General features: G+C 40.4%; 53 protein-coding genes and 3 pseudogenes. 52 read left to right on the top strand and 4 right to left on the bottom strand.

The features are described from left to right. Positions 1-362 precede the first annotated feature (362 nt). Together B5F08_RS09320 and B5F08_RS09325 are read left to right on the top strand one after the other, a co-directional pair. The gene (locus tag B5F08_RS09320; protein WP_087378615.1) at positions 363-788 is read left to right on the top strand and encodes a plasmid mobilization protein; all 426 of its coding nucleotides are present in this window, start codon (positions 363-365) and stop codon (positions 786-788) included. Further along, the gene (locus tag B5F08_RS09325) at positions 775-1,623 is read left to right on the top strand and encodes a relaxase/mobilization nuclease domain-containing protein (RefSeq protein ID WP_087378617.1); all 849 of its coding nucleotides are present in this window, start codon (positions 775-777) and stop codon (positions 1,621-1,623) included. The genes B5F08_RS09320 and B5F08_RS09325 overlap by 14 nt, the downstream gene beginning before the upstream one ends. A gap of 99 nt (positions 1,624-1,722) precedes the next feature. Here the strand turns inward: B5F08_RS09325 and B5F08_RS09330 are convergent, their stop codons facing one another. Beyond that, a complete protein-coding gene (locus B5F08_RS09330) occupies positions 1,723-3,135 on the bottom strand; it encodes an IS1182 family transposase (protein WP_087378619.1) in 1,413 nt (470 codons plus the stop codon). 252 nt (positions 3,136-3,387) lie between these two features. On the opposite strand from B5F08_RS09330, the pseudogene B5F08_RS13750 reads away from it, so the two are divergent. The 6 genes and pseudogenes from B5F08_RS13750 to B5F08_RS09355 all read left to right on the top strand — a co-directional run. After that, positions 3,388-3,552: pseudogene (locus B5F08_RS13750) on the top strand (helix-turn-helix domain-containing protein); the annotation flags it as partial. Positions 3,553-3,600: 48 nt separating this feature from the next. Then, complete coding sequence (locus B5F08_RS09335; RefSeq protein WP_330395816.1) at positions 3,601-4,302, top strand: DDE-type integrase/transposase/recombinase; 702 nt, start codon at positions 3,601-3,603, stop codon at positions 4,300-4,302. Positions 4,303-4,716: 414 nt separating this feature from the next. Further along, entirely contained in the window at positions 4,717-5,394 is a 678-nt protein-coding gene (locus tag B5F08_RS09340) for a LiaF transmembrane domain-containing protein (protein WP_087378623.1), read from the top strand. Next, the gene (locus B5F08_RS09345) at positions 5,391-6,206 is read left to right on the top strand and encodes a DUF4097 family beta strand repeat-containing protein (RefSeq protein ID WP_087378624.1); all 816 of its coding nucleotides are present in this window, start codon (positions 5,391-5,393) and stop codon (positions 6,204-6,206) included. The genes B5F08_RS09340 and B5F08_RS09345 overlap by 4 nt, the downstream gene beginning before the upstream one ends. After that, positions 6,203-7,102 (top strand): ABC transporter ATP-binding protein, encoded by a 900-nt coding sequence (locus B5F08_RS09350; protein ID WP_087378626.1) that lies wholly within the window; start codon positions 6,203-6,205, stop codon positions 7,100-7,102. Before B5F08_RS09345 ends, B5F08_RS09350 begins: the two co-directional genes overlap by 4 nt. 3 nt (positions 7,103-7,105) lie before the next feature. Next, entirely contained in the window at positions 7,106-8,347 is a 1,242-nt protein-coding gene (locus B5F08_RS09355) for an ABC transporter permease (RefSeq protein WP_087378628.1), read from the top strand. 39 nt (positions 8,348-8,386) lie between these two features. On the opposite strand, the gene B5F08_RS09360 is transcribed toward B5F08_RS09355, so the two are convergent. Then, a complete protein-coding gene (locus tag B5F08_RS09360) occupies positions 8,387-9,142 on the bottom strand; it encodes a nitroreductase family protein (protein ID WP_087378630.1) in 756 nt (251 codons plus the stop codon). A 169-nt stretch (positions 9,143-9,311) separates the two neighbouring features. On the opposite strand from B5F08_RS09360, the gene B5F08_RS09365 reads away from it, so the two are divergent. The 4 genes from B5F08_RS09365 (at position 9,312) to B5F08_RS09380 (ending at position 11,342) form a co-directional block, all read left to right on the top strand. Then, positions 9,312-9,869 carry a hypothetical protein gene (locus B5F08_RS09365; protein WP_087378632.1) on the top strand — a complete coding sequence of 186 codons (558 nt, stop codon included), beginning with the start codon at positions 9,312-9,314 and terminating at the stop codon, positions 9,867-9,869. A 10-nt stretch (positions 9,870-9,879) separates the two neighbouring features. Next, on the top strand, positions 9,880-10,092 hold the full coding sequence (locus B5F08_RS09370) for a helix-turn-helix domain-containing protein (RefSeq protein ID WP_087378634.1): 213 nt from the start codon (positions 9,880-9,882) through the stop codon (positions 10,090-10,092). 108 nt (positions 10,093-10,200) lie between these two features. After that, on the top strand, positions 10,201-10,485 hold the full coding sequence (locus B5F08_RS09375; protein WP_087378636.1) for a DUF6809 family protein: 285 nt from the start codon (positions 10,201-10,203) through the stop codon (positions 10,483-10,485). Continuing rightward, positions 10,482-11,342, top strand: a complete 861-nt coding sequence (locus tag B5F08_RS09380; protein ID WP_087378638.1) for a hypothetical protein — start codon at positions 10,482-10,484, stop codon at positions 11,340-11,342. The genes B5F08_RS09375 and B5F08_RS09380 overlap by 4 nt, the downstream gene beginning before the upstream one ends. 152 nt (positions 11,343-11,494) lie before the next feature. On the opposite strand, the gene B5F08_RS09385 is transcribed toward B5F08_RS09380, so the two are convergent. Together B5F08_RS09385 and B5F08_RS09390 are read right to left on the bottom strand one after the other, a co-directional pair. Then, positions 11,495-12,349: a sigma-70 family RNA polymerase sigma factor gene (locus B5F08_RS09385; protein ID WP_087378640.1), complete on the bottom strand. Its 855-nt coding sequence runs from the start codon at positions 12,347-12,349 to the stop codon at positions 11,495-11,497. 55 nt (positions 12,350-12,404) lie between these two features. Beyond that, positions 12,405-13,718 (bottom strand): DUF6076 domain-containing protein, encoded by a 1,314-nt coding sequence (locus B5F08_RS09390; RefSeq protein WP_087378642.1) that lies wholly within the window; start codon positions 13,716-13,718, stop codon positions 12,405-12,407. Positions 13,719-13,879: 161 nt separating this feature from the next. On the opposite strand from B5F08_RS09390, the gene B5F08_RS09395 reads away from it, so the two are divergent. The 40 genes and pseudogenes from B5F08_RS09395 (at position 13,880) to B5F08_RS09600 (ending at position 54,257) form a co-directional block, all read left to right on the top strand. After that, entirely contained in the window at positions 13,880-14,920 is a 1,041-nt protein-coding gene (locus B5F08_RS09395; RefSeq protein ID WP_087378644.1) for an AAA family ATPase, read from the top strand. Between the two features lie 361 nt (positions 14,921-15,281). After that, positions 15,282-15,584, top strand: coding sequence for a plasmid mobilization protein (locus B5F08_RS09400; protein ID WP_087378646.1), 303 nt, complete (start codon positions 15,282-15,284; stop codon positions 15,582-15,584). Between the two features lie 79 nt (positions 15,585-15,663). Next, the gene (locus tag B5F08_RS09405; protein WP_158096275.1) at positions 15,664-16,968 is read left to right on the top strand and encodes a relaxase/mobilization nuclease domain-containing protein; all 1,305 of its coding nucleotides are present in this window, start codon (positions 15,664-15,666) and stop codon (positions 16,966-16,968) included. A gap of 72 nt (positions 16,969-17,040) precedes the next feature. Then, entirely contained in the window at positions 17,041-17,250 is a 210-nt protein-coding gene (locus B5F08_RS09410) for a hypothetical protein (RefSeq protein WP_087378650.1), read from the top strand. 107 nt (positions 17,251-17,357) lie between these two features. Beyond that, positions 17,358-19,037 carry a recombinase family protein gene (locus B5F08_RS09415; protein WP_087378652.1) on the top strand — a complete coding sequence of 560 codons (1,680 nt, stop codon included), beginning with the start codon at positions 17,358-17,360 and terminating at the stop codon, positions 19,035-19,037. Between the two features lie 193 nt (positions 19,038-19,230). Next, on the top strand, positions 19,231-20,067 hold the full coding sequence (locus B5F08_RS09420) for a hypothetical protein (RefSeq protein ID WP_087378654.1): 837 nt from the start codon (positions 19,231-19,233) through the stop codon (positions 20,065-20,067). A 1,132-nt stretch (positions 20,068-21,199) separates the two neighbouring features. Continuing rightward, the gene (locus tag B5F08_RS13685; protein ID WP_442856070.1) at positions 21,200-26,332 is read left to right on the top strand and encodes a DEAD/DEAH box helicase family protein; all 5,133 of its coding nucleotides are present in this window, start codon (positions 21,200-21,202) and stop codon (positions 26,330-26,332) included. After that, positions 26,313-26,687 carry a TnpV protein gene (locus B5F08_RS09430; RefSeq protein WP_001129922.1) on the top strand — a complete coding sequence of 125 codons (375 nt, stop codon included), beginning with the start codon at positions 26,313-26,315 and terminating at the stop codon, positions 26,685-26,687. Before B5F08_RS13685 ends, B5F08_RS09430 begins: the two co-directional genes overlap by 20 nt. A gap of 366 nt (positions 26,688-27,053) precedes the next feature. Further along, the gene (gene tet(O), locus B5F08_RS09435; RefSeq protein WP_087378658.1) at positions 27,054-28,973 is read left to right on the top strand and encodes a tetracycline resistance ribosomal protection protein Tet(O); all 1,920 of its coding nucleotides are present in this window, start codon (positions 27,054-27,056) and stop codon (positions 28,971-28,973) included. Between the two features lie 51 nt (positions 28,974-29,024). Then, positions 29,025-29,214 (top strand): annotated as a pseudogene (locus B5F08_RS09440) (cysteine-rich KTR domain-containing protein). 471 nt (positions 29,215-29,685) lie between these two features. Beyond that, the gene (locus tag B5F08_RS09455; protein ID WP_000241709.1) at positions 29,686-30,198 is read left to right on the top strand and encodes a sigma-70 family RNA polymerase sigma factor; all 513 of its coding nucleotides are present in this window, start codon (positions 29,686-29,688) and stop codon (positions 30,196-30,198) included. 94 nt (positions 30,199-30,292) lie between these two features. Next, positions 30,293-30,718, top strand: coding sequence for a sigma-70 family RNA polymerase sigma factor (locus tag B5F08_RS09460; RefSeq protein ID WP_000323895.1), 426 nt, complete (start codon positions 30,293-30,295; stop codon positions 30,716-30,718). Positions 30,719-30,801: 83 nt separating this feature from the next. Continuing rightward, a complete protein-coding gene (locus B5F08_RS13755; protein ID WP_000331638.1) occupies positions 30,802-30,972 on the top strand; it encodes a hypothetical protein in 171 nt (56 codons plus the stop codon). Positions 30,973-31,430: 458 nt separating this feature from the next. Then, positions 31,431-32,456: an AAA family ATPase gene (locus tag B5F08_RS09470; RefSeq protein WP_001170964.1), complete on the top strand. Its 1,026-nt coding sequence runs from the start codon at positions 31,431-31,433 to the stop codon at positions 32,454-32,456. A gap of 524 nt (positions 32,457-32,980) precedes the next feature. Beyond that, positions 32,981-33,946: a MobV family relaxase gene (gene mobV / locus B5F08_RS09475; RefSeq protein WP_001820668.1), complete on the top strand. Its 966-nt coding sequence runs from the start codon at positions 32,981-32,983 to the stop codon at positions 33,944-33,946. Positions 33,947-33,954: 8 nt separating this feature from the next. Then, entirely contained in the window at positions 33,955-34,809 is an 855-nt protein-coding gene (locus tag B5F08_RS09480; RefSeq protein ID WP_000743700.1) for a ParB/RepB/Spo0J family partition protein, read from the top strand. Between the two features lie 45 nt (positions 34,810-34,854). Next, positions 34,855-35,085, top strand: a complete 231-nt coding sequence (locus B5F08_RS09485) for a YdbC family protein (RefSeq protein WP_001206986.1) — start codon at positions 34,855-34,857, stop codon at positions 35,083-35,085. Then, the gene (locus B5F08_RS09490) at positions 35,085-35,348 is read left to right on the top strand and encodes a hypothetical protein (protein ID WP_000253176.1); all 264 of its coding nucleotides are present in this window, start codon (positions 35,085-35,087) and stop codon (positions 35,346-35,348) included. Before B5F08_RS09485 ends, B5F08_RS09490 begins: the two co-directional genes overlap by 1 nt. Before the next feature lie 54 nt (positions 35,349-35,402). Further along, entirely contained in the window at positions 35,403-37,259 is a 1,857-nt protein-coding gene (locus B5F08_RS09495) for a recombinase family protein (RefSeq protein ID WP_001820670.1), read from the top strand. Further along, positions 37,252-37,657: pseudogene (locus B5F08_RS13760) on the top strand (helicase); the annotation flags it as partial. The gene B5F08_RS09495 and the pseudogene B5F08_RS13760, both read left to right, overlap by 8 nt. Before the next feature lie 641 nt (positions 37,658-38,298). After that, a complete protein-coding gene (locus B5F08_RS09505) occupies positions 38,299-38,559 on the top strand; it encodes a hypothetical protein (RefSeq protein ID WP_087378662.1) in 261 nt (86 codons plus the stop codon). 144 nt (positions 38,560-38,703) lie between these two features. Continuing rightward, entirely contained in the window at positions 38,704-38,847 is a 144-nt protein-coding gene (locus tag B5F08_RS13145) for a recombinase family protein (RefSeq protein ID WP_242968392.1), read from the top strand. A gap of 31 nt (positions 38,848-38,878) precedes the next feature. Next, the gene (locus B5F08_RS13765; RefSeq protein ID WP_442856071.1) at positions 38,879-38,986 is read left to right on the top strand and encodes a helix-turn-helix domain-containing protein; all 108 of its coding nucleotides are present in this window, start codon (positions 38,879-38,881) and stop codon (positions 38,984-38,986) included. Then, positions 38,987-39,829 (top strand): 3'-5' exonuclease, encoded by an 843-nt coding sequence (locus tag B5F08_RS09515; protein ID WP_087378664.1) that lies wholly within the window; start codon positions 38,987-38,989, stop codon positions 39,827-39,829. Position 39,830: 1 nt separating this feature from the next. Further along, on the top strand, positions 39,831-40,289 hold the full coding sequence (locus B5F08_RS09520) for a hypothetical protein (protein ID WP_087378666.1): 459 nt from the start codon (positions 39,831-39,833) through the stop codon (positions 40,287-40,289). Then, positions 40,286-41,776 (top strand): VirD4-like conjugal transfer protein, CD1115 family, encoded by a 1,491-nt coding sequence (locus B5F08_RS09525; RefSeq protein ID WP_087378668.1) that lies wholly within the window; start codon positions 40,286-40,288, stop codon positions 41,774-41,776. The genes B5F08_RS09520 and B5F08_RS09525 overlap by 4 nt, the downstream gene beginning before the upstream one ends. A 15-nt stretch (positions 41,777-41,791) precedes the next feature. Beyond that, positions 41,792-42,790 (top strand): hypothetical protein, encoded by a 999-nt coding sequence (locus tag B5F08_RS09530; RefSeq protein ID WP_087378670.1) that lies wholly within the window; start codon positions 41,792-41,794, stop codon positions 42,788-42,790. A 21-nt stretch (positions 42,791-42,811) separates the two neighbouring features. Further along, entirely contained in the window at positions 42,812-43,159 is a 348-nt protein-coding gene (locus B5F08_RS09535) for a hypothetical protein (RefSeq protein WP_087378672.1), read from the top strand. A 29-nt stretch (positions 43,160-43,188) separates the two neighbouring features. Then, positions 43,189-43,590, top strand: a complete 402-nt coding sequence (locus B5F08_RS09540) for a hypothetical protein (RefSeq protein ID WP_087378674.1) — start codon at positions 43,189-43,191, stop codon at positions 43,588-43,590. Beyond that, complete coding sequence (locus B5F08_RS09545; RefSeq protein ID WP_087378676.1) at positions 43,590-44,003, top strand: hypothetical protein; 414 nt, start codon at positions 43,590-43,592, stop codon at positions 44,001-44,003. Before B5F08_RS09540 ends, B5F08_RS09545 begins: the two co-directional genes overlap by 1 nt. A gap of 5 nt (positions 44,004-44,008) precedes the next feature. Next, positions 44,009-45,100, top strand: a complete 1,092-nt coding sequence (locus tag B5F08_RS09550) for a type IV secretion system protein (RefSeq protein ID WP_087378678.1) — start codon at positions 44,009-44,011, stop codon at positions 45,098-45,100. A 6-nt stretch (positions 45,101-45,106) separates the two neighbouring features. Beyond that, complete coding sequence (locus tag B5F08_RS09555) at positions 45,107-46,501, top strand: CHAP domain-containing protein (RefSeq protein ID WP_087378680.1); 1,395 nt, start codon at positions 45,107-45,109, stop codon at positions 46,499-46,501. A gap of 14 nt (positions 46,502-46,515) precedes the next feature. Further along, positions 46,516-46,857, top strand: a complete 342-nt coding sequence (locus B5F08_RS09560) for a hypothetical protein (RefSeq protein ID WP_087378682.1) — start codon at positions 46,516-46,518, stop codon at positions 46,855-46,857. Further along, on the top strand, positions 46,854-49,265 hold the full coding sequence (locus tag B5F08_RS09565; protein ID WP_087378684.1) for a VirB4-like conjugal transfer ATPase, CD1110 family: 2,412 nt from the start codon (positions 46,854-46,856) through the stop codon (positions 49,263-49,265). The genes B5F08_RS09560 and B5F08_RS09565 overlap by 4 nt, the downstream gene beginning before the upstream one ends. A 12-nt stretch (positions 49,266-49,277) precedes the next feature. Further along, positions 49,278-49,832, top strand: a complete 555-nt coding sequence (locus B5F08_RS09570; protein ID WP_087378686.1) for a hypothetical protein — start codon at positions 49,278-49,280, stop codon at positions 49,830-49,832. 3 nt (positions 49,833-49,835) lie between these two features. After that, the gene (locus B5F08_RS09575; protein WP_087378688.1) at positions 49,836-51,329 is read left to right on the top strand and encodes a response regulator transcription factor; all 1,494 of its coding nucleotides are present in this window, start codon (positions 49,836-49,838) and stop codon (positions 51,327-51,329) included. Continuing rightward, a complete protein-coding gene (locus B5F08_RS09580; RefSeq protein ID WP_087378690.1) occupies positions 51,326-51,589 on the top strand; it encodes a topoisomerase C-terminal repeat-containing protein in 264 nt (87 codons plus the stop codon). Before B5F08_RS09575 ends, B5F08_RS09580 begins: the two co-directional genes overlap by 4 nt. 260 nt (positions 51,590-51,849) lie before the next feature. Then, positions 51,850-52,815 carry a DUF3991 and TOPRIM domain-containing protein gene (locus tag B5F08_RS09590; protein ID WP_087378694.1) on the top strand — a complete coding sequence of 322 codons (966 nt, stop codon included), beginning with the start codon at positions 51,850-51,852 and terminating at the stop codon, positions 52,813-52,815. A 169-nt stretch (positions 52,816-52,984) separates the two neighbouring features. Further along, positions 52,985-53,776, top strand: coding sequence for a helix-turn-helix domain-containing protein (locus B5F08_RS09595; RefSeq protein ID WP_087378696.1), 792 nt, complete (start codon positions 52,985-52,987; stop codon positions 53,774-53,776). Positions 53,777-53,975: 199 nt separating this feature from the next. Further along, on the top strand, positions 53,976-54,257 hold the full coding sequence (locus tag B5F08_RS09600) for a TM2 domain-containing protein (protein WP_087378697.1): 282 nt from the start codon (positions 53,976-53,978) through the stop codon (positions 54,255-54,257). Positions 54,258-54,353: the final 96 nt, after the last annotated feature.

Consider the following 54,353-nt stretch of genomic DNA (forward strand, 5'->3'; position numbering starts at 1 on the left):
ATTTGCTCTCTGTTTTTTCTGTTTTTCTCTATCATTTTTATCACCTGCTTCTATTTTACCACTTTTATCGAAAAAAGCCCAGCGAAAGCTGAGCTTTTTCGACAGGCTGGCTTTTTTATTCTAAGCGAATGAAAAAGTGTTTTTTCTAAAAAGGGTCTTAGGGGAAGTATCCCCTAACAAGCGATTTTTGTATCTTGTGTACACAAGGTACACAAAATCTGTGCTTGCAAAACAACCCATTTCCTGCGGAAACAGGCTGTTTTCGCCCTTAGAGGTTGTATTAAAAAATCATGGAACTTTTTACCTGATATTTTAAAAAGACTTTTTTCAGAAAAACTAATTTGAATACGGAAGTGATTTTTTTGACTGACTACAAAAAAGAAGATATACATTTTAGGGTCACATCCGAGGAAAAAGAGCTGATTACAAAATCTGCCCGCAGTGCGGACATGACAATAAGTGAGTATATTTTGTGTTTAGTGAAAAGGAAGCGTGTTGTTAATATTCGGGGATTTCCAAAATTGTATTATCAGATTGCAAAGATAGGAATTAACATAAATCAGATTACAGCCGCTATCAATACAAAACATTCTGCAACCATAGAAGAACTTTTAAAACTTCAAACACTTTTAAATTTTGTAATGGAAAAGCTCGATTTTATTTCCCATCAAATTGATGAAAACAATGAAGAGCCAACTTTATCGCCAGAAAAAGAAATATATAATCGATTAAAAAAATTGGAAAGTGAGCTTGAAAGTCTGAAAGGAAAAAACAATGGCTACGATTAAAAGCATTAAAGGCGGCATTAAAGCCGATATTCATATAGCTAATGCCATTGAATATATCACAAAACAGGAAAAGACAAAGGGTCTTGTATCGACGTTTAACTGCTATGGTGATAAAAAAAACATAATTGCACAGTTTCAATACACGAGGCAGATTTTCGGAAAAGACAAAGGAGTTTTGGTTCATCACTATTGTCACAGCTTTTCACCTGACGATGATGTAACACCGGAGCAGGTTCACAAGCTTACGTTGGATTTAATGCAAAAGATTGCCGGAAATGATTTCCAATATGTGATTGCTACACATTCTGACAAAGACCATATACATTCTCATATTGTTATAAATTCTGTAAATATGCTTACAGGTAAAAAATGGATTGATAACCAAACTACTATAAATGCAATGAGATTAGAAAGCGACCGTCTTTGTATAGAGAACAATTTAAGCATTGTGAAAGAACCCTGTAAAAAGGGAATGGATTTCACAACATATCAAATGGCTATGCAGGGGAAATCATGGAAAGTAAATCTTGTGAGAGATTTGGACGAGGTTTTGAAAAACTGCACAATCCAAAATGAGTTTATAAAGCTGCTTGAGGAAAAAGAATACTCCGTAAAGTTTACAGGCAAAAACATAACCGTGTCTATCGGACAGAAAAAAATAAGGCTTACAACCTTAGCCAAAGAGTTCGGAGAAAAATATTCATCAAAAAGTATTTTTTCTCAGCTCGGTATAAAGTACGATGAAACAATAAAAACGGAAAAAGAGAAAACCACCTCAAGCAGGAATAAAAAACATAAAGAAAACAATCAAAAAAGCCAGTGGCAGAAAGCGTAATGTCGTTAGCGAAGTTTTACGCAAACCGAGTGGGATAACAGAAAATACAGCATAGTTAAGATAGCTATGCTGTATCAGTCTGTCGAATAACCCTGGATTTCAAGCGAGATTCAGGGTTAAAAATTTTAATTTGACAAAAAATGCATATATCCCGATTGAGGCACTGTATCGGTGAGAACTTATCCACTTATGCAGTGCATATTTTTTGAGGTTCATTGCAGCAAACTTAAGCCTGACCCATTTTGTCACCTGGCTCAAGCCTCGGTATTGAGTATATCGCATTGCGTATTTTTCTTTCGCGTCTGCGAATACACGTTCAATTGTTTCTTTTCGTCGTTCATATAAAGTCTTGTACTCAGGGGTATATCTAATATCTTCTACTGTTTCAAGATAATCAAACCATATGTGCTTGGTTACGGTTTTCTCATTCTTTTGGCTTTCTGTGCATAAATGCTTTGTTGGACATTTCTCGCAAATATAACTTTTGCTATTGAATTCCCGGTGTCCTTCCCGATTTGTAGTTACATAGCTTAACACTTGGTTTTCGGGACATATTACGCAGTCATAATATTCATCATATACATACTCATACGGTGCATAATTCCCCTTTTTCCCCATTGGCCTTTTGTACGGTAATACCGGTATTCTCCCGTCATCTATTACTCTTTTGCTTATCCACGGTGTTTTGTAGCCTGCATCCATTACTATGTTTTCTATCTCAGGGTTATGCTCAGTTAATTTATCATACAATCCGTCAAAGGCTGTACTATCGTGTATGTTACCGGGATTTACCGTTACTTCCATTACATATCCGTTTTTATCGCAGCCTGTCTGTGCTGTATATGCAAAGCATTTTTTATGCTCACCCTTGTGAAACATTCCGCTTTCAGGGTCTGTGGCCGAGGCTGTAATCTCTTTCTCTTCGGGCGGTTTCGGTCCGTCAAACGGTTTTTTGCCGTGGTTTTCCCGGTCCTCGTTTATCTCTGCCATAAGCTCTTCTTCATAGCGTTTTGCGGCTTGCGGTACGGCTTTTTTTACTGCCTTTTTTATGTTGGCATTTGCCTTGATATGTGTTCCGTCTACAAATACTGTTTCGGGTGATAAATATCCTGCTCTTTCTATTTCGCTTAATATCCAATAAAATATTTCTTCTATTGTTTTTTCAGTGTATCTATGTCTGAAATTATAGCTTACGGTTGAAAAGTGCGGTATCTGCTCATTCATCAGGTACCCTAAAAACCATCTGTATGCCACATTCATTTTTATTTCTTCTACCGTTCTTCTCAGTGACGGCAATCCGTATAAATGCTGTATTAATACCATTTTAAATATTACTACTGGGTCTATGCTCGGTCGGCCGTTATCTGCACAGTATAAATCTTCCACTATATCATAGATATGGCTGAAGTCTACCGCGCTGTCTATTTTTCTCAATAAATGATCAGTCGGCACAAATTCCTCTATGCTAAATACTTCGAGCTGGTCGCGGTTTTCTCTTCCTTTTACTATCATTTTCATCACCCCTTCTATTATACCTTATTTATGCAAAAAAGCCCAGCTTATACTGGACTTTTTCGACAGACTGATACAGCATAGTTAAGATAGCTATGCTGTATTTTTTATGCTTAAAACAACAAATTTCGCAACTTTTTCAAAATGTTATGATACAATAGATAGGTAACATTAAAAACAGAAAAAACAACTCAAATGTGTTAAGATGAAAGTAACAACACTAAACATCGGCACAAAGGAGTTGTTTTTCCGATGAAAAGTATATCACCAAGAGCGCACTTTCGTCAACTGGTAATTAAATATTCTGCAAAAAATGGAGTAACAGCGGCAAGCATTCGTTATCGAGTATGTCGAAAAGCAATATATGATTGGAAGAAACGTTATGACGGAAGATGGCAGAGCTTAATAGACCGTTCTCACCGTCCTCACAGCCATCCGAGGCAGCAAACGGCAGAAGAATATGCAATGATCGAAAGATATTATCGCAGAACTAAAGATAAGATTATGCTTTGGGATAAGCTTCGTGAGAACGGATATACAAGGTGCTACAATAGTTTGCTTAGAGCAATAAAAAGGCTAAAATTAGAAGAAACACCTGAGAAACGCAAAGGCTACAAATCTAAACCATATCAAAGAGCAGAATATCCGGGGCAAAAGGTGCAGATAGATGTTAAGTTTGTACCAGCGTATTGTGTTGCGAATGGGCAGAAATACTACCAATATACAGCAATTGACGAGTGCACAAGGTTTTGTTTTAGGGAAATGTACGACGAGCACAGCACATACAGTTCACTGGATTTTCTTAAAAAGCTAATAGAATATTTTCCGTTTCCAATCAGAGAAATACAAACAGACAACGGAACAGAGTGGACAAACGCTTTGTTAGTAAAGAAAGCAACACATAAGACATTGTTTGAAGAATATTTAGACGAGTGCGGAATTAAGTACCACAGGATCCAAGTAGCAACCCCGAGACATAATGGCAAGGTAGAGCGCCAACACAGACTTGATGAACAGAGGTTTTACAGTAAAATGAGAATGTATAGCCTTGAAGACGGCAGAAAGCAACTTGCAAAATACAATAAAATTTCAAATAATATTTCAAAAAGTTGTCTTAAATACAGAAGTCCAAACGCAGTACTTGCTGACTATCTGGCAGTAATGTAATTAGCGCCGAATTTGTTGTGTTGTTCGTCGCCTGCGGCTCTTCACAACACAACAAATTCTTTCAAAATACACTTTCATCTTATTTTTTTGAGAAAAGTGTTACCTATCATTGATTTATCTACACAACAAATTTCGCAACTTTTTCAAAACCACTTTATTTTTATTTCCGATTGTGTTATAATATAATTTGCCAAACAAATCTAATAATAACAAAGGATGACCTTAACTGAGGGGATATTATACCCTTTTGCCTTTGTCATTCAAAATGAATTCGGTAAAAACGCAATTCCACTTGAATGACAATAAGGTTTGTCCTTTTGTGTTTAAGATTTGTTTGGCGACAATCGGGGTTGCGTTTTTCGGTGCGTGGCTTCGGTCACGCACTTTTTTATTAATAGGAAAAGAGGAAAAACAATGAAAAAAGTTAGCAGTATTTTGTGGGGAATTGTATTGATTGCCGCAGGCGTGGTTTTGGCTCTGAATGTATTTAACATTATGGATATTAATATCTTCTTTGACGGTTGGTGGACACTGTTTATTATCGTGCCGTGTGCCATTGGATTATTTACAGAGCGCGAAAAGACAGGCAACATTATTGGTATAGCAGTTGGTGTATTCCTGTTATTGTGCTGTCAAGATATTTTGAGTTTCTCGATGTTGTGGAAACTTCTTGTTCCGGCCATTATTGTAATTATCGGCTTGAAGATGGTTTTTACCGGACTTTTTGGCAACAAAGCAAATGAAATCATTGCTAAAATCAAGCAAAACGGCGGCGAAACAAAGGTTGGCTGTGCCACATTCTCCGGTTGTGATCTGAATTATGACGGCGAAGTATTTGAGGGCGCAGAGCTTACCGCAACCTTTGGCGGTGTGAAGTGCGATCTCCGTAACGCTATTATTGAAAAGGATTGTGCCATTCAGGTGTCGGCTATCTTTGGCGGTATTGATATTTTTGTTCCCGACAACATCAATGTAAAGGTAAGCTCCAACTGTATCTTTGGTGGCATCTCTAACAAGACTTCCGTACACAAGGATGCTCCCACTATCTACATAAGCGGCACTTGTATGTTTGGAGGCGTTGAAATTAAATGACCAATTTTCAAAAAACAGTAAAATACATAGCGATGGCGTTTGCCATCTTTCTCACAGTCAGTATTATCGGAGGAATTTTAAGTATGTTTGGTTTGTTCGGAGGATTTTTCGGCGGCGATGCTGTGACCGAAGATATAAAAACTTATTCAGTATCATCAGAGATACAAAGCCTTGAAGTAAAGATCAATGCCGCTGATTTTACCATTAAGCAAGGTGAGAGTTTTTCTGTTGAAAGCAATCTAAAACATCTTACGGTTGAAGATAAGAATGGTGTTCTTACGATCGAGGAAACAAGGAAGTTTGCTCACACCTATACAGGTGCTATATTGACTCTTTACATTCCTGCAGACGCGGTGTTTGAAAGAGCAAATATTATAACAGGTGCAGGAAGACTGACTGTAGATAGCTTGTCTGCCGCTACAATTAACTTTGAACTTGGTGCCGGTGAAGTTACCATTGATACTCTTGTTGCCGCCTCAGATATTGACATTGACGGTGGTGCAGGAAAAATCACAATATCAGGCGGTGCACTTCATAACCTTGATTTAGATATGGGTGTAGGTCAGTTGAATCTGACTTCTGCTCTTACAGGTGAAAGTGATTTCGATTTAGGTGTTGGAGAGTCCAACATAACCATAATTGGTAATAAGGATGATTATAAACTTGATATAGAAAAAGGTCTTGGTAATATCACAGTAGATGGCACAAGCGTTTCTAATATCAAGGGACAAGGTAACGGTAATAACAGCATCGAGATTAGTGGCGGTATCGGTGCCATTAACTTGGAATTTAAGGAGTCTGAAGCAAAATGATTTTAGAACTTAAAAATATAGAAAAATCCTTTGGTGAGAAGAAAGTCCTCACCGGAGTTTCATTCAAAGCTGAGGGCGGCAAAGCCTTCGGACTGCTTGGCAGAAACGGTGCCGGCAAGACCACATCTATACGTATTCTGATGGATGTGTTCCCTGCAAACAGCGGTGAAGTGCTGATCGATGGTCAACCTATTAATTACAACAAAATTGGCATCGGCTATCTTCCCGAAGAAAGAGGCTTGTATCCGAAGAAGATTATCATTGATCAGCTTACCTATTTTGCAGAGCTGAAAGGAATGAGCCATAAGGCAGCTGTGCAATCAATCGACTATTGGCTTGGTCGGCTCGGTATGACCGAGTACCGCAACAAGCGACTTGATACACTTTCCAAGGGTAATCAGCAGAAGATTCAGTTGATTACTGCTCTCGCTCACGATCCCGATATTGTTATTCTGGACGAGCCTTTTTCAGGTCTTGACCCTGTAAATGCAATGCTCTTAAAGGACGTGGTTAAAGAACAGATTGCAAAAGGTAAAATCGTTCTGTTCTCCAGCCATCAGATGAGCTACATAGAAGAATTCTGCGACAGCATTGCTATCCTCAATAACGGTGTTGTTGCTCTTCACGGTGATTTGCACGACATTAAGCGTGACTATCCCCGTGACCGCTTAGTTGTCCGCACAGAAACACCCGATGCAATCAAAGCTGACTTTGGATCTTCCTGTACGGTCATGGAAAACGGCGACTTGATGATTCGCTTAGGCTCACCCTCCGAAAAGAAAACTACTATGACTCGCCTTGTAGAAAATTACGATATCGACGAAGTAAAGGTCTTTGAACCTTCCCTTAACGATATTTTCGTAGAATATGCAGGCGACGTAGCACAGGAGGACTAAGCAATGAAACAGTTTGGAAAAATACTTAAATTTGAACTTAAAAATTATGCAAAGAATAAGGCGTTTGTCGGTGTAACCATCTTTTTGATGGTGGTTATCGCTATTGTTATGTTCTTCCCTCGGATTACAGCCTTGTTCGAATCAGACGATACTTCTAATACCACCGCAGACCTTTCCGTTATGCTCGTAAAGGCAGATGATCCTACGCAGGCGGATATGGTGAAAGAAACATTTGCCGCATCCTTTACTGACTATGATGTGCAGATTACAGATGAGGAAATCAGCGTAATCAAGAACAAAATTACTTCCGGTGATGTGGAGTGTGCTTTTGTGATGAACGGAGCAACCTCATTTACATATTACGTTAATAATCTTTCGATGTACGATATGAACCCCGATATTGCGACCAGTGTGTTGCAACAGATCTATCAAATGAATGCTATGATAGGCGGCGGTATGTCTCAAGAAGATGCCGCAGGTGTTATGAGTATTCAGATTGATGCCGAGGTAGAAAGCCTTGGCAAAGATCAGATGCAAAACTTCTTCTACACCTACATTATGATTTTTGCGCTGTATATGGTTATCCTGCTTTACGGTCAGATGGTAGCAATGAGTGTTGCAACCGAAAAAAGCTCTCGTGCCATGGAATTGCTTATTACCAGTGCCAAACCCATCAACATGATGTTTGGTAAAGTTTTAGCGGCTTGTATGGCAGGTCTTGTTCAGCTTGTTGCCATCTTTGGCTCGGCGCTCGTGTTCTACAATGTGAATAAGTCCTATTGGGGAGATAACGGAATCATTGATTCCATCTTTAATATTCCGCCCGAGCTGTTTGTCTATATGCTTGTGTTCTTCCTACTTGGCTTCTTGATTTATGCGTTCCTCTATGGTGCAATTTCCTCTACCGTTTCAAAACTGGAGGATATCAATACTGCTGTTCAGCCGGTAACATTCTTGTTCATTATTGGTTTTATGGTGGTTATGTTCTCAATGAGCAGCGGAAGTGTGGACAATATACTGATGCAGATTTGCTCTTACATTCCGTTCACCTCACCGATGGCAATGTTCACAAGAATTGCTATGAGCACTGTGCCTTGGTATGAGATTGCGATTTCCATCGGCATTTTGGTTGCGTCTACCTTTGGAATCGGAATTCTCTCCGCAAAGATCTACCGTGTAGGTGTTCTTATGTACGGAACATCTCCCAAGATCGGCAATATTATTAAAGCCGTTTGGAAGGCATAATATAGTCAAAGGCGTCGCTTTGCAGCGGCGCCTTTATCGTTATTGTAATAATGTGTATTTAGCGGTTAGCACTTCTTCGCAATCATCCTTGGCGTTATTGGTAAACAGCTCACGCTCAAAGGAAATATCGTTTTTCATCAGGCAGAGGTCGAGGAAACAAAGAAAGATACCAATGTCAATGCGGTTATAGTGTGCCACCTTGTCGGCGGGCATAATACCTCGCTTACCCGACTTTTTATAACGGTAAACCGTCAAAGATTTTTCTTCTGCAGTTACTTTCCACGGCTGTGTGTTGCAGGCACTTGGCGTAAAGCGAACAATTTTACCTATTTCACGATGATGCTCACCGTTCCATATCTCATCAATCGGTTTGCGTTTACTTTTAAACATATCTTTGCGGAACTTATCGTCTGCGACCTTTGCAATGGCAATCATTATGACAAAATCAAGACCGTTATAGGTTGGCTCATCAGGTTTACCGATACCGAACCACAATGCACCAATTCCAAGAGAAGCAAGATATAGGTCAAGCTGTTCACCGATATAACCGATATTTTGCAGATAATTATCCTTTTTCTCGCTATATAATAAGATGCAATATTCTTGCCCACGCTTGCAGGTGGTTTGATCGGCAGGTACAATACGGATAGCGGTCTGTATGCTGTTTATCAACGGCGTAAGATTGTTGTATTTTTCTTCGATGCTTTGTAGTTCATCAGGGTTTATATTGCCAATATCACGAAATATATGAAAGGATTTTCTTTTGAAAATCATAGAGTAAAGTTCTTTTTCCATACTGCATTCGCCTCCTAAAAACAAATATATTTTATCAAATCAAATTTTAAATGTCAACAAAAGTTAATGTAAAATATATATAATTTAATGTATACCATTAAAAACATATTGACAAACATTAAGGGCTGTGTTATACTTATGCCAACAAATCACTTTGGAGGTATGAGTAATGAAAGGTCTTAATAAACTCGGAAAGGTTATTACAAAGATTTTAGAGGTATTCCATTGGGTTGGTGCAGCTTTAATGACGGCGGCCACTGTTTGTTCTGCCGTAGCACCCGATTGGGTAAAATATTTTGTCGGCTTCGATGCAAAGGAATGCTGCGGTGTGAACCTGGATGTATATGGATTTGAGGTTAATCTCCCAGTTGCTAATGGTAATGTCGATATGACTGCATTTCTTATTTTTGGTATTGGCGCAGTTATCATTCTTGTTGTGATGGCTATGGTGTTCCGTAATCTGTATCTTATCTTCAAGAACTCTGAAAACACCACTCCATTCCAAAAGGATAATATTCGTATGATGCGTGAGATTGGTATTTTCTCTATTGCAGTCCCTGTAATCGGACTTTTTATGAGTTTTATTGTCCGTTTGATCATCGGTGTGGATGCCGTGGAAAACAGCATGGATATGAATGGCGTTTTTATGGGAATTGTCGTCCTCTGTCTGACACAGTTCTTTGTTCACGGTGCTGAGCTTGAAAAAGATGTAGACGGTCTGCTGTAAGGAGGGCGCTATGGGAAAAATAGTACTCCGCTTGGATAGAATGATGGTAGATAGAAAAATGTCCTTAAACGAGCTTGCAGAGCGTGTGGGGATTTCTAACGTCAACTTATCCAAAATCAAAAACAACAAAGTAACGGCTATCCGCTTTTCCACCCTTGCGGCAATTTGCGAGGTGCTTGATTGCGAAGCCGGAGATATTTTAGAATTTCAAAAAGAAGATTGATATGAAAGCGTCGCTTCGGCGGCGCTTTTTGCATTTTATATCGAAAACGCTGGACTTGTGAAAAGTGTTGTGGTATGTATTTGTGTTGCAAAAGGAGGTGCAACGCACATGACAACACTTGAAGATTTATACTACGGAAACATCAGTCCGCACGAAAGGTATATCAAGCGAGGGACGAGAGTCGATAAGCTCGTCAAACTGATATGCAAAAATGAGGAAGAACTGAATGCAGGGCTTACAGAAAAGCAAAAAGAAACCTTTGAAAAGTTCAAGGACTGCACAAGCGAACTGTCCTGCATCACCGAGCGTGAGGCATTCAGTTCGGGATTTATCCTCGCAACACGTATTATGGTGGAAGTGATGCAAGGCTTGGAGGAGGTCGAGGATATATGAAGAAAATCATAATCCTTCTTCTCTGCTGTGGGGTGCTCATCGGCATGGTGGGATGCGGTGGCAACACCGCACCGCCGCCTACCGAGAGTCCGCCGACAACGGTATCAGAAACGATAATAACAGAAACACCAACCGAAACAACACCGCCTGCGACGGCGGTAGAGCCGACAGAGAAAGAAAACGAGCCTACCCCGACTGAGAGCAAGGATCAGCCAACCGAGCCGACTGTGACCGCCACAGAGCCGACAACAACGGCAAAGCCAACGGAAGAACCCAAACCTACGGTTATAACAAAACCGACCGAGTCTTCGGTGGCGAAAACTCCGACGGAAAACGAATGCATCACTATATTGGAAACGGACGATCCGCCTACGGAAGAAATTATAATCCCACCCAAACCGAGCGCGGATACAGTGGCACAGAAGGTCGCAGAATACATAAATCAGTTCCGCACTGAGCAGGGTGATGTCACCGCAACGGTCATCCCCGGACTAACCGAATATTGCAAATACCGATGCACTCAGCTTAAAACAAATTTTGCTCATGATACTGCCGACCAACGAGCAACCGCCGAAGCTCTACAGTACGGCGAATATGTTGACTGGTCACTATACGGTATCGAAGGCGAAGAAAATTATTATACCGCCAATGTGCGCGAAGCCATCGGAAAAGGCAATTGGGGCGGCATGGCTGATGAGATAGCCTACTCCATAGCAAACGGATTCAGAAACAGCAAGGGGCACTGGTCATATGTCGGCAGCTCCAAATATAACTACATGGCGGTCGGCGTGATGTATGACGGATATTACTGGTATGTCTGCGTATGCATGGACTCTGAAAATACAGACTTAAAATAAGCATATAAATACCCACTGGATGCGGCGGTTCTATGCGAAACCTTGCCACAACATCCGGTGGGTAATTTTTTTATTTGCCTTTGTAGCCGTTTGTTTTATTCGAAATGGCCTACGGCTCGATGAAACTATTTCTGTTCGATTTTACGGGGTTTTTATTCGTGACATCGTTCTGCCTCGCGCATTACAGTGCGGTAAACCGATTTCCATAATCGCAAACTGCTTTCGGGATATTTTTCACGCATTTTACGGATTGCCGCTTTCCGAGCCTTTATTATTCCGTCCGGCTTCATCATATGTTCCAAGCAAAGCTCGTCAAGGTCGATGTGCTTATAACCGAACAACGCATAAGAACCACCAAGGATCTCTCTGTCTTTTTTCGGCAGCGCCTCAAATAACTCCTTTAAAAATTCAAGGCAAAGCTTATGATATACAATTCTGTCAGTGGATGCCGAGGACTTGTTCGGCATCAGACGCTCATACGGATCATACGGCTCTCCGTCCTCGTAAGGCACAAGGTCATAGACCGAAAGAAAGTGTGTGTTATAACCAATATGCCGAGCAACATCCTCAACGGAAATACCAAGTTCTTTTGCAATTTCCTCCGGCTCCTTGCCTGTATCGTAATATAACTGCTGTGCTTTCCGCAGCTCCGCCATATCCTCAGGATCAAAGAAAAGAACGCCGAGATTACATTCCATCCACCGATACATTGCACCCTTCAGGCGAGGATAAAGATAGGTGGTGAGCTTTGCCCGTTCCGGTTCGTATTTCTTTTTGCGAAGGAGAGAGAAAAACTCAAGCATACCTTCGTAAAAAAGTTCATTCACAACATATTTGGAATGTGCCGTCAGTTTATTCGGATGCTCCGCACTTTTATTATAACAGTTAAAATTAACGGCAACTTCCTTTGCGATACTGCGGATAAAACCGATATTTTTATTATAAAGTTTCTCTAAAATCGTTTCGTCGCCGTCATAGAACTTTAAAATTAATTCTTCGTTGGTCATAAGCTCACCTCCTCCACTATAATTCTAACAAACGATGTGCACCATAAACCGTACTTTACTCAGACTTCGGTCTGCCGCGCGGTTTGGTTTTACGAACAACATCACACAACGGATATAGATTTTTAGATGCAAGTTGCTCTTCAAACTCCTCATTTGTTGTTCCCGATCTTGTGGTTGCATCGTAATATAAATCCTGCGCCGTGCGGTATAATTTATATTTTTCTTCTTGTGTTATCACTCCACGGGAGAAATCCTTATCGATACGCAAGTAACAACGGCGAAGGGATTGCGCCTTGGGGTTGTCAGCCTGTAATTCTTTTATTCCCTTGCGGTGATAACCAAGCTGAGCGCAGGTGTACTTTGGATTATCGGGTGCAGGGTTGTCGCAATACTTGGTGTGGTATCCCTTTTTAAGCAAAAAGTATCTGCCGCAGTATTCACATTTGCGGATAATATATCCCACTTCCAATGCCTTGTAAAAATCCATTTTAAGCAGTGCCTGTAACGACTCCACCTCATAATACTGATAGATTTTATATTCTCCCGACCCCTCAAAAGTTTCCCTTGGCATATGGCGAAGGATTACAGGATCATTAGCGGTAAAGTATCCCGAACCCTCAACCGGATTGGCGATAAACTTTTCAGCACGGGGATGGTTAAACAAGTCATCAAGAGCCATTGCATAGTTGTTGGTATCAAGCTTATTCAGAGAGGATAAAAAGAATTTTATGAAATTAAATATCGTTGTGTTGAATGAATTTATATCGTAAAGCGCCTTTGCATATGCATCGCAGTAATCCTTATAATACTTCCACTTAACTGCGATGTTGCCCGGATAAATCAGCAACGCTCTTGTTTTTTCGGGTGGCAGTTCAGGAATTGGCGGCTGGGGTGTGGTAACACAGAACGCCTTTTCTGTCTGGGTGTTTGTGTAATATTCTTTATTTACACCGCCATAATTATTTGGATTCTCAAGGTAATCTTCGTAGGCGGTAATTTTATTTAATACTTCAATGTCATGTTCAGAAAGCTCACAATCGTCACTCTCAAACATCGATTGCTGTGCTGTAAACTGTTCAGCTTCTGCAAAAATATCTGTCTCCTCTCGCACAAGTTCAAGGCAGGGGAACTCACAGATCATAGCATCGAGTTTTATATATTCCTTGTTGGCTTCATACCAATCAGAAAGTTTCTTGCTCCGCATATATTCGCTTAACTTGCTTTGTGCAAGTTCCAACTGTTCGCGCATAGCAGCATATTTATCTTTCGGCAGATTCAAAAACTCAGTTGTCAGGTCACCGAGCGAAAACTTTTTACCATTAATTTCGATGTGTTTATCACCGATGCAAAAAGATATACATCCAAACAAGAGAACACCTCCTAACTTTAATTTGTCAGCAAATAGTTTTATATTATATATGACAATTATTATTTTATCATTTTTTCTTACACAATACAAGTAGAAGGGCGAAAGTCAGAGTAAAAAACTTTGACTCTCGCCCTTACTTTATTTCAAGGAGGTGTTTTCAAATGACTGAAAACAAACCGAAACTCACCGTTATAGACGGTGAAACCCTAATGGATACAAGACTGGAACCGACCAAGTTTTGTATCGACACTCTGTTGCCGCAAGGAATAACAATCCTCGGCGGCGCACCTAAAATCGGTAAATCGTGGTGGGTGCTGGATATTTGTATCCGCATCGCCAAAGGAGAAAGCGTGTGGGGTATGCCAACCACCAAAGGCACAACGCTGTATCTTTGCTTGGAGGATACGCTCAGGCGTGTGCAAGAGCGACTGTGTTTAATCACAGATGACGTTCCCTCCAACGCTTTCTTTGCAACGGCGGCGCATACGCTTGCCGAAGGTCTCTGCGATGAAATCTATGCGTTTGTGAAGGAGCATCCCGATACCGTTCTCGTTGCAATCGATACTTTTCAGATCGTGCGTAACGGCGGTGTGGATACCTCTTACGGTAACGACTACGATGAAATCCGTCAGATGAAGCAGTTGGCAGACGAGCTTAATATCTCTCTTCTGTTGGTGCATCACCTTCGTAAGCAGGGCGATAGTGATCCGCTGAACAAACTGTCAGGCACGACCGGAATCGTAGGCGCAGTCGATTCGGTCTTCGTGCTTGACAAAAGCAAACGCAGTGAAAACCTCGCCACACTCGTTTGCACGGGCAGAGATATTGAGCATCGGCAGTTTGAACTAAAGTTCTCAAACAAGGATTTTCTATGGGAAGTAAAATCCGACAGCCGTGAGCAACCCGAAAAATTGTTGCCGCCGGAGATGGAATTGCTCGTTCAGTTTATGAAAGAACAAAAATCTTTCGTAGGCGGTAACAGTGAGTTCGTGGAACTGTTCAATAGACTGACCGACAGTGAGGTAACAGTCAAAGGCTTCAAGCAAATGATGAACCGTTGGCGGTACGACCTTGAAAAACTCGGGGTGCATTACCGTGACCACCGCAGTAATGGAACACGGCTACTGGAAGTGAAATATATTTCCTCTTCTGCTGTGTGCAGTGACGAAAGTGCCGTAAGTGACGAAACAAATTCGGTGTAGAAAACATTTGTCACTTTCGTCCCTTGCGTTCCTGTGAAGCGTTTGTCCGCCCGTTTGCCGAACGGTTTGCAAGTTGGAGTAAACACCCGACCGCCTCGGTTAAAACGCAACACAGGGCAAATGTGAGCCGTGTGTGCGGAGATTTGTCGCTGAAGGTTACTCAAAAAGCGATAAAAACTACCGCATTTTATTTCTCTCCTTTAGGAGAGAACCAGCATCGCCTTTGGCTGTACGACCACCGCTAAAGCGGCGGCCGCGCCTTCGACTGCTGTTTATTGGGCAGAAGCCCAAACCCACTTCTTACCTTCTTTGAAAAGAAGGTAAGCCAAGAAACTTTAATATTTAAAAGGATGTGTTTTATATGAAAACTAAACGATTCAATTTCAGAGTCTCCGATACGCTGGATGCTCTGATCCGTAAGAAAGCCGCAGATGCCGGAATGAGCATTACCGACTATATCATACTCTGCGCCATCGATAAAAAGGTAATAAATTACGACGGTCTGCGTGAGCTTACCACACAGGTGAAAAAACTCGGCAACAATGTAAATCAGTTGCTGATACTTTCCCGTCAGGGAAGAATCAGCACCGTAAATCTTGCCGCCACCCAAGAGGAACTGAAAAAGATTTACGAACTGCTATCTGCCGAGCTTGGAAGAGGGTGATGTTATGGCAATTGTTCATTTCGTAAATTACCAAAAACCGCAAACCTATAATACAATGTCGTTTGTCTTGCAATACACAATGCGAGATGACAAAACCGTTGCCGATGACGGCAATAAGTATGTGACCGGTGTTAACTGCACACCGCAGTCTGCCTATACCGAGTTTAATAACACCAAGCGGTTATATAACAAAACGGATAAAAGACTGTTCTATCATTTCGTTCAATCCTTTTCGGTGGATGAAAATATATCACCGCAAACGGCACACGAAATAGCAGTTAGATTTGCCGAGGAAACTGAAAAATTTTCCGGCTTCGAAATCGTAGTGTCCACCCACTGCGACCGTGACCATATCCACTCGCATTTTGTTATGAACAGCGTAAACGCAGAAAGCGGTAAAAAGTTTCACATCACCGAAAGCGAGGTGGAAATGCTGATGCAAAAATCAGACGTCCTCTGCCTTGAATATGGGTTGTCGGTTTTGAAACCCAAGCCTCCTACCGAGAGAGCAAAGCCGATGAACGACCGTGAATATCGGTCTGCTGAAAAGGGCGAAAGTTGGAAGATACGGCTTGAAGCTGTTATCTCAAATGTAATGCGGACCGCCGCTTCCAAAGAGCATTTTATTATGCTGATGGAAGCAGAAGGTTACGGTGTCAAGTGGACGGACACTCGTAAGAATATCACCTACACCACACCCGAAGGCAAAGCCTGTCGGGACTGCAAATTACACCTAACAAAATTTCTAAAGGAGAGTATGGAATATGAGTTCATCTACAGAGCGGAAATCACCGCAAGATTTAATAACCGAAGCACAGCAGAAGATCACCACCGCAGAAAAGGTTCATCCTTGCGTGGCGGTGACCGAGCCGAACTGGATGGCAATGATATCTACGCAGAGATCACAGATAGATTTGCTGAAGGAGATTCGGGATACACTGCCTACGCTGACGACCGAGAAAGAGTTAAAAGTGTATATGGATCGGCAGCTGAAGGTACTGATGCAGTACACCGAGCAGACCAAAGAAGCGACCGCGCAGTTTCAGACGGCGATGGAAACGTCGGCGGCGGAACTGACCGAGAATATCAATCGGCTGATAACGGATACCGAGAAACAGGTTGGGAGAATGAGCGAGAGCTGTTCGAACAACATCTCTATGCTTCGCAGTACAGCGGAGGACAAACTGGAGAGACATACCAACAAACTGTTTTGGCTTGCTCTGATACCTTCGGCGGTACTCATAGTGTTGGAACTGATGCGGCATATCTTATCGGCGATATCGGTAATATAATTGACGAGGATGCTCCCGTGGAAGATTGCACTACCAAGTACTACCCGGCAGAGCGTAAGAAAAAACAAGGCCCCGTGATGAGCGGGATGTAAAGAGCGTGAGAAAATCTCTAATCTCACGCTCATTTTTTATAACTATTTTTAATTTTGAAAGGATTGTTTTTTATGAACGAAAAAAAGTATATCACTGCTGCTGAAAACGCACAGAAAGATAACATCCCCGAAGATTGCAGATACACCTATTTTGCAAGGACGGTTGTTGTGGACGGTGCAAAATACCCCGTAATATCCGCAATACCGATTGCTTCAAGTGAACTGCGGATTGACTGTGCTGAGGATAAAATCCTTCAGCTCATAACCGGCGAAAAAAATTAACAGTTTTGTCGCTGGACTTTGAAACCGAGTAGTGATATGGTGTTGCTGTATCCTACTCGGTTTGATTTTACAGAGCCGCACTCGGCTCGGAAAGGATACGAAATATTATGTTAAAATCAACCGAGAATACAAACAATTTAATAACTGCACTTTATTGCAGACTGTCTCAAGAGGACGAAAGGCTCGGCGAATCCCTTTCAATCGAGAATCAGAAAATCATACTTCAAAAGTACGCTGACGATCACGGCTTCCGCAACTGCAAATTTTATGTAGATGACGGATACAGTGGTACCGATTTCAAAAGACCTGCCCATGTGCAAATGATGAAGGATGTTGAAGCAGGTAAAATTGGAATCGTAATCGTAAAAGACCAATCCCGTCTCGGCAGAGATTATCTGGAAACAGGACACTTAATGGATATTAAATTTCCATCCTATGACGTAAGATTTATTGCAATCAACGATGGGTATGACAGCATCAATAGAGCGGATAATGATTTCTCCGGTATGCGTAATTACTTCAACGATTTTTATGCTGCCGATACGAGCAGAAAAATCCGTGCGGTGCAGAGAGCAAAAGGTCAACGTGGTGAGCGTATAAGCACAGCAACACCATACGGCTATATGCGTAACCCCGAAAACAAAAAGGAATTAATTCCCGACCCACAGACTGCGCCTATTGTAAAACGCATATTCGATATGTATGCATCTGGACTCGGTGTCGTTAAAATCTGCGACATACTGTGTGAGGAAAAGATACTCTCCCCAAGCGTATATATCTTCCAAACCACAGGAAAGCGTATCGGCAACCCCGACCTTAACCGTCCGTATCATTGGGCGCAGACCACAGTTCGCAAAATGCTTGAAAATCAGGAATATGTGGGCGACACCGTAAACTTTAAAACTTATTCCAAGTCGAATAAGTTAAAGAAACGGCTTAAAAATGACCCCGACAAAATTCTCATATTCAAGAACACGCACGAAGGCATTGTTGAGCGAGAGGTGTTCGAGAGAGTGCAAAAGCACTTTGCCGGACGAAAGCGTCCCGATAAGCAAGGCGAGGTGGATAAGTACGCAGGTATCCTATACTGTGGCGATTGCCACAAGCGGTTATACCTTGCAAGAGCAAAAACACTTGCACCCGAAAAGAATGCGTTTCAATGCGGCGGATACCGTAGGCGCACCACCGATTGCACGGCACACAATATTCGTGAAATAGTGTTAGACCAAATTGTGCTTGACGATTTGAAAAGGATGACCGCCTTCGCAAGAGAAGAACCCGATAAGTTCTATGAGGCAGCTATGCAAAAAGCAAAAAGCGAAGCCGAAAAGTTTTATGCCCTTGCTAAAAAACAAAAGGATAAAATCGAAGACCGTATCAAAAAGATAGACAATATTATCCGTTGTCTGTATGAGGATCGTGTGGTCGGCAGAATAACCGTAGAGCGTTATGATGAAATGGCTTGTGGATACGAACAGGAACAAGCCGAACTGAAGCTCGAACTCGAAAGTCTGAACAAAGGGATTGCAGAGTTAGATGCACACGAACAGTCGGTACGAGAGTTTATGGCAAAGGCAAAGCAGTATGTGGAGATGCCGAAACTGACACCCGAATTGCTTCGAGCCTTCATCCGTAGGATTGAGGTATTTGAGAAAGAGGTCAAATACTCTCACACTTGCGGAAATCCCGTAGTAATATACTACAAATTCCAAATGAAGAAACTCGAAACACTCACCGTAATGTTCGGCACTTATGACGAAGATGCAGAGGAAGATATCTCTGCATAAAAGTAATAACCGGAAGGCAAAATTGCCTTCCGGTTACATACCACCCTAAAAACTTCGCTAAGAACACATAGCAAAACAGGAGGAGGATTATTTTAAACACAACGATGAATACATATTTTTCCCTGATTGGTTTAAAAGCAAAACAAACTTTGAATCTGATCCCTGTTATTTTTCAAACTACTTTGAAAAGTACATGAGAGTTCAAAAGGCTTTTAAGAAAGATAAACCTTTTACGTCAGCTGAGAAAAGATGGTTTTGGATAACAAAAACCAATGAAGCAATATACGGCAAGACTTCTCAATGCGGTAACGTAAGCAGCGAAAAGCTTAAAAACATGGAAGGCTCTGAATACTCAATAAAGCTTTTTGCCTATCAGCTTCCACGGTTACAGGGCATACAATGTTTTTACAGTGTAAGTCTTAATAAAGGAACAGGAATAGCCACCGTATCGGTAAAGGACTACAACAAGTACAATTTGTTAAATCATTTGAATTTATCAAACCATAAAATGTTGGATGAACAAAGCGACAGAATAAAAAACAGAGAAATCTATGAAACAATAAAAAAACAGTGCCGGCAGGCAGGAACAAAAATAGCATACAGAACAATTCAGTCCGGTCAGCTGGGCAAGCTTAAACATGAAGGGATTTATTTTTCCGTACTTGAGAAAGACGGTAAAACGGTAATCGCTTTCAATCCGGTTGTCGCTGACCGAGTGAATTCTACATTGTCTGAAAATCAAAATTCAAATTACAAGTCAGAATACAGATACAACAGGGATATCCTTGACAGTCTGAAAAAGAAATCAGCAATTCAGGGAGTTAAGCTTTCATACACCACAATAACCTCCGATACAAAGAATCGGATTTATGATAAATTCTACACAAGGGAGAGTGATAAACGATTTGTCGCATTTAAAATTAAAGGAAGTGATAACTATACACTGGTTTACTTAGAAACTGACATGGAAATAAAAAACACCTTGTCTCCTAAACAAGTACAGCAGACAAAAACAAGTACAAATAAATAAGGAGGCAAACATGTCAACAAAGTATGAGAGAATTTCAGAGCTTTATGCAGATACCTGCAAAGCTGTTGTTTCCTCACCGAAAAAATGGCAGGAGTTTTTAAAGTCAGCTTGCAGAAATTACAAGCTGCGATTTGATGAACTGCTTTTGATTTACGCTCAGCGTCCCGATGCAACAGCAGTGCTGGAGATAGAGCAATGGAATAAATTTGGGCGATATGTAAAAAGAGGAAGTCACGGTATTGCAGTATTTGAAAATGCAAAAAGAACAAATCAAAGACTTGTTCATTACTTTGATATTTCAGACACAGTCAACAGCAAATATGCAAGACCTGTTCCTATATGGAAAATGAAGGAGGAATATGAAAACAAAGTAATAAACGGTTTTGAAAAAAGGTTCGGCGTTATAGAAAACAACATGACATTGCCCGATGCGATTGTCAGTACCGTTTCAAAAACCGTTGAAGCAAGCATACAGAATTATAAAAGGACTCTTATAAGGGAGTCGGAAAACAGTTTTCTTTCTGACCTTGATGAAACCGCAATAACGTCCGTCTACAGAAACATAGTTTCAAACAGCATTGCTTTTTTGGTTATGACAAGACTGGAAATTGATACATCAAAATATTTCGATGATGAAGATTTCAGCGACATTACAAGCTTTAATACTGTTGAAACATTAAACGCCATTGGCTTGGCGACCGGAGAAGTGTACCAAAAACTGCTCACATCTGTGGCAAATGTGGTTTTATCATTAGAAAAAAACAGAAAAGCCATTGACGAAAAAAATAATAATAATTACAATGAAAACAGCAGTAAAAATATAGACGAGAGGAGTTTTTCAGATGAAAGAAATCAAATACAAGATGGTAGGCGACTACATGCTTCCGGACTTTGGCGAGGACGAGAAGGAAGAGGAGATGGAGCAGGAGCTGGGAATATACGCACTGCTGAGGAAAGAGTTCCTGATGGAGTACCGCAAGCTGGAGTACATGAACCTCTTAACAACGGGCAAGCTGACGGAACATCTTTTGGAGGTGGAGAAGCAGGCTCAGGAGCTGACCGACATGCTGACAGAGCAGATGAAGGAAAGACAGGGCTTGACCGAGGAGCTGAAAGCCAAAGACCAGATGGCATGGGTTCAGGGAATGAACAACATCCAGAACGCAGTGAGAGAGATAGTGAGAGAACAGGTGATTTACGCTTAAAACCTCTCCCCTCTTTAGAAACTCAAATATCGGCAATAGAAGAAACAGAGGAAACAAAAACCTCTGTTTTTTCTTTTTCTCAGGAAATTATAGATAATGTACTTTGCAGTGGAAGCGGCGTATCTGAGGGTAAATTACGTATTTATGAACAATATCAAAAAAACCTTTCACCAAAAGAAAATGAAAAGTTTCTTAAAGACGAATATGGTATCGGCGGTTCATCTCCCGTGATGATCATAAACGAAACAAAGATAAGTGAATGGCACAACGGTAAAGGAATAGAGCTTTCAACCGGATTTAACGAAAACGCTGTAAAGCTTCATCTTCCATGGAAAAAAGTCGAACGCAGGCTATTTGACCTAATAAAGCTTGACAGATACTTAAATCCAAAAGAAAAAGAAATTTATCCTAAGTGGCTTGAGAAACAAAAAAGCAAAGAGCTTGACACAAGCTTTGTAAAGACAGACTCATCAGAAAAGAAAGAATATGAATATCACCTTGGCGATAAGGTATACATTGGTGCTTCGGAATATGAAATTCTATCCTTTGACGAAAACAGAGTAATGCTCTATGATACCGGCTCTCCGCTTTTTAATAAAGAAATGACACGCTCTGACTTTGATAGACTTGTTTCCGAAAATCCCATGAACGAGCATTTACAGGTCAAAGAAAATTCGGAACCGGTTCCGGAAAAAACACTTGCTCAAAGGCTTGTTGATTTATATAAGGACTATGACTTCTATGATTATCAGGACAATCTTGAACTCGGTGAAACTGATGAAGATGCTGTTTCAAAAATGGCGGAACACATCAAAGATAAACAATCATGCGAAGATATCATCAGTTATATGACTGACTATATTGCCGAACTAAGCATCAACGAAAACGAATCACAACAAACCTTTGATACACCTGATTACAGCCACATTGAGTACCTGCAAACATTGCTTGATGATTTAATAGCTTACTCTGCAACGATTGAGAAAAAAACTGAAACGGTTCCGGAAAACACGGAAGAACCGGAAATCCGTCCGTCTGAAGAATTAAAGGCTGTTCAGGAGATACCGGAACAAAATACATTAAAGCCCCCTGTTTCAATGTCAAAAGCATCTGTTTTACGTACTGACACTCCTATTTCCGAAAGGCACAATTTCAATCTTAATGAAAATGAGGTTGAGTATGTGGGCAAAAAAGAGCGTTTTCGCCGAAATATTATGGCAATACAGCTTTTAAAAAAATGTCAGGATGAAAACCGTTTTGCTACTCCTGAAGAACAGGTAATTCTGTCAAAATATGTAGGCTGGGGCGGTATTCCCGAAGCCTTTGACGAGAGAAATTCAGCCTGGGCAACAGAATATCTTGAGCTTTCAACTGTCTTAACCCAGGGGGAATATGCCGCCGCAAGAGAAAGCACTCTCACAGCATTTTATACTCCGCCGGAAGTAATAAATGCTGTTTACAGTGCCATTGAAAATATGGGATTTACACAGGGAAATATACTTGAACCATCATGCGGCATCGGCAATTTCATAGGTATGCTTCCGGACAGCATGAAAGAAAGCAAAGTATATGGTGTTGAACTTGATACGATATCGGGAAGTATAGCACAACAGTTATACCAAAAGCACTCAATAGCTGTTCAGGGATTTGAAGAAACGAATTTACCTGACAGTTTTTTTGATATAGCTGTAGGCAACGTACCTTTTGGTGATTTTAAGGTCATTGACAAAAGGTATAACAAGCATAAATTCCTGATACATGATTATTTCTTTGCGAAAACTTTGGATAAGCTTCGCCCGGGCGGTGTGATGGCATTCATTACCTCTAAGGGTACAATGGACAAGGAAAACAACTCCGTGAGAAAGTATATTGCCCAAAGAGCCGAGCTTTTAGGTGCTATCCGATTGCCCAATGATACATTTAAGGGCAATGCAGGAACCGAGGTTGTTTCCGATATTCTTTTTCTACAGAAAAGGGACAGAGTGCTTGACCTTTCTCCCGATTGGGTTGACTTAGCTGTAAACGATGACGGTATAAAAATGAACTCTTATTTTGTTCAGCACCCTGAAATGATTTTAGGTGAAATGAAAATGATATCCGGACGTTTCGGCACGGAAGCTACCTGCGAACCTATAGAGGGAGCCGACTTAAAGTCACAGCTTGCAGAAGCCGTATCAAAGATAAACGGCACAATAACCGCTTATGAACAAAATGAAGTCGAAGAAGCAACAGAGTTCATAACGGCTGACCCTACGGTCAGAAATTTTTCCTACACTGTTGTTGACGGAAATCTGTACTACAGAGAAAACTCCAGAATGAACCTTTGCAAGGTTTCGTCCAATGCCGAAACACGAATAAAGGAAATGATTAAAATCCGTGACTCGGCAAGAAACTTGCTCGACCTGCAAAAAGAGAATTTTCCCGATGATGATATAAAAGCAGAACAGGAAAATCTTAACAAGCTTTACGATAAGTTCTTTGAAAAATACGGTCTTTTGAGTTCCCGTGGAAACTCTGTTTTTAAAAATGACAGCTCTTACCCATTGCTTACCTCCTTGGAAATAGTCAATGAAGAAGGACAGCTTGAGCGAAAAGCTGATATGTTTACAAAGAGAACAATCAGACCTCATCAGGCTGTTACATCTGTAGACACTGCAAGCGAAGCTTTAGCTTTGTCAATCGGAGAAAAAGCTACAGTGGATATGGAATATATGTCAGAGCTTACAGGCAAAAGCGAACAGGAAATATTTAAAGAGCTTAAAGGGGTTATATTTCTGAATCCCATGCACGGATACGGAACTCTCACTGAAGCAAAATACCTGACGGCTGATGAGTATCTCTCCGGTAATGTTAGAGAAAAGCTGAGAACAGCAAGAAAGACAGCAGAGCTTTATCCCGATGATTACACGGTAAATGTAGAAGCGTTGGAAAAAGTTCAGCCAAAGAATTTAACAGCAAGTGAAATTTCCGTAAGGCTTGGTGCTACGTGGCTGCCTTCCGAAATAGTACAGCAATTTGTATTTGAACTTTTACAGACACCCAGATATACACAGTGGAATATGAAAGTAAACTTTTCAAAATACACAGGAAAATGGAATATTTCAGGCAAAAGTGCTGACAGGAATAATATCAGAGCTGAACAGAAATACGGAACATCAAGGATTAGCGCCTACTACATCATCGAAGAAACATTAAATCTGAAAGACGTCCGTATTTTTGATTATGAGGAAACTCCGGACGGCAAGAAAAAAGCTGTTTTGAATAAAAGAGAAACTGCTATTGCTCAATCAAAACAGGAACTCATTAAACAGGAATTTCAGGACTGGATATGGAAAGACCCCGTTCGCCGTGAAGAACTCACAAAAATGTATAACGAAAAATTCAACTCAATTCGCCCACGTGAATATGACGGAAGTCATATTATATTCAGTGGGATGAACCCTGAAATTAAACTTAGAGAACATCAAAGAAATGCGGTTGCACATATTCTTTACGGCGGAAATACTCTCCTCGCCCATGTGGTTGGAGCCGGCAAAACCTTTGAAATGGTTGCCGCCGCACAGGAAAGCAAACGCTTGGGACTTTGTCAGAAATCCCTCTTTGTTGTTCCCAATCACCTCACAGAACAATGGGCTTCTGAATACTTACAGCTTTATCCTGCGGCGAATATCCTTGTTGCCACAAAGAAAGATTTTGAAACCAAAAACCGAAAGAGGTTCTGCGGAAGAATTGCTACAGGCGATTATGATGCGGTTATTATAGGTCATTCACAATTTGAAAAGATTCCTATGTCAATCGAAAGACAGCGTGCCTTTTTGGAAGAACAGCTTGATGATATAACACAGGGTATTGACGAACTTAAAAGAAACCGTGGTGACAGCTTCTCTGTTAAGGAATTGGAAAGAACAAGGAAAGCTGTTAAACAAAAGCTTGATAAACTCAATGACCAAAGCAGAAAGGATGACGTTGTTACCTTTGAGGAGCTTGGCGTTGACCGCATATTCATTGATGAAAGTCATTATTACAAAAATCTATTTCTTTACACAAAAATGCGTAATGTGGGCGGTATTGCTCAAACCGAAGCACAGAAATCTTCAGACCTCTTTATGAAATGCAGATACCTTGACGAGCTTACCGGAGGACGTGGCGTTGTATTTGCAACAGGCACACCGATTTCAAACAGTATGGTGGAACTTTATACCATTCAGCGATATTTGCAGTACGGTAAGCTTCAGCAAAACGGATTACAGCATTTTGACGCTTGGGCTTCTACCTTTGGCGAAACAGTAACGGCAACAGAGCTTACTCCCGAGGGAACCGGATATCGCATGAAAACACGTTTTTCAAGGTTCTACAACCTTCCTGAACTTATGGCTATGTTCAAAGAAGCTGCAGATATTCAAACTGCCGACATGTTAAATTTACCAGTTCCAAAAGCAAACTTTCATAATGTAGCGGTTAAGCCTTCCGAAATGCAAAAGGAAATGGTTTTATCTCTTTCTGAAAGAGCAGAGAAAGTAAGAAACGGAATGGTTGATTCAAAGGATGATAATATGCTGAAAATCACCAATGACGGCAGAAAGCTTGCCCTCGACCAAAGAATGATAAACCCCATGCTTCCTGATTTTGAAGGCAGTAAATTAAACGCCTGCGTTGACAATATTCATCGTATTTGGACCGAAACAGCCGATAAGAAATCCACACAGCTTGTTTTCTGTGATTTATCAACCCCGAAAAAGGACGGTTCTTTTAATACATACGATGATATTTGCAATAAGCTGATTAAAAGAGGTATTCCAAAAGATGAAATAAGATTTATACATGAAGCCGATACCGAAGCCAAAAAGCAGGAGCTTTTCAAGAAAGTAAGAAAAGGCGAGGTAAGAATACTGATAGGTTCTACTCAGAAAATGGGAGCCGGCACGAATGTACAGGACAAGCTGATTGCCTTGCATGACCTTGATTGTCCATGGCGTCCGGCTGATGTAGGACGGATTTTGCGGACATTCAAAATAAAAAAGAATGTGGAGGTAACAGACAATGGCAAAATCATTATTTGAGGAACTGGGCGGCAAATACGAAAGGCAAGGGGATTATTTGATACCGTGCTTAACTGTACCCGCCGAAGAAGAACAGGCAATAGGCATCTGGGGGCAACGGCATTTAGATTATCTAAAACAGTACCGTAAAGTTACATACACCAATCTTCTTACAAGCGGCAGGCTAAACGCCTACCTTGCCGACATCAACAGACAGGCACAGGAACGCTTTGAAAGGCTCATAGAGGGTATGAAACAGGCACAGGGCATAACGGAACAGCTAAAGGCAGAAAACGCCTTAGAATGGACAGGATGCCTCAATAACATAAGGGCTTGTGCGAGGGAGATTGTGGAAAAGGAAATTATTTTTGCATAAACAGATGATTAGTGGCAGGGGGAAATCCTGCCGCTTTTTCTGCTTTAGTTTGTCAGCTTGACAAATAAAGGGTTAAGGAATATAATTAGATTCAGTATTATACAAGGAGTTAATAAATATGCGGCAAGGTATTCTTAAATAAACTGTCAATTTGATAGTGGGAACAAAAAGTAGCAGTCCCGTTTCACTTTTAATATGGGGCTTAGTTTTTTGTACCCAGTTTAAGAATACTTTTATCATGTAATTTTATATGCCCGAAAACATATAAGTGTTTTGGGGCTATTGGAGTTATTTACCCAGTGATAGGAGTATTTATCACTGGGTATTTTTATGCCCTTTTTTGGGTGTTGATAGGAGGAAAATCACATGAAAATAATTAACTTAGGCATTCTGGCTCACGTTGACGCAGGAAAGACAACATTAACGGAAAGTTTATTGTATACCAGTGGTGCAATTGCAGAACTAGGGAGCGTAGATGAAGGCACAACAAGGACAGATACAATGAATTTGGAGCGTCAAAGGGGAATCACTATCCAGACAGCAGTGACATCTTTTCAGTGGGAGGATGTAAAAGTCAACATTATAGATACGCCAGGCCATATGGATTTTTTGGCGGAAGTATACCGTTCTTTATCCGTATTAGACGGAGCAGTATTATTAGTTTCTGCAAAGGATGGCATACAGGCACAGACCCGTATACTGTTTCATGCACTACAGATAATGAAGATTCCGACAATTTTTTTCATCAATAAAATTGACCAAGAGGGGATTGATTTGCCAATGGTATATCGGGAAATGAAAGCAAAGCTTTCTTCGGAAATTATAGTGAAGCAAAAGGTTGGGCAGCATCCCCATATAAATGTAACGGACAATGACGATATGGAACAGTGGGATGCGGTAATTATGGGAAACGATGAACTATTAGAGAAATATATGTCAGGGAAACCGTTTAAAATGTCAGAACTGGAACAGGAAGAAAACAGGAGATTCCAAAACGGAACGTTATTTCCCGTTTATCACGGAAGCGCTAAAAACAATCTGGGGATTCGGCAGCTTATAGAAGTAATTGCCAGTAAATTTTATTCATCAACGCCTGAAGGTCAATCTGAACTATGCGGGCAGGTTTTTAAGATTGAATATTCAGAGAAAAGGCGGCGTTTTGTTTATGTGCGTATATATAGCGGAACATTGCATTTGAGGGATGTTATTAGAATATCTGAAAAAGAGAAAATAAAAATCACAGAGATGTATGTTCCGACAAACGGTGAAATCGTCCCGGCTGACCATGCCTGTCCGGGAGAAATTGTTATTTTAGCTGATGATACTTTGAAACTGAACGACATTCTGGGAAATGAAAAACTCCTGCCTCACAAAACATGGATTGATAATCCCATGCCATTACTTCGGACAACGGTAGAGCCGCAAAAGCCGGAGCAAAGGGAAGCCCTGTTAAATGCCCTCGCAGAGATTGCTGATACAGACCCTCTTTTGCATTTTGACATTGATACTGTTACACATGAGATTATGTTATCTTTTTTGGGGAATGTGCAGATGGAAGTCATTTGTGCCATCCTTGAGGAAAAATATCATGTGGAGGCAGAAATAAAAGAGCCTACTGTTATATATATGGAAAGACCGCTTAGAAAAGCAGAATATACCATCCACATAGAAGTCCCGCCAAATCCTTTCTGGGCTTCTGTCGGGTTGTCCATAGAGCCGCTCCCTATTGGAAGCGGAGTGCAGTATGAAAGCAGAGTTTCACTTGGATATTTAAATCAATCGTTCCAAAATGCGGTTATGGAGGGGGTTCTTTATGGCTGCGAGCAGGGGCTGTATGGATGGAAAGTGACAGACTGTAAAATCTGTTTTGAATATGGATTGTATTATAGTCCTGTAAGTACCCCCGCAGACTTTCGGCTGCTTTCCCCTATCGTATTGGAGCAGGCTTTAAAAAAAGCAGGGACAGAACTATTAGAGCCATATCTCCACTTTGAAATTTATGCACCGCAGGAATATCTCTCACGGGCGTATCATGATGCTCCAAGGTATTGTGCAGATATTGTAAGTACTCAGATAAAGAATGACGAGGTCATTCTGAAAGGAGAAATCCCTGCTAGATGTATTCAAGAATACAGGAACGATTTAACTTATTTCACAAATGGGCAGGGAGTCTGCTTGACAGAGTTAAAAGGATACCAGCCAGCTATTGGTAAATTTATTTGCCAACCCCGCCGCCCGAATAGCCGTATAGATAAGGTTCGGCATATGTTCCACAAGTTAGCTTAACAGCTTGCAAAAGTCATATAAAATGAGATTTGAAAGGATTAGAGACTAATTATGATGAAATGCGAATGGATATTGTGTCCTGTTTGTGGGAGCAAAACCCGTAATAAAATTAGGAAGGACACTGTTTTGGAGAATTATCCCCTTTATTGTCCAAAATGCAGACAAGAAAGATTGATTAAAGTTGACAACTTGAAGATAACTGTCATCAAAGAGCCAGACGCTTAAGACGCAGAGCCGATGAAATTGTGGAACAATTCACGAATCATCGGCTCTTTTTGTTTCGTATTTGAAAGAACAAACTCACCAAATAAAAAAAACGATATTCGGGTGGGTTATTTTGTTATACCCTAAATTACCCTCTGAATTTGTTTTTAAATTTGGAGGGATTTTTTTATGTCCTTTTTTCGGGCAGTTATCTATCTGCTCATACGAAGCAAAATTTATCAATACATAGCATATCAGAGAACGGCAGGAAACCAGTTAAAAAAATTTCTGCCAGTGCAACGGTACTTCTCACCTTGAAAGTAGAAGTACAATCTCCATACAATAGAATTACTATTTCCTATAACCGTAAAGGTCACAGAGCCTTTGCGGTTTTTCTTTTGTCGATTTTTGTTGGAAAGTGCCGTAGGGCTGTTTCTGATATGCGGTGTCGTTCTCCGCCTCTCCATCTGGATTTTTTACATTTCAAAAATTCAGATGGGAGGTATTTATGGTGAAATATGCACCAAGAAAGGTATATATCAGAGAAAGTGGCGGCTATGTGGAATTATCCTACACGGAGTTCTGCCGTTGCAGGGAATCCGACCAGACCTATATGGACAAGCTGTTTATCCCCATTCAAGGCTGTCTGCTTGAAGTCGTGAGGGAGCAATACACAGACTTCTACCGTGACAAGGAACGGTGGCGTTATCTGCAAAAATTAGATACAAAGAATAGACTGCTATCTCTCGACGGATTTACGGACAGCGAGGGGAATCCTCTGGACTTTATCACTGATGAAGCGGTGGACATTGCAGAAACCGTTGTCAATGCGGTCATGGTGGACAGGCTGAAAGCCGCCCTGCCTTTGCTGTCGGATAGTGAACAGGAGCTGATACAGGCAATCTTTTTTGACGGACTTTCCGAGCGTGAAGTCGGGGCGAGGTTGGGCATAACCCAGAGCGTTGTAAACAAACGCAAAGCCAGAATCCTAATAAAACTAAGAAAGATAATAGAAAATTAAAATTTAAGGCGTTCAGCCCCCTTGTTTTTTCCTTTGGGAAGATGAGGGGGCTTTTCTCTGCCCTCTCAATCAATTCTGATTGGAGGAAGTAAGAATGGCATACAACCACGGACGGGAGGACAGGAAATGGCGTATCTGGAAAGAAGCGGAGGAAAAGCTGCTGCGTGAGTGCGGCGTTGATGAAGCGACCATTGAGCAGATACGCATGGCGGACAGGGCAGACTTCAATTCCAACAGGCGGTTTTACCGATGGACGAATGACGTTGCGGAATATCTTGAGGACATGGCAGGCAGGGAGCGGCAGGCGGAAGTGGGTACGGTTGCGGAGTTACTGGAAGAGATTGAGAGCGAAAATCTCTATCAAGTATTAGTCACGGTGGACGGGCGTACCTTGAAAATCGTCCTGCTGAAAATGCAGGGGTATTCCACAAAGGAGATTGCCCCGCTTGTGCATTTGACGACTGGTGCCATCTATGCGAGGTTAGACCATCTGCGGAAGAAGCTGCGGAAAATTTTATAGCTTCTAAAACAGCCTGCCATCCTGCGGGCTACTGGGTGAGGGATGGAAATCCCCTCACTCATTTTTTGCAGGAGGACAACAGGATGGCATACAGGGTTAAGGCATACACGCTTCGGGAGGAATCCACGGAAAGCGGCACAAGGTATTTTATCAGCTTTAAGGACGGGCAGGGCAAATCCCACGAGTTGGAAGTGTCGGAACAGTTCTTTATGGAGTTTCGGCAGATGGAGCGCAGGAACAGGAATCTTTTCTAATGGGACGAGCGGCACAGGGAGTTTAACGAGGTATGGGACGAAACCCTTTACAGACGGGCGTTGCGTGTGCCTAAGAGCCTTGATGAACGCATGGTTGAGGAAGAACGGAATGAAACGCTCTATAAGGCGGTTGGGAGCCTTCCAGAGATACAAAGGCGGCGTTTCCTGCTCTACTACGAGTATGAGTTCAATTTTTACCAAATCGCCGCTATGGAGCATTGCACCGCTTCGGCAATACAGAAATCTGTTGCGATTGCAAAGGAGAAAGTAAAGGCGGAAATTGAAGAAATATCTCCAACCGTGACCGACACCGCCCGAAAAAGAAATCTGTTTTTTATTTGTGTGGGATTGGCGGCATTACATACTCTCACTTTTTTCCGTGGGAGTAAATCTATTTTTAAGGAGGTCAACGCCTATGTGCAACGAAAACAAAGACACCGCCCGAAAGGAGGAAAGCCATGCAGAAGTTACAGACAGTCAACGCCGAAACGCTCCTTTATGAACCGCTTGAGAAACCATCCTTTGTGGTGGACAGCCTTATCCCGACAGGCTTATCGCTGTTCTGCGGCTCACAGAAGATAGGCAAAAGCTGGCTCATGCTGAAGCTATGCTTATGCGTGTCGCAGGGAATCCCTTTATGGGATATGCCGACAATGGAGGGCGATGTGCTTTACCTCTGCCTTGAGGACACGTTCTGCCGCATACAGGACAGGTTATTTCGTTTGACGGACGAAGCAAGCGGGCGGCTCCACTTTGCCGTGGCAAGCTGCAAGCTGTCAGACGGTCTTATCGTGCAGCTTGAAGATTATCTGAAAGATTACCCAGACAGCAGGCTCATTGTCATTGATACCTTGCAGAAAGTCCGTACAGCTTCAAAAGACAATGCCTATGCAAGCGACTATGGGGACATCTCCCTCATCAAAGACTTTGCCGACAGGCACTCTCTGGCGGTCATTGTCGTACACCACATCCGAAAGCAGAATGACAGCGACGTGTTCAACAAGGTGTCTGGGACGACAGGATTAACGGGGAGTGCGGACGCTACCTTTGTTCTGGAAAAGGAGAAACGTGCGTCTGACACCGCCAAGCTGTATGTGACGGGCAGGGACACGCCTTATCAGGAATACACGCTGCGTTTCCGTGATTGCCGTTGGGAGCTTGTGGAGCGGAAAACGCAGGAGCAGCTTGCGAAAGAAACGATACCAGATGTCCTTTTTCGGTTGGTGGATTTTATGAGGGATAAGGAAGAATGGATAGGCACGGCAACGGAACTGTTAGCCGCTATGGGGGAAACGGAAACCATACCCACGGTGATTACGAAATGGCTGAATGAATACCGCACCACATTTTTAAGCGAGAACCGTATCTGCTACCAGTACAGCCGCAGGAAAGACGGCAGGCGGATTGCCCTTGCAAGGAGGGCGGGTGACAGCGGTGATGGTGGTGACAGCGATATTAGGATACCCCCCTGTTACTGTCATTGACGCTTAAAGCCATGTAAAGCTGGCGGCTCTGCCCTGCGGGTGACAGCAGTGACGGTGGTGACAGTGATTTTAGGATACCCTGCCGCTGTCATCCCTACGGGAGAACACCCCGTAAACGCAAAATGCAGGCGTGAGATTTACTCGCCCTTTTCGGTCGTGTAAAACCACCCCTGCGGTCAGAAAAATCATTCCGATTTTTCCGACTGCGTTTACAGGGTGTAACACACTACACTTTGCCCTGCAAAGTCGTGTGCCAGACGTTCCCTCTGGACTCCCTTAAGGCAGGGCTGTGCCCTGCTATCCTACGCCTTACGGCTTCGGATAAAAGAATGGCGGCATGACGGTGACGGCTCTTGCGAGGGGGGTATCCCAAAAACACCGTCATCATCGACATGACCGTCATGCAGGGGGTGAGGGTGACAGTTGCGGCAGTCGGCAGGGGGTATCCCAAAACTGCTGTCACCACCGTCACCGCTGTCACCCCAAAGGACGGTCACCCGCCGAAAGAAAGGAGGAATCCGCCTATGCCTTATGCAATCCTGCGTTTCCAGAAACGAAAAGCGGGCGGCGTTGCGGCTTGTGAACGCCACAACGAGCGGAAGAAAGAAGCCTACAAAAGCAACCCAGATATAGATATGGAACGCTCTAAAAACAATTACCATCTCATAGCACCACCAAAGTACACCTACAAGAAAGAGATTAACCGCATGGTAGCCGAAGCGGGGTGCAGGACAAGGAAAGACAGCGTGATGATGGTGGAAACGCTCATCACAGCTTCACCAGAATTTATGAACCAGTTACCGCCCGAAGAACAAAAAGCGTATTTCCAGACGGCTCTTGACTTCATTTCGGAGCGTGTTGGAAAGCAGAATATCCTCTCCGCTGTCGTCCATATGGACGAGAGAACGCCCCATATGCACCTCTGCTTTGTGCCGATTACGCCAGACAATAAGCTGTCAGCGAAAGCTATCTTAGGCAACCAGAAATCATTATCCGAGTGGCAGACCGCCTACCATGAGCGGATGTCCTCACGGTGGAATCAGCTTGAACGGGGGCAGTCCTCAATGGAAACCAAGCGGAAACACGTCCCCACATGGCTCTATAAATTAGGCGGCAGGCTTGATAAACAGTATGAAGAAATCGTGTCTGCCCTATCCGACATCAACGCCTTTAACGCAGGGAAGAAAAGGGATAAAGCGTTAGATTTACTCTCTGCATGGCTGCCAGACGTGGAGAAATTCTCTAAGGAAATCGGGAAACAGCAGGCGTATATCGACAGTTTGAAAGAGAGAATTGGGCAGGAATCAGACTATGCGGGGCGTATGCGTGATGAAAAGTACGAGCAGGAACTAAAGGTGCAGAAAGCGAATCAGAAGATATTTGAATTGCAGAGAACCAACGAGCAGATGGGGCGGCTGCTGTCAAAAATACCGCCCGAAGTGTTGGAAGAATTGCAGAAAAATCATAGAAGCAGAGCGAAAGAAAGGTAGATATGTGAATGAAGAAACAGGATTTTAAGGTGTTAAAGACCAAAGACTTGTACCCGTTCCCCGACAATCCGTTTCATGTGGCAGAAGATGAAACACTGTCAGAGTTAGCGGAAAGCATCAAGGAATTTGGCATTGTCACGCCGATAATCACACGCCCGAAAGAGGACGGGGACGGTTATGAAGTGATTGCAGGACAGCGGCGTGTCCGTGCTTCTGAACTTGCAGGGATAAATACCGTGCCTGCGTTTGTCCTGCCCTTAGACCGTGACCGAGCCATCATCACCCTTGTAGACAGCAATTTGCAGCGTGAGAATATCCTGCCATCGGAGCGGGCGTTTGCTTACAAGATGAAATCCGAAGCCATGAAGCGGCAGGGTTTCCGCACAGACTTAACCTCGTCACAAGTTGTGACGAAGTTGCGGACGGACGACAAGGTGGCACAGGGCTTCGGCGTGGGCAGGATGACCGTGCAGCGTTTTATCCGCCTGACGGAACTGATACCGCCGATTTTGCAGATGGTGGACGAGGGGAAAATCGCCCTCACGCCTGCGGTGGAACTGTCCTTCTTGAAGAAAGACGAGCAGGAAAACCTCTTTGCCACGATGGAGAGCGAAGAAGCAACGCCCTCACTCTCACAGGCACAGCGGATGAAACAGTTAAGCCAGAGCGGGCGGCTTGACATGGATACGATATTTGCGATTATGACGGAGGAAAAGGGCAACCAGAAAGAAACCTTGAAAATCAACACAAGCAAGCTGAAAAAATACTTTCCGAAGAACACAACGCCGAAGCAGATGGAGGAAACCATCATCAAACTTTTGGAGCGTGAGTTGCAGAGGAAACGCAACCGTGACAGCCGCTAATCTTCTTTTTTCGGGAAGTAAATACAGAGAGTTGAGGTATGGAGAATGAGAGAAATCCAGTATGAAATCGTAAAGGAAATCGCAGTATTGTCTACGGGCGACAGTGGCTACACAAAGGAAATCAATCTCATTTCATGGAATGGGAAAGAGCCGAAGTATGACATCCGCAGCTTTTCCCCGAACCGTGAAAAGTGCGGCAAGGGAATCACGCTGAACGCTGATGAAGCGGCGGCACTCCTTAAAGCATTACAGAAAGAATTAAACAGCGAGGATTAATGGTATCTGATTGGCAGGGCGGGGACATTTCCAAACTCTTCCCTGCCCTGTCTGGAAAGGAAGATTTAAGTATGGGCGAGGATAAGAAAGCAGATAAAAAGAGAAAGCGTATCGTGCCAAAAGCACCAGTGCAGATGATAATCAGCCGTGAATATGTCGGCACACAGACCGTTACAGAAGCGTTTGTCCCGATTATCTCCGAGGATATTCGGAAGAAGATTGCCGAGGGCGACACCTTCGACAATGAGGGGCTGTCCGCTTAGAATGTACGCAATGGGACATGAAAACAGATAGGACAGATACGGAGGTTTTACAGTATGGCAGGAATCAAAGAAGAAAAGAAAATCTATTTAGTCGGCATTTATTGCCGCTTATCTAAAGACGATGGTACGGATAACGAGAGTGCGAGCATTGCGACACAGAAATCCATCCTCACGGATTATGTGAAAAAGCAGGGATGGCACATAGCAAAAACGTATGTGGACGATGGTTATTCTGGTACAAATTTCCAAAGACCAAGTTTCCAGAATATGATAAAAGACATTGAAAGCGGTCTGATAAACTGCGTGATTACGAAAGATTTATCCCGTCTGGGGAGAAACTATCTTGATTGTGGGTTATATCTGGAAGTTTTCTTCCCAGAGCATAACGTGAGGTATATAGCGGTCAATGACGGCGTAGATACCTTGAATAAATCTGCTATGGACATCACGCCTTTCCGCAACATTTTAAACGAAATGTATGCCGCTGACATATCTGTTAAGATAAAATCGGCATATCGGGCGAGGTTTCAACAGGGGAAATTCATGGGAACTACCGCCCCTTATGGCTATATCAAAGACCCTGCCGACCACAACCATCTGCTGATAGATGATAAAGTGGCACATGTTGTAAAAGAGATATTCGACCTTGCATTAAAAGGGAATGGAGTTGCCAAAATTTGCAGACATCTTAATAAACAGCATATCCTACGCCCTGCCGCTTATGCGGCGGAGCGTGGCGAAACAGGCTTTGAACGTCATTTTGAGGGGAACGAGGACAAACGCTATATTTGGAGTGGGAACAGCGTGAGGAGCATTTTAAGAAGCCCGATATATGCGGGAAATCTTGTAGGCTACAAACGGATTGCCGCCAATATGAAAAGCAAGAAACGCCCCTCTAAGCTGCCCGAAGAATGGGAAGTGATACCCAATACCCATGAGGGAATAGTCACGCAGGAGGAATTTGATATTGTCCAACAGCTTATTACAAGTCGTAGGCTTCCACAGAACAAGGGAGGATTTGTAAATATTTTTGCAGGCGTTATCAAGTGTGTGGACTGCGGATGTGCTCTGCGGGCAATGAACGTACACAGGAGGAAACGCCCAGAGATTATCGACTGTGTACAGTATTCATGTAATAATTATGCAAGAAACGGAAGAAGCGAGTGTAGTGCCCACAATATAGAAGCAAGGGATTTATTCAATGCCGTTCTTGCCGACATCAACTGTTTTGCGGATATGGCAGTGAATGATGAAAAGGCGGTCAGGGCCATAGAAAAGCGGCTCACGGAAACAGACCAGAGCAGGGCGAAAGCATTAGAGAAAGAACGTAAGAAGCTGAACAAACGCCTTGCGGAACTGGACAGGCTGTTTTCCTCTCTCTACGAGGATAAGGTCATGGAGCGTATTACCGAGCGGAATTTTGAGATGATGTCGGGGAAATACCAGAAAGAGCAGCTTGAAATTGAAGCAAGGCTGAAAGAGGTGACGGAAACTCTTAATGAAAGCTACGAGAAATCACGGGGAATCCGTGACTTCCTCGCCCTTATCCGAAATTATCAAGGCTTAAAAGAACTGGATGCAACAGTTATAAACGCACTCATAGACAAGATACTTGTTTCGGAGCGTGAGAAGATGGCAGACGGAACAGTGAAGCAGGAAATCAAGATTTACTATAAATTCATCGGCTTTGTCGATGAATTACATATCATACCTACAAAACGGTGGGCAGCAATGCCCGCTAAAAATTGTACGGTGTGCGGCGTTGAATATGTCCCGGGCTCTGGTGCATCAAGGTATTGTCCTGCTTGTGCCAAGAAGATACGGAGGGAGAAATCAAACGAGAGCAAACGCAGGAGCAGAGAACAGAAAAGGATAGCATGTATGAACTGTCCGCAAAAAATGACCGACTGACCTTGAACAGCGAAGCGGAAGAATAATCCGTCAGGGAAATGAAAACCCGGAAGTGGATATTTACCGATATGTTACAGAACAGACCTTTGACGCTTATCTGTATCAGCTTGTGGAGGGAAAACAGAAATTTGCAAGTCAGATTATGACAAGCAAGTCACCTGTAAGGTCAGCTGAGGACATAGACGAAACGGCTCTGTCCTACGCTGAAATTAAAATGCTCGCTACAGGAAATCCATATATTAAAGAAAAGATGGATTTAGATATTCAGGTTCAGAAGCTAAAGGTTTTAAAATCCAGCTTTTCATCTGAACGATATGCTTTGGAAGATAAAATTCTTAAATATTTTCCTTTCAGAATTTCTGCATATGAAACCCGTATAGAGGGACTGAAAAAGGACATAGATGTGGTTTCAAAAAATCCCAGACCCGACGAAAATACTTTTACTTTTAAAATTGATGATAAGACATACACAAAGAGAACAAAAGCAGGAATGGGCATAATTGAAGTATGCAAAGCAATGACAAGTCCTGACCCTGTTCCTCTTGGAGAATACAGAGGTTTTAAGCTGGAGCTTTCCTTTGACAGAATGGAAAGAAAATATGAAGTCAAGGTAAAAGGCAACATAAGCTTAAAAACATACCTCAGTGACGACCCATCGGGAAATACAGTCAGGATTGACAACATCATAGATAAATATCCCGAAGCTTTGGAGCTTGCTCAAAGAGAGCTGGAAGAAACAAGAAAACAGCTTGAAGCTGCAAAAGAAGAAGTGGAAAAACCATTCTCAAGAGAGGAGGAATTAAAAGCAAAAACAAAAAGACTTAATGAACTCAATAAACTCTTAAGTCTTGAGGATAAACCTATAACCGCACAGGAAGCTCAGGAAAATCAAAACCAGAACAGACCTAAACGAAGATTGTAAAAGAGAAAAAAGTGTTTCAAAAACTCCAAAAAATTAGATGACACAAAAATGTATCTATATTAAGAGTTTTGAAACACTTTTTTACATTAAAAACAACTGTATCAAAAAGTATACTTTTTGATACAGTGTCATAGACAAATATCCCGAAGCTTTGGAGCTTGCTCAAAGAGAGCTGGAAGAAACAAAAAACAGCTTGAAGTTGCAAAACAAGCTGCAAAACAGGAGGTGGAAAAACCATTCTCAAGAGAGGAGGAATTAAAAGCAAAAACAGAAAGACTTAATGAACTCAATAAACTTTTAAGTCTTGAGGATAAACCTATAACCACACAGGAAGCTCAGAAAAATCAAAACCAGAACAGACCTAAACGAAGATTGTAAAAGAGAAAAAAGTGTTTCAAAAACTTCAAAAAATTAGATGACATAAAAATGTTTCTATATTAAGAGTTTTGAAACACTTTTTTACATTAAAAACAACTGTATCAAAAAGTACGCTTTTTGATACATAAAAGAGGTGACTTAAACGTGAATAAAACATTTGGATATGCAAGAGTGTCATCCACCGAGCAAAGTCTTAACCGACAGCTTGACGCTTTAATTGCTTTCGGCATTCCGGAAAAGGATATTATAACGGACAAAAAAAAGAGGGATAAACTTTGGCAGACCTAAGCTTTTATACAATCAAGATTTACTTGATAATATCGACTTTTTATTAAGTCAAGGTGTACCAAAATCAACGATTGCTTCTAAATTACATATATCAAGGTCATCTTTGTACAGAATTTTAGAAAAAACAGGGAGGTTATAAATGGCTGCTAAATATCCGATTCATTCAAATTTAGAAAACAAGACAGATTATTTGACGAGAAAACAATGGTTGAACAAGGGCTTTGTTCCTGTTTCTGATGAAAAAATTGTACAAATGTATTCAAACGGATTTCGACAGAAAGTTTTTGAATACATAAATAAAAATGATGTGAGACGTGCGACAGAAAAGGAAATTCTATCTTACAAAGAAAATAAAAAAAAGACAGGTAAATATTTACAGAAAAAAACAGAGAGTGAAAAGAAAAAGAAAATTAAAGAATTTCGTAAGTTATGTTTAAATAAATCTCCTGCCGTTCAAGTAAACCCTGCGAATACATTAGTAATTGACATTGAAACTACAGGTTTAAATATTGATGAGGATGAGATTTTAAAAATATCAATATTAAACCTTGATACAAGAAAAATAATTTTTAATAAGTTTTCAAAACCGTTTTTAAAGAAGAACTGGCATGATGCTGAAAAGATAAATCATATATCACCACGAACAGTTGCTCACTCGCCATTTATTTATGAACTTCTTCCGGAAGTCAACTCTATTTTGGCTTCCGCAAAAATGATTGTAGGCTATAACATTGATTTTGATATCTCTTTTCTAAAAACATATGGTTTTTTTATTCCTGATGTAGAGATTTATGATGTAATGACCCATTTTTCAGAAATCTACGGAGAATATTCTGAAAAATACGGAGAATATAAATGGCAAAAACTGACAACTTGTGCAGAGTATTATAACTACAACTGGGGAGCGGACAAAGCTCATGACAGCTTAGCTGACTGCAAAGCAACTGCATATTGCTTTAATAAAATGAAAAGGAGGAAATGATTTGGCTAAAAGCAAATATCTTTTATCAAACAAAAAGAAAAAGAGAAAAATCATTTTATTTATCGTTTGTCTTTTGGTTTACACTCTCTTGATGGGATATATAATCTTAAACTTTGTGGGATACTGTAACCTTTATAATGAACAATACAGTGTTCTTTCTTTCATCGACTCAACAAAATTGCTTTTCACCCCAACAGGATTTACACTTCCTTTTGATTTTCAGGAAACCATGAGATTGATGGAACAAATTTGGTATGTACATTTGACATTTTTTCTTCTGTTGCTTCTATTGTTTATACGCCGAAAAAAAGATGATTTTCACGGTGTGGAACACGGCTCCGCCGGTTGGGCTTCAGAAAAAGACAAAAGCCTTTTCACAGACGATACAGGTATTCCCTGCGGTGATGGTTTCTATATTTCCATCGGCGCAGACTCTAAGGGAAAGGATGTAAAAAAATGAAATCTAAATATTATCTGCCGCACAATCTGAATGAAATAATCATTGGAGGAAGCGGCGCTGGAAAGTCATTCAGGAAAATTAAGCCGGACATCATGCAAATGTTCGGCTCTTATGTTGTAACGGATCCGTCCGGTGAAATTTACCGTGACACGGCAAATTTCCTCAGAGATCATCACTACAACATAAAAGTATTGAATCTCATAGATATCGAAAAAGGTAATACATACAATCCCTTTCGATATATCAATGACGAACAAGACGTCCTCAACATTGCAGATTTATTCATAAAGAACACAGCAGGCAAAGACGAAAAAGAAGATATGTGGTCAAGTTCAGCAAAGAATTTGCTTGTCACATGTATGATGTATCTTTTTAAATCTGAAAACGAACAGAAATCTTTTGGTAAAGTTATGAGAATGATAAGCACCATAAGGTTTGACAGCAACGGAAGAGTAGACCCGCTCTGTGAGTTCGCACAAAAGATGAACTATCACAAAATAGAACATCCCGGAGATGCTGTGTCAATTTACTGGGACTCACTTCAAAGCTCCCCTCCTGAAACATTCGGAAGTGTTGTTGCTACCCTTTCTACCCGACTAAGTCTTTGGGCAGTTTCTGCGGTAGATATTCTGACCGATGAGGATGAAATGGAATTAGAAACCATAGGTGAAGAAAAGACTATCGTTTATGTAATTATCCCTCCTGCCAGACAAACCTACAAAGCTGTAGCAAATATCTTTTTTACGCAACTCTTTGAGGTTTTGACAAACACTGCAAATTTTAAGTATAAAGGAAAACTTCCATTGCTTGTTTCCTGTGAGATAGACGAATTTGCAAACATCGGAGAGATACCCAACTTTCAGGAAACATTGGCTGTTGTCAGAAAAAACAACATAAGAATATGCATAGCATTGCAGGGACTTTCACAGCTGAAAGCTTTATACAAAAACAGCTGGGAAAGTATTATCGGTAATTGCAGTATCTTCACTTATCTTGGAACCAATGACTTAGACACAAAAGAATATATAGTCAGACGTCTTGGAAAAATCACCGTAAGAGTTGATACAAAATCAAGTAATACGACAGGAGGCGGAACTGATTCCGAAAATTTCACAAGCAGAGATTTACTTATGTCCAATGAGTTGGCTAAAGCCATGAAGCTAACAGAAAAAAGCGGCGGTAATTGTATTGTTTTCGTTGATGAGTTTGACCCTTTCTTTTTAAAGAAATTTGATACTCTTCACCATAAATATTACCGTCAGCTTAAAAGGGCTTCTCTTGATGAGGATTATGGAAATATTAACGCTCTGAAAATGTCTGCTTATTCAAAAAAGAGAGAAAAGGATAAAGAAGCATATATAGAGCTGTCTAAAAGGCTTAAAAAGAAGCAGGAAGAACAACAGGAGGAAGAGTATTATAAAAGCCTCAATTTACCTGATGATATTGAGGAATCTCCTATTGCGGATTTTGAAGAAGAAAATTACTGAAAAGAGGTGGTTTAAATGTACGACAACAATGAAGAATTTGCCGCCATAAAATCGGCGCTTAAAACACCGATAAACATATTGCAAAACTACGCAACAATAAGAAATGCCTTTCAGCGAAGCGAACATTCCAGACAAAAACAGCTTGCAAAAGCTCAGCAAAACATGGAGAGAGAATGTTTCAGAAACATAAGAAATTATGTCAATGAAAACGGCTTTGTATTTACCGGTCAGCTGACTGATATAGCTATTTGCGGAGATGCAGGTATCCCGTTAAAAGCTTTGAATGTTTCTCCCAAAGAACTTAAAGACGCTGTACTGAGAACATTCGGACAAGCTATGAATGACGGCTACATCTCAATTCAGGGCGATACAATAAAGCTTACCGAAAAAGGAAAAAGTCTTGTTATGCGTCAGGGATTTTTCGATAACTTTGTGCATGCGCAAAAGACGAGAATTGAAGCTTTAAATCAGCAGTTTAACAGGAACTACAAATATGTAAAGCTCAACGGAACGGACGCCGACCTTGCGGCTTTTAAATACACCAAAAGCATTGACCTAACCGGAATATACAATAACCCCGGAAAAGAAAGGCTTCAGGCTGTAATGGATAATTTTAAACAGCTTGAGAAAAAAGGTCTTGTTGAGATACGAAATAATATTGTCTTTCCTAAAGAAAAAGCCATTGAAAAGTATCTTAGCAAACACCCTATACCGGATATGAAGCTTCATGATATTGATCTTAAAAAGAACTATCGAATGAAGAAAACATCAAATTCTGCTGTAAAAAAACATATCCACGGGAAATATAAAAAGGGCGATTTAAAAGTTGCTAAAGGAAAGGCTTCAAGCGCAGCTGTAAAGAAAACAACAGCAACAAAAGCTGTAAAGGACGGAGTTAAGAAAACAGCAGATACGGCGGTTAATACAGCCGCAAAGGTTGTTCCGGTTGGAGTAGTAATAAAGCTGTCAGGCTCAGTGCTTAACATGGCAAAGAAGTCTGTTGCAAGTAAATAAATAAAAATGGAGGAATTTAAAATGAACAAGAAAAAAACAAACACAAAGACAATCAGAAGAACAAAGAAAATCGGTAAAATCATGACCTACATACTTATAGCGGTTATGACTGTATTCTGTACATCTTTCGGTTATGTATCGGCTGCACCTGCCGGAGTTGATACAACGATGTTTACTAAACTTTTGGATATGGTACTTTGGGCAGCTCGTGCAATACTTATTGTTATGGTTATTGCAGGTATTGTAAAAACAGCCGAAGGACGTGTACAGGAACGACCTTCGGAAATGTATATGGGCTTAATTACCATGGTTGTTTGCGGTGTCATGTTCGCCATAACCTTTGCCGTTCCTGATTTGGTTAATTTTTAAGTTATTAAAAACAAAAGAGAGGTTCTATCATGAAAGAGAAAATTAAAACAGCTATTGAAAAAAAGTCGAAAAAAATCACGGTATTTTCTTTAATACTTCCACTCACAGAATTATTACTTTTCTCAGGCATAATTTTTATGGTCACAATAAATCTTTTTGCTGTGACGGATATAAATTCGAAACTCAGCTCGAATGATAATATCGTTTATTTAAAAGAGCTTGTAACACATATATGTAAAACAGGAGTGATATTCATTGAGGCAATAGCTTTTGTTCCTTACATAGTGAAATTACTCAATGATATCAAGTTAAAGAAAGAAAAAAAGATAAATGACATAATCGGAATTATATGCTCTAACATTGTTTTTGCTATCCTCATTATTTGTACAGCTTTTTTCTATCATCCTGCCATTGAGTTCTTTTTGACATAATGAGAAAAAGAAAAAACAGAGGATTTTCACCAAAAGAAAAATATCTGCTGATTGTTCCTGCTGCGGCAATTCTTGTTTTATCTGTTGGTATATCAGGAAATATTTTTAATATCAACGGGGACTACAAAACTGATATGCTTTTATGGCTGTATCCAAGAGCAATCAGTATTTTATTTGCGGTTATTTTGGGTATTCGCAATGTACTTAAAGGCATCAGAAAAAATAAATCTCATTGCTTAAGATTAGGAACTGCCGCCGGTTTTACATACACACTTACATTTTGTTCAACCTTTGCTATTCCTTTTCTGATGAGTATTAAATGGGAAACTTTTATAACAGCTTTTAAAGTCATGTCGGTTTGTCTTTTGGTGTTAGGAAACATATTATTTTTAATCTATCTTAGAAAGCGGTGAAAAAATTGAATGAAGAAACTCAGAAAACCATAAAATCAAGAAAAAGATGGATTTTGATTCTATGTATTGTTTTGCCGCTTATAGCGGTTTTTAAATTTGCAGCCATTGGTTTTGCGGAACCGGTTCCGGATGGCGCAAGGAAACAAAATGTACTTTATCAGGCAAGCGGAGCAACAACTGAAGGTACATCGGATTCAGGAGTTGTTTCTCCCAGCGGAAATACAGTAGAACCTGTTACAAATGAAGATGTGGCAAACAGACCAGGAAGCATGGCAGGCGAATTGATAATGACTATAAACTATATGTGGAGTACTGTGGGACAGGTTATCAGAAATTTTGCCGCCGATAACTCAATGCTCATCGGTTTCAGTACTTCCGAAATGGAAAATTTCGCTGAAAATATGGCTTTCATTTTTCAAACAGTCGGATATTTCATTATCATTCTGGTTTTCTCTCTAAACATTATTGAGTATGGATTGAAATTTGAGTATTACGATAAAAAAATGTACTTTAAAACCTTGGGATACATATTTCTCGGAAAATGCTGGGTAGACTTATCAATTAAAATTGTTCTTCTTATTTTCAGAATTTTCAATTCAATAGCTTATGTAATTTCAGACCCTGCTACTATGGAACTCCTCCCTCAGTACACGCCTGAAAAAGCTTGGTATTCATATATTCCGATAATCGGTGTTTTAATCGACCTGGTGGTAGCGATATTTGAGCTTATTCCGTTGTTTCTTACGCTGATTGTAGTATCAATAGTTATTATCTGTATATTTGTAAAACTCACAATCAGGTGTTTTGAAATGACCTGCCTTATAACTGTTGCACCTGCGTTTATGGCTTGCTTTGCCGGTGATGTTACAAAGAAATACGGTCAGCGATATATAGAAACTGTTATATCAATAGGTCTTGACCTCGTCTTTATCGCTGTAGTCTATACGATAGGTCTGCAATGGCTGAATAAGCTTGCCGCCGAAAACTCCGGAGGATTTATGGAATTTGGGGAATATGTAACACGCATGGTTCTGATAGTTGCCATGGGTGTTGTAATTTGCAAACCTCCAAAGGTCTTGACCGGACTTGTGGGGTGATGAATTTTGCAAAAACACAAAAAAGCTCTTTCAATTTTCATTTTATTTATTCTGATGATTTTATCTGCTGTCCCCGTTTTTGCTGTTGACAGCAGTGAGAACACAAATCCAACGGAAACAACAGAAAACTCAGAACCTGACAAGCCTTTATATACACCAAGACTGACTGCACCTGACAGGTCAAACCCTTACTACTATTCAGATAATAATCCTTTTTTTGCAAGCGGATACGGTATGCCGAACTGTACAGCATATGCATGGGGACGAGCTTATGAAATATTAGGCTCTCCCCCTGCTTTACCTACAAGCGACGCACGAAAATGGTACGAAAGAACTACCGCATACCCAAAGGGGCAAACCCCTGCTTTGGGCGCTGTTGCAGTATGGTGGAGCGATGTTTCAGGACACGTTGCTGTTGTTGAGAAAATCGAAAACGGCACTGTAACCTTTTCAAACTCCGCTTGGGGTGGTTCTACCTTTTATCTTACGACCGCACCTGCAGACGGTTCTGATAAGTTCTGCGGTAACCGTGCCGGCTGGACTTTTTTGGGATTTATTTACATAGCAAACTTTGGCGGCAGCGCCGTAGGAAGCATACAAGAGGTATCTCTAAACGATAAAATAGATGACCAGCTTAACGGCATAATCAACTATGTCAATGACCGGTGGACGGGCTTAGGCGCTGATATAGATAAAGCAATCAGTATGGGTGATGCAATCGAACTAAGTCAGATACATAAAAATCTATTTCTTTTTCTGGCGAATTTCGTGATGGCTATCGTTTTTTCAATGTCGATAATTGAAGATTTTACAATGGGAATAGAAATAAATTTTAACATTGTTTTAAATCTTATTGTTCCTTTGATGTATACAAAGGTCTTCGTTGATTTTTCATATACGGCAGTCAGCATAATAGTCGGATTTTTCGGTCAGTTTATGCATGGAGTCGGTGTTGGGTTTGATGAGGTTCTGACAAATTTTGAAACCAACTTCATATCAACGGTAACTCCCGAAAATATATTTTTAGCATTTCTTAATTCGCTTCCGATTTATTTAGTCTGCCTGATAGCCTTTGGCGTTGCAATAGTTATGCTTATAAAAATTTATATCACCTCTCTCTCCCTGGCTTGTCTTATTCTTTTTGCACCACCCTTTTTTGCCTGTCTTGCAGGACGTCCCGGGAAACATATCTTTGAGAACTACATAAGAGCATTGCTTTCAACCGGTCTTAATATTATTTACATGTTTATCGTTATCACTTTGGGTTCAATATGGCTTAACAATGTTTCCATAACATGGGGCAATACATGGTTTTTTGAAAACATTGTAAAAGCTGTAATCATTATGGCAATGGGATTTATGTTCATCAAGGCTCCAAGAGCTATTAAGAATTTGATTTAGAAAGAAGGAAACATATGATAAAAGCACAGATATCCAAAAATGTTATAAAACGTAATCGAAACGGAAAAATGAACTTTGAAGCAAGAAGTCAAAGAAGCAAAATAATAATCTCAGCAGCTGTCAGCGCTGTATGCATGGTAATCACATACACAATGTTAAACAGCTTCTTATCATGGGATGTTTTAAGCTGGGTTTGTCTTGCAGAATTAACTGTATGCGTTTTTGCAATGGTCGTAAGAATAGACGGTATGAATATTTTTGAATTTTATTTTATAAGAATATTCGGAAAAAAAGATATAAGACTTTTTGATAAAAAATCTTTTTTGAATGACAGAGATAGGGGTGATAAAAAATGAGTTTATTTTCTTTTTCCAACGATAAACCAAAACGTCAGTTTTTAAATATAAAATCAACCAAAATCCCGAAATCATCACAGGACACGTTGGCATTTATTGAGGCTTACGAAAACGGTATTTTCAGAACCGCAGAAAACACATATTCATTGATATTTAAAATAGATAACATTGATTACCGCCTTCTGCGTGACCCTGAACAGAACAATATCTACAGGTTCTATCAGCAGTATTTAAATGCATTGCCATCTGAGGTTTGCTATCAGGAATTTTTAATGAACATACCGAAAAACTCAAGCAAACTCAGAAAAGCTATGATACCTGAGTATTCTCCGAAGAATAAGGAGGAAGCAGAGATATTCAAAAGCTATACCGAGCTTCAGGAATATTTTATAAAGGAATCGGAAAAATCCTCTGCAGAGAAAAAACTCATCGGGGTTCTTTCCTATACAGTTGAAGGAAAGATGGATAACGCTGAAGTTCTGTTGAAATACTATATAGAACTTCAAAGAAATCTACAGGAGATGGGAAGCAATGCAAGACAGCTTATGACTATGGAAGTTTTCGAGCTGCTCTACAGCTACTATCACCCATTCACCGCAGAGAATTTCTTTATTCCTCAAAAGATTGCAAGCCGTGGAAGTTCTCTCAAAGATTACATAGCCCCTTCATCTTTTGTATTTATGCCTACAGATGATTATTATAAAATGGGGTCAGCCTACTCAAGAATTTTTTATCTTTCCGTTTACCCCAATGAGTTGGCAGACAAGTTTATTTCTGACCTCCTGGACAACAGTTATCACATCTGCGTATCAAAGCACATTGTCCATGTTGACAAAGGCGATGCAATGACTCTAATCAAAAAAGAGATTTTTGACGTTGAAGAAAAAATTCAGAAGCGAATGAAAGATAACCATAAAGACGGCACAAACTTCATTCCGTTCAAATATCGAGAACAATCAGAAGAGCTTAAAAATCTTCAAAATCAGCTTTCCTCAAATGATACCCAGCTCTTCGAGGTTTCCGTTCTTGTAGGTATTTCGGCTAAAACTCTTGAAGAACTTGACAGTCTTACCACATTTGTTTTGGGCAAAGCCAAAAACAATCAGGTTGTTTTGAAGCCTGCTTCTGCAAACCAAGAGAACGCAATGAACAGTCTTTTACCCTACGGAGTTAACCACCTTACAAGTAAAAGCAGAAGCAACGTAAGTACATTTCTTCTTTCTGATGCGGTGGGTGTGCTTATTCCCTTTTCAGCACGAACCTATTTTGCAGAAAACGGTTTAAACTATGGCTTGAATGACGCTACAGGAGATGTTATTCTTCTTGACCGAACCGAAGAAATGAACTCAAACGGATTTATTTTGGGAACATCAGGTTCAGGAAAATCTCTGTTTTCAAAACTGGAAACCTTTGAAACTCACTTTAAACATCCTAAAGACTATGAGATTATCCTTGTTGACCCTGAAAAGGAGTATGTTCCCCTTGCCGATAAACTAAATGCTCAAGTGTTGAAACTGCGTCCCAACAGTCCTACAAAACTTAATGTCTTTGACACTAACATAAATTATATAGAGTCAGACGGCGACGCTCTTACTATGAAATCAGAATTTATTATGACGATGGTAGAAACAGCAAAGGGACAGGTTTTGACAGCCGCCGAAAAATCAATGCTGGATAAGTGTGTTAAAGCCTCATACCACGAATTTATGCTCCACGACGGTGATGAAAAATATCTGCCTACACTTACAACTCTCTATGAAATTTTAGGCGAACAGAAAGACACAACAGCTACAGACCTGCAAAAGATTCTTGAGTTGTATGTAACGGGAAGCTTTAACAATTTCGCAGGACACACAAATATCGAAAGCACCTCAAACAGAATAATCATAGATATATCCGATATGGGACAGCAGCTGAGAACTGTAGGACTTCAGGTTATTTTTGAATACCTGTGGCAGAGAGTTAGACAAAACCATCAAAAAGGAATACGAACCGTTATAATCAACGATGAAATTTCATCAATGTTCCTTGACGGCAATTATTATGCCAACATTGACAGCTCGGGACAATTCTATCAGAAGATATTCAAACGTATCAGAAAATACGGAGGTTATGTTACTGGTATCACACAGAATATATCTCAGGTTCTCGACTCTCCGCAGGCGAGAACAATGCTTTCAAATGCAAGCTTTATCGTGCTTTTACAGCAGGCTGAAGATGATTTGGAAAGAATAAAGGATTTATTTAAGCTTTCTCCGACTCATTTAAGTTGTATATCATCAGGAAAGGTAGGAACTGGAATTATAATCTGCGGCAAAAAGATTATTCCTTTTTCAAAGGCTCTGCCGCCTGTTATTATAAAGACAAATGCCCTGTATAAGCTTTGCTCCACAAAATTCAACGAATAAAAGGAGAATTAAATGAAAGACGTTAACTTAAAGAATTTAAAAACAACAGGAGTTTACACACATTCAAATAAAAAACCGAAAGAAAAGAAGCATGATATCATCAGAGAGAAAAAATCGTTCTCTCTGGGACGAAAAAAAGACATGATAATTTCCGATAGCTCACAGGAAAACAGCCGTGATCGTCATCAACAGATGAAAGAATATCTCCTGTATAACTTCCGTATATCGGGAATTCATATTTATACTGTTGAAACACATCCTTTCAAAGCTAAACTTGTAATGGGCGAACCTCTTGACAATGAAGCTTTGATTATGAGTTATTACGCACATAACAACACTGAGGTTTTTACTTCTGCACTTGGTATTCACTCTCCGGAAGTAAAAAGCCGAATGATAACACAAATGTACATAGAATCCGTTGACTTTCGCAGCTATATCGGAAAAGACTACCTTATCATTTACGACAGTAAGATTTTGGAGGCTTTCAGAAATCAAAAAGATATGTACATTCTTATGGAATACACCCACAAGTGTCTAACCGGTAAATTAAAAACAGGAAGGAGTTAAGTAATGATTGTTGTTACAGTACAGGGCAAAAAAAGACAAAAGAAAATAAATCTGACTTCCATACTGAATACTATGCCCGATATAAATGTTGTCTGCACCATGCCAACAATAGATGAAAACTTCCTTGTAAATGTTAAGGAAACCTATATGCCTCACATGGTGGTTGTGGATTTTGAAACACCGCTCAAGGTGCGCATGGATTTTTTTGATGTGCTGTCACTGTTAAAATTCAAAATATCATCCCTGAGAATTATTCTGATAGCTTCCAAAACATCAGTTGAAAGCTTTGGGAAAGATAAGTTTTATAAAAACTTGGAAAATGCAAAAATTCATGATTGTATTGTTTCTGACGACAACGAATTTATAGAGGACAGACTTAAAAAAATAATCAATTCTCCCTCCCCAACAGAATTTGACTTTCTCAAAACAGCTTCGGATGATGATAAAGATGAAGAACCTATAACGGTTACATCTTTGCCGAAGAAAAGAAACACTTTAAACAGAGATTTGGAAGATGTGCAATTAAACTCAAATATCTTTACCGATGACGGCTTTGATTTTAATCCGGACAAAGTAACCTACACCGACCCTGTTTCAGACATAACCGATTACCCTCAGGCGGTAATTGGTGTCACTGCATTTAAGGATGATGATTTTTCTTTGGCTTACTGTTTGGAAATGGCATTTTCATTGAAATCTTATGGTTCTGTTTGTATCTGCTCATCCCACTTTGAAGCTTTAAAAAAATATCATTCAATAAAAGAAGAAACCTCGGGTATATCCTATAAAGATATAGATATTTATCCGAGGAACACTGAGGACGTAAGCAAATACAGGTTTGTAATAAGGGAAATTTTAAAGTCAGAGGACACTCAAGCTGATTTCTATATTCTCGTTTGCTCTGCCTATGAATGGGAATTGCCCGATCTTCAGGAATATATCAACAGCCAAAAGGAAAAAGATATCAACTATGTTTTCACTCATGTTGATAAAGACAGGTTTTTAAGTATCAATAAGATTTTACATAAATCAGGCAGAAAAGCGTTCCGCCTGGAATCAAGTGAAAACCCCTTTGAACCATGCCCTTGGAACATAGACACATATTCCTGCATTTTCAGCAGATACATACCTTGTTTTAATGCAAAAAAAGGCATGTACAAAAAGAAAAAGTCAACGAGTGTGTGGCTATACAGAGTGTCAATATTTACCGTTCTATCAATACTTATAGTTGGCATTGTGTATCTATGCTTCGTTATAAGGAGTATTGACACAACAGAAGAAAATACGGAACACGATTCTTTGTCGTTTTCCTACGATTTAAATCAAGATGGAAAAATTGATATATCTGATGTAACATTCCTTCAAGGCATTTTATCGAGCAGTACAGAGAACGATATAAAAACCGGAACTGGTTCCGAAAATCCTGTTGAAATAACAGAGGCAACAAAACCTACAGAAACAACAGAAGCAGAAACAACAAGTGAGGTTACACAATGAACGAAAATATAAAATGCCCTAAATGCGGATATCCAATAGCAGAAAATAATCACAGGTATTACTGTTCAAATAAAGCCTGTGATTTCTCTATAGTAAAGGTTCTGTGCGGTAAAAGAATAACAAAATCTCAAATTAAAATTCTTTGCGCAGGAGGAAGAACAGCAGTTATCAAGAATATGATATCAAAGAGCGGCAGTCACTTTGACGCCGCTCTTTCCTATAACAAAACCGACGGAAAGATCGAATTTGTTTTTGAATAAAGGAGGTTTTATGTACTCAATATTATTCATCAATCTTTTTATTTTTTACCGCCTTTATTATCTTTACAGTGTGAGGAAAAACTGCGGACAATTCCCCAAAAAGAATAAATATCTGATAGGAGCAGGACTGAGTGTTATTTTGTCAGTCCTGCTCTTTTTGTTAATCGGAGATTACTTGGTTATACCCGGGTTCATTTCTGTTTTGGTCTTTATAGTTATTGAAAAAAGAACTATGAAAAAATCAAGAAAGGAAAAATAAAATGGCTGAACATAAAAAATACACATTAGAGGAAATAGAAAAAGCAAAAGAAACCGATATGATAAATTTTCTTGAAAGCAAAGGCTACAGCTTTAAAATATCAGGAAAAGCCTATAAATGTGTTGAGCACGACAGCCTTGTCATCAACAAGGACAGACACCGATGGTATTGGAATTCACGTTCAATAGGAGGATACAGTGCTATTGATTTCTGTACAAAAATTGAGGGTATGCGCTTTCCCGAAGCTTTGTCAAATATCCTTGGCAATCAACAAACATATATACCGAAATCTTCACTCCAGGAAAGTAAAAATACTGTTGCGGATATTGTTCTTCCAAAAGCTGAAAAAGGAAAATACAAAAGACTTTTCGGTTATCTCTGTATGAAACGTAAAATTGACCCACAGCTTGTAATTGAACTTATAAGAAGAAAACAACTATATCAGGACAATAAAGGAAATGTTGTTTTTGTAGGTTACGAAAAAGGCAACAAAAAACCTCAGTACGGCTCGATAAGAGGAACCGGCGATAAACAGTTCCGAGGAGATGTTCAAAACAGCCGTAAAGAGGTAGGTTTTTTCATAGGAAATCATAATGCGGAAACTCTACAGATTTTTGAAGCGCCTATAGACGCAATGAGTTTTGCTACATTTCTAATAGGTCTGCAAAAGAATCAAACCGTAACAGGTGTATTTGAAAATTACGCACTGCTGTCACTTGGAGGAACTTCGGATGTCGCCCTGGAACATTATCTTAATAATCACGAAAATGTAAAAAAGATAGTTGTATGCCTCGACAACGACGAAGCAGGAAGAACAGCAGGCAAAAAGATAGGTAAAAAGTATAAAGACAAATATGTAATTACACGTTTGTCCTATAGCGGGAAAGATTTAAACGACAGCCTTATATCTGCATCAAAAGATTTGAATGAGTATGCTCAAAAAAGAAGGTCAGTGAATATCAAGTAAAATAAAAAATGGACAACCGTGAAACTCTCCCTTTTCACGGTTGTCCTTAGAAACTGACGAACAAACAAATAAACAACGACTAAACAATAGTTAATCGTCGCACCTTGCCTTGCCCATTTTTATTTTAAGGCTTATCCATTTAATTGTCAATACAGAAAGAGGTGAAAATATGCTGAATCATTTTAAAATGCCAAACGATATATTCTCTTTAACAGCTACAGAATGTGCCGTGCTGTCGGCTCTCTACAGCGTTCACAGTACGTTTTTTATCAACGGCAGTACAAGACGTTGCCTTTGCATTAAGCAGGCTAAAATAGCTGAAAAATGCGGTCTTTCCAGCATTGCCGCCGTACGCAAAGCCATAAAATCACTGTGCAATAAAGGGTTTCTGAGAATAATCCGCCGCAATCTTAAAAGAGACGGCAATCTCGGCACATTCAGCTATTCTCTTCCAGTTTTGACAAGAAGTTATTTCTATGTACCACGTCACGTTCTTGGCAAGCTGCGCCCATCGGCTATGAAAGCGTATCTGTTCATCTGTAAATCAATCCAGAGCGTAAAACGCTTTGCATGGAACAGCTACACGGATATAGCTGAAAAACTCGGATGCAGCCGTGTAACAGCCATAAGACTTATTCGCCAGCTGTCTGATATGAAGTTAATTGTCAAAAGTAAAGTCAGAAAAGAGGACGGAAGCTACTCCGACAATCACTACAGACTCAGTGATGATACAGAGCAGACTTCCGAACCGACAACAGATAATCTTGTATTGAATAGCACTTCTACAATTATTTATTCTGATGATTTTTCTTTTATTTCATGGGGTAGTATCAAAAAACGTATATCTCTTATAGTACCCACTATCTATCTTCAGAAAAAAGAAATAATAAATTATATACATAACACTTCTTATATAATTTATATCAAACAATATGATTTTTCAACATATGACATGAAATGATATGATATAATATTAAACATAATTAACATTTCAACACTTATCAACATATATTAGAATTTATATTATATAAATAATCAGTATTTTAACATAAGTCCAATAAATTTAATTTATTTTATTTAAAACTTATATTTTATCGTAAGCTTTTTTCACTGGTGGTGCGATAAGATTTGAATAATAAAAAATTAAGGAGTTGTTTTTAATGAGTAACAGGTATCTAGTTGAAGAACACACAGAGTATGTACCGGAAACCAATCAGTTTTATACCACACAAACAATCAGGAAACTGCCCAGCCGTTGGGTGGCTTTGTTCCTCTGTTTTTTCTTCGGCATTGCCGGAATTCATCGAATGTATGTAGGAAGAGTTAAATCCGGTTTTTTGATGTTTTTAACAGGAGGTTTTTTCTTCCTTGGCTGGCTTTCCGATTTGCTTTTGCTGATAGTGGGAGAATTTAAAGACAAAGACGGAAGAATTGTCAAATAACAACTTTTAAGGACTTTTATTTTAAATTTGATATAATTAAAAAGCTTAAATAGAACTCAAAAGATGGATGTTGTTAAAAATGAGTTGTATAAAAGC

This window comes from Anaeromassilibacillus sp. An172 (assembly GCF_002160515.1).
In the GTDB taxonomy this organism is placed as follows: Bacteria; Bacillota; Clostridia; order Oscillospirales; family Acutalibacteraceae; genus Limousia; species Limousia pullorum.

Coding starts and splice junctions, on each gene's coding strand:
- B5F08_RS09325 (WP_087378617.1), top strand. CDS start 775: ATGGCTACGATTAAAAGCATTAAAGGCGGCATTAAAGCCGATATTCAT.
- B5F08_RS09600 (WP_087378697.1), top strand. CDS start 53,976: ATGAGTAACAGGTATCTAGTTGAAGAACACACAGAGTATGTACCGGAA.
- B5F08_RS09410 (WP_087378650.1), top strand. CDS start 17,041: ATGAACGAAAAAAAGTATATCACTGCTGCTGAAAACGCACAGAAAGAT.
- B5F08_RS13685 (WP_442856070.1), top strand. CDS start 21,200: ATGGGTTCAGGGAATGAACAACATCCAGAACGCAGTGAGAGAGATAGT.
- B5F08_RS09540 (WP_087378674.1), top strand. CDS start 43,189: ATGAAAGAGAAAATTAAAACAGCTATTGAAAAAAAGTCGAAAAAAATC.
- B5F08_RS09560 (WP_087378682.1), top strand. CDS start 46,516: ATGATAAAAGCACAGATATCCAAAAATGTTATAAAACGTAATCGAAAC.
- B5F08_RS09340 (WP_087378623.1), top strand. CDS start 4,717: ATGAAAAAAGTTAGCAGTATTTTGTGGGGAATTGTATTGATTGCCGCA.
- B5F08_RS09395 (WP_087378644.1), top strand. CDS start 13,880: ATGACTGAAAACAAACCGAAACTCACCGTTATAGACGGTGAAACCCTA.
- B5F08_RS09460 (WP_000323895.1), top strand. CDS start 30,293: ATGGCATACAACCACGGACGGGAGGACAGGAAATGGCGTATCTGGAAA.
- B5F08_RS09385 (WP_087378640.1), bottom strand. CDS start 12,349: ATGACCAACGAAGAATTAATTTTAAAGTTCTATGACGGCGACGAAACG.
- B5F08_RS09525 (WP_087378668.1), top strand. CDS start 40,286: ATGAAATCTAAATATTATCTGCCGCACAATCTGAATGAAATAATCATT.
- B5F08_RS09580 (WP_087378690.1), top strand. CDS start 51,326: ATGAACGAAAATATAAAATGCCCTAAATGCGGATATCCAATAGCAGAA.
- B5F08_RS09400 (WP_087378646.1), top strand. CDS start 15,282: ATGAAAACTAAACGATTCAATTTCAGAGTCTCCGATACGCTGGATGCT.
- B5F08_RS09350 (WP_087378626.1), top strand. CDS start 6,203: ATGATTTTAGAACTTAAAAATATAGAAAAATCCTTTGGTGAGAAGAAA.
- B5F08_RS09515 (WP_087378664.1), top strand. CDS start 38,987: ATGGCTGCTAAATATCCGATTCATTCAAATTTAGAAAACAAGACAGAT.
- B5F08_RS13755 (WP_000331638.1), top strand. CDS start 30,802: ATGGCATACAGGGTTAAGGCATACACGCTTCGGGAGGAATCCACGGAA.
- B5F08_RS09565 (WP_087378684.1), top strand. CDS start 46,854: ATGAGTTTATTTTCTTTTTCCAACGATAAACCAAAACGTCAGTTTTTA.
- B5F08_RS09355 (WP_087378628.1), top strand. CDS start 7,106: ATGAAACAGTTTGGAAAAATACTTAAATTTGAACTTAAAAATTATGCA.
- B5F08_RS09420 (WP_087378654.1), top strand. CDS start 19,231: ATGAGAGTTCAAAAGGCTTTTAAGAAAGATAAACCTTTTACGTCAGCT.
- B5F08_RS09530 (WP_087378670.1), top strand. CDS start 41,792: ATGTACGACAACAATGAAGAATTTGCCGCCATAAAATCGGCGCTTAAA.
- B5F08_RS09595 (WP_087378696.1), top strand. CDS start 52,985: ATGCTGAATCATTTTAAAATGCCAAACGATATATTCTCTTTAACAGCT.
- B5F08_RS09575 (WP_087378688.1), top strand. CDS start 49,836: ATGATTGTTGTTACAGTACAGGGCAAAAAAAGACAAAAGAAAATAAAT.
- B5F08_RS09330 (WP_087378619.1), bottom strand. CDS start 3,135: ATGATAGTAAAAGGAAGAGAAAACCGCGACCAGCTCGAAGTATTTAGC.
- B5F08_RS09380 (WP_087378638.1), top strand. CDS start 10,482: ATGAAGAAAATCATAATCCTTCTTCTCTGCTGTGGGGTGCTCATCGGC.
- B5F08_RS09430 (WP_001129922.1), top strand. CDS start 26,313: ATGGCAAAATCATTATTTGAGGAACTGGGCGGCAAATACGAAAGGCAA.
- B5F08_RS09455 (WP_000241709.1), top strand. CDS start 29,686: ATGGTGAAATATGCACCAAGAAAGGTATATATCAGAGAAAGTGGCGGC.
- B5F08_RS09405 (WP_158096275.1), top strand. CDS start 15,664: ATGCGAGATGACAAAACCGTTGCCGATGACGGCAATAAGTATGTGACC.
- B5F08_RS09570 (WP_087378686.1), top strand. CDS start 49,278: ATGAAAGACGTTAACTTAAAGAATTTAAAAACAACAGGAGTTTACACA.
- B5F08_RS09415 (WP_087378652.1), top strand. CDS start 17,358: ATGTTAAAATCAACCGAGAATACAAACAATTTAATAACTGCACTTTAT.
- B5F08_RS09485 (WP_001206986.1), top strand. CDS start 34,855: ATGAGAGAAATCCAGTATGAAATCGTAAAGGAAATCGCAGTATTGTCT.
- B5F08_RS09345 (WP_087378624.1), top strand. CDS start 5,391: ATGACCAATTTTCAAAAAACAGTAAAATACATAGCGATGGCGTTTGCC.
- B5F08_RS09335 (WP_330395816.1), top strand. CDS start 3,601: ATGATCGAAAGATATTATCGCAGAACTAAAGATAAGATTATGCTTTGG.
- B5F08_RS09470 (WP_001170964.1), top strand. CDS start 31,431: ATGCAGAAGTTACAGACAGTCAACGCCGAAACGCTCCTTTATGAACCG.
- B5F08_RS09495 (WP_001820670.1), top strand. CDS start 35,403: ATGGCAGGAATCAAAGAAGAAAAGAAAATCTATTTAGTCGGCATTTAT.
- B5F08_RS09360 (WP_087378630.1), bottom strand. CDS start 9,142: ATGGAAAAAGAACTTTACTCTATGATTTTCAAAAGAAAATCCTTTCAT.
- B5F08_RS09370 (WP_087378634.1), top strand. CDS start 9,880: ATGGGAAAAATAGTACTCCGCTTGGATAGAATGATGGTAGATAGAAAA.
- mobV (WP_001820668.1), top strand. CDS start 32,981: ATGCCTTATGCAATCCTGCGTTTCCAGAAACGAAAAGCGGGCGGCGTT.
- B5F08_RS09365 (WP_087378632.1), top strand. CDS start 9,312: ATGAAAGGTCTTAATAAACTCGGAAAGGTTATTACAAAGATTTTAGAG.
- B5F08_RS09375 (WP_087378636.1), top strand. CDS start 10,201: ATGACAACACTTGAAGATTTATACTACGGAAACATCAGTCCGCACGAA.
- B5F08_RS09545 (WP_087378676.1), top strand. CDS start 43,590: ATGAGAAAAAGAAAAAACAGAGGATTTTCACCAAAAGAAAAATATCTG.
- B5F08_RS09490 (WP_000253176.1), top strand. CDS start 35,085: ATGGTATCTGATTGGCAGGGCGGGGACATTTCCAAACTCTTCCCTGCC.
- B5F08_RS09590 (WP_087378694.1), top strand. CDS start 51,850: ATGGCTGAACATAAAAAATACACATTAGAGGAAATAGAAAAAGCAAAA.
- B5F08_RS09480 (WP_000743700.1), top strand. CDS start 33,955: ATGAAGAAACAGGATTTTAAGGTGTTAAAGACCAAAGACTTGTACCCG.
- B5F08_RS09535 (WP_087378672.1), top strand. CDS start 42,812: ATGAACAAGAAAAAAACAAACACAAAGACAATCAGAAGAACAAAGAAA.